Origin of the sequence: Phenylobacterium sp., assembly GCF_041919955.1 — a bacterium.
GTDB lineage: Bacteria > Pseudomonadota > Alphaproteobacteria > Caulobacterales > Caulobacteraceae > Phenylobacterium.
Window position 1 is genome coordinate 108,630 of sequence record NZ_JAYRSU010000003.1, and the last position, 55,994, is coordinate 164,623.

Consider the following 55,994-nt stretch of genomic DNA (forward strand, 5'->3'; position numbering starts at 1 on the left):
GGCGCCGCGGAACGCTTCCTGGATGATGAGCTGGCTCCAGCGGTCGCCGATCTGGTTCAGCGCCCGATGGACTGAGCTTTTCACGATCTTGCGGGTGCGGGCCATGGCTCTCCTGGCTTCCAGGCCTAGCCCTGGCCTCCCGCGCTGTCCAGTCGGGATTAGCGAAAGGCGAGGCGACTGCCCGCAGAACGCGAGTACAATTAGTCTCTTTTCAAAAGTCTTGACCAGTCTCTTTTCGCAACCTACTGAATCGGACGTCGGGTAAAGGCCCGAGGCGTGAAAATCCAAGGGCTTGGTGCGGGAATGGGCCGCGCCCGGGCGTGCGGATCTGCGCCCAAAGAGAAGCAAAAGGGGAGGTTGTCGTGGCGTTCGATAAGCGTCTGCGTTTGCGTGCGGTTTCGGTGCTGGCTCTGACCACGGCCCTGGCGGCCGGTGCGGCGAGCGCCCAGGAAGTCGAAGAAGTCATCGTCACGGCCAACAAGCGCGAGGAAGCGCTGATCGACGTGCCGCTCGCCGTCACCGCTATCGGCGGGGCCCAGGTCAAGGCTTCGGGCGTGCGCGACCTGCGCGACATGGTCAGCCTGGCGCCCAGCCTCAACGCCCAGACCCCTGGCGGCGACTCCGATTCCAGCCTGCGCATCCGCGGCATCGGCACCATCTCGACCAATCCGGGCCTGGAATCGGCGGTCGGCGTGGTCATCGACGGCGTGGTCCGCGCCCGGACCGGCGTGGCCATGTCGGAACTCGGCGATATCGAGCGGGTCGAGGTCCTGCGCGGGCCCCAGGGCACGCTCTACGGCTCCAACACCTCGGCGGGCCTGGTGAACATCGTCACGCCCGGTCCGAACATGGACCGGTTCGAGGGCTACGCCGAAGGCACCTACGGCAACTACAACTGGATCCGCGGCGCGGCGGGGATCAGCGGCCCCATCGGCGACGGCGTCGGCATGCGGCTGGAGGCGATCCTTCAAAAGCGCGACGGCCTGCTGGACGAAGTCAACAGCGGCCAGGACATCAACAAGATGAACCGCGCCTTCCTGCGGGCCAAGGTGCGGGTCGACGCGACCGAGAACCTGCGCTTCAACTTCATCGCCGACTTCACCCGCCGCAAGGAAGACTGCTGCGCGGCCGTTCTGTCCCGGCGCGGCGCGGTGTTCCCGCGGGTCGAGGCCCTGGCGGTCGCCAAGGGTTACAAGAACAGCGGCGCGGTCGATCCCTACGAGCGCGAGGCCGCCATCACCCCCGGCCGCATCAACCAGGAGGACGTGACCGACTTCGGCTTCTCCGGTCAGATGGACTGGGACCTGGGCTTCGGCCAACTGGTCACGATCAGCGCCTATCGCAAATGGAAGGCCAACCGGGGCCAGGACTTCGATCACAGCGGCGTCGACCTCGGCTACATCGACAAGGACGGCCTGCGGATGGGCTTCACCCAGTTCACCCAGGAGGTCCGGCTGCAGGGTTCGACCCCGAAGCTGGACTGGCTGGTCGGCGGCTACTACTCGCACCAGGAGATCTTCCAGGACTTCGCCTACCGCATGGGCGCCTCCTATGCCGACTTCTACGGCGGGGCGGCCGTGTTCAAGCCCGCGACCCTGGCGGCCTGGAAGCCCGGCGACGGCGCGCGCGGCATCTCCGAGCAGGAAGGCGACGACTTCGCGCTCTTCACCCACAACACCTGGCACGTCACCGACAAGCTCGGCCTGACCGCGGGCCTGCGCTACACCCGCAACGAGAAGTCCGTCTCGGTGCTGTCGATCAACTTCAACCCCGCCTGCGACGCGGCCCTGGCCGGGGGCGACGCCACCGGCATCGCCGCCTTCTGCCTGTTCTTCTGGGACACGCGCATCAAGACCGACGCCGGCGCGGCCACCGACAGCCGGACCGAGGACGCGCTCTCGGGCACGGCGGTGATCGACTACGCCTTCACCGACCACGCCAAGGCCTACGCCTCATATTCGCGCGGCTACAAGTCGGGCGGCTACAACCTCGACCGCGCCGGCTTCACCACGCCGGCTGCGCCCAAGGGTTCGGACCTGGCCTTCGGCGAGGAGACCACCGACGCCTACGAGGCCGGCCTGAAGCTTGAGCTGTTCGACAACCGCCTGCGGATCAACACCGCGGTCTTCCACCAGTCGGTGAAGGGTTTCCAGCTGGTCGAGTTCACGGGGGTCGCCTTCCGCGTGCGCCGCTTGGCCGAGGCCCTCTCGACCGGCGCCGAGCTCGAGGCGACCTGGCGTCCGACCGCTGGCCCGACCCTGACCCAGGGCGTCACCTATACCGACGCCCGCTACACCGACGATCCCGGCAACGTCACCTTCGCCGGCAAGCGGATGGAGCAGTCGCCGACCTGGACCTCGATCACCTCGGGAACCTGGAAGTTCCCGATCGGCGACACCGGCTTCACCGGCACGGCCTATGCCGACGCCCGCTACGTCTCCGACCAGTACCTGGCCAGTTTCGACCCGCTGCGCATCCAGAAGGCTTACACGGTGGTCAACGCCCGCCTCAGCCTGTCGGCGCCCGAGGACCGCTGGCGGGTGGAGGTCTGGGCCCGCAACCTGTTCGACACCGAATATGCCCGCCGCCGCATCCCGGCGACGTTCCAGAGCGGCTCCTATTCCGACTTCCTGGGCGATCCGCGCACCTACGGGATCACCCTGCGCGCCAACTTCTGACGCTCCTCCCTGGGGCGATCCCCGCCTCACGCGAACTGGCCGCCCGCCCGAAACGGCAGGCGGCCTTTTTCGTGCGCGTTCAGTCCTCGATGGCCGCGACGCCCAGCCGGTCGAGCTCGGCCAGATGGTCCCGCATCGCCTGCAGTTGCTGGGGCGAATGGCCCTGCCAGTCCTTCACCTCGCCGACGACCTTCAGCGGGTCGCGGCTGCGGTACGACATCGTCGGATTGCCGGGGAACTTCTTGTCGGTCAGGTTCGGATCGTCCTCAAGCGGCCCGGTCGGCTCGACGACATAGATGCGGCCCGGCCCGTCGCCCTGGGCCAGTTCCGCGCCCCAGGTCGCCGCATCGAGCGTGGCGCTCAGATAGACGAAGACCGCCGCCTTGCGCTGTCCGTAGTTGGACGCGCGGCCGGCCTCGATCAGGTCGCCGGCCCGCAGGTCGGCCTTGGTCCCGTGATACAGCTTTTGAGTGGTCGTCATGGTCGATGGCCCTCCGAACAGGGGCCGGGCGGCCCCAAGGGCGCTACAGACTGCGCATAATTCGCCGCCCGCCAATTCTTGAACTCAGGTTTTTCACGCCCAAATCCCAATCGAGTAAGGCGACCGTGCGGGGATATCGATATCCCGCGCGTTATTCGTTCCTTCAAATTGCCATCGCCAAATGGCTGAGACTAACGGCATGGCGGGTCCGCAGTGACCGATCTCGAACGCGCGCTCGAACGTTGCGACAGCCTTTCTCCCGAGGTGAGGAAGATCGGGATAGAGATGCTTGAAGCATTGTACTTGAAGGGCTGTGCAGGCGCCGCCGTTGAACTTGCGCATATCGTGGTCTCTGAGGACTATATATGCGAGCTGACCAAGCTCGACGCGGTTAGGCTGCTGATCCGCGACCTTCGTCTGTCAGGGTCCAGCTTGTCGTTTCAGCACCTCTATCATCATGCTCGCGGGTACGTTTCTGATGAACTCATGTACGAGCTTCTGACGCTCGCGGCGCCAAATTGTATGGATGCGACCGAAATCTTGGAGGCGAACCTGCCGGGCTGGCGACATCCGCTGCTCTGACGCAGGCGGTGGTCCTCAGAACGGGAAGAAGACCGGGATCGCGAACATCGCCGCCGCCCAGGTGATCAGGTTCAGCGGCAGGCCGACGCGCACGAAGTCCATGTAGCTGTAGCGGGCCATGTTGAAGACCAGCACATTGGTCTGATAGCCGAACGGCGTGGCGAACGCCGCCGACGCCGCCATCATCACTGCCACCAGGAAAGGCCGCGGATTGACGCCCAGGCTCTCGGCCACGGCCACCGCGATCGGCGTCATCAGCACTGCCACCGTGGCGTTCGACAAGAGCTCGGTCGCAAACAGCGTCACCCCGTAGAGCACGATCAGCGCGCCCAGCGGTCCCAGCGGGCGGATGACGTCGATCAGCCGCTCCGCGCCGGCGGTGGCCAGGCCGGTGACCTCCATGGCCGTGCCGACGACCACCATGCCGGCGATCAGCAGCAGGATCTCGGGGCGCAGGCCCGCATAGGCCTCGTCGGGGGTGATGACCTTGAGCAGCACCAGCGCCACGGCGCCGGCGAAGGCGGCCGCGGCGATCGGCGCCCAACCCAGGCCGGCGGCCGCGATGACCGCCACGAACACCCCCAGCGAGATCAGGGCCGGCCTCAGCTGGAAGGGCCGGTCGGCGGCGCTGTAGAGACCGACGTCGCCCAGCCGCGCGTCGCCTGAGCCGTCGGATTGGTTGCGGGCCTCGCCTAGGCGCGGGAAACGGAAGGGCAGGCGCAGCCACCGGCGCGTCTTCTCCTGGCGCGCCTGCTCCTCGGCCAGCCGGGCGGCCTCGGCTTCCTCCTCGGCGGCGGCGCGTCCCAGCTGGCGCGCGCCGACGAAGTAGAGCCAGAGCCCCCCGACCACGGCGATGCAGAACCCCACCGGGGTGATCTCGAACAGGCCGAACACCGGCTGGCCGGCGTTGCGGGCCATGTCGCTGACCAGCAGGTTGGTCGAGGTGCCGATCAGGGTCAGCAGCCCGCCCATGACCGTCACGTGGCTGAGCGGCATCAGGAACCGCTTGGGCGACAGGCCCAGCGACTGGGCGACGTCCCGGATGACCGGCGCGGCCAGCACCACCACCGGGGTGTTGTTGAGGAAGCCGCCGACTGAGCCGCACAGGCCGATCACCGCCCAGATGCCCAGGGCGCCGACCTTGCTGGAGAACTCCGTCGCCTTGCGGATCATCAGGCCCAGCAGGCCCGAGATCTCGATCGCGTAGGCGATGACGAACAGGCCGGCCAGGGCGATCACCGCAGGGCTGGCGAAGGCGGCCTGCACCTCGACCGGGCGCACTACGCCCAGCACCAGCAGCACGGCGGCCCCCAGCAGGGCGACCACGTCGGCGCGCATCTTGCCGTGGATCATCAGCCCCACGACGCCGACGAGCACGACCAGGGCCACGATCTGATCAAAGGTCATCGGTCCTGCAGACTGCGCCGTGCGGCGCGGGTCAATTCACAACCTCGTCGGCGCCATCGGGCGGATAGCTCGTGCTAGGGTCGGCGTCATGACCGGATCGCCACCGCAAATCGGCCCGCTCGCCATGCTGCTGGCGGCGGCCGGCCTGACGCTCGCCGGCTGCCAGCGTCAGGAGCCTGCGCCCGCGCCCAAGCCCGTGGAGGCCGCCTCGCCCCCGACCGCCCCACCTTCGCCGCCGCTGCCGCCTCCCGCCCTCGGCCGCGCCGACCTGCTGTCGGCGATCGAAGCCGCCGCCGCGGACTACGCCGCCGGACGTCCCGCCCAAGGCCAGGGGCTGGCCGGCCGCCGCTTCACGATCCGCCAGGCCTTCGGCTGCCTTGGACCGGCGCCGGAACAGGCGCCCGATGGAGTCGCCAACTGGTCGTGGGGCAAGAGCCGCAGAACCATCGAGCTTTCTCTCAAGCCCGCGGACTGGAAGGAGTCCGCCCTGGCCGGCGCCGGCGATTGGGAGGCCGTCGAGGGCTTCTGGCTCTCGCGTCCCTGGTTGAAGGAGGAAGCCTGTCCCGCGGGCCAATGGACGCCGCCGCCTGAGGGCGAGACGCCGCAGGCTTCGGCCCAGACGGTCGGGATGGCGGCGGTGTTCGAGCACGGCGGTTCGCGCCTCGGCCGCCGCAGCGGCCGGGCCTACGCCTTCACCTTACGCAGCGACGGCGACCAGCCGGCGACCGCCCCGGTCGCCGGCTATCGCCTCGTCCTGGAAGGCCGACTGGGCGCCTTCGACGACGGCCGGGCCATCCATTGCCGCGCCGAGGGGCCCGACCAGCGCCCGGTGTGCGTCGCTGCCGTGGTGCTCGACCGCGTCGCCTTCGAGGACGCCGGCGGCGCGGTGCTCAGCGAGTGGCGCGGGGGCTAGATCCGCGGCAGGCCGTCCATGATCGCCGTCAGCGCCAGGGCGGTCTCGCGCTCCATGGCGCTGTGGCCAGCGTTGGTGATCACGAAGCTGGCCGGCGGCGCGCCCAGCTGCGTCAAGGTCGCGGCCAGGCGCGAGGCCTGGGGCAGGGGGCAGACCTGGTCGAAGCGGCCGTGCACGATGTGCGTCGGTATCCCGACCAGCCTGCCGGCGTTCTGCACGATGTAGTCCGGCGTCAGGAACAGCTGGTTGGCGAAGAAGTGCGCCTCGATCTGTGCGAAGCAGAGCGCGAAGTCCGCCTCGCCGAACTTCCCGGAGTCCGAATTGTCCGGGATCATGTTCGAGATCGTGCCTTCCCAGACCGACCAGGCCAGCGCCGCCTTCAGCTGCCGCTCCCGCTCCGCCTCGCTCGCGGGCGTCATGTCGAAGACCCGCTTGTAGGCGCCCATCATGTCGCCGCGCTCGGCCGGGGGAATGATCTCGACGAAAGCCTTCCACTCGTCGGGATAGGTCACGTACGAGCCGGGTTCCGACAGCTCGAACGGCGTATCCTCGAACGCCGCCGCATTGCCCTGGTACATGTAGAGCAGGTCTTCCCGGGTTCCCAGGAAGATGCCGCGCAGGATCAGCGAGGCGACGTGCTCGGGATGGCGGATGGCGTAGACCATGGCCAGCGTGCTGCCCCAGCTGCCGCCGAAGACGTGCATCTTGCCGCCGATCCCCAGCGCCTCGCGCAGGGCGTTGATGTCGGCGACCAGATGATCGGTGGTGTTATTGGTCAGGGCGACCTTCGGCCCGGCCGAGGCGACCGTGGGCTCGCTCTTGCCGCACCCGCGCTGGTCGAACAGGACGACGCGGTAGCGGGCCGGGTCGAAGAACCGCGACATGACCGGGGCGCAGGCGCCGCCTGGGCCGCCGTGCAGGAACATCACCGGCTCGCCGTCCGGATTTCCGTATTCTTCCCAGTAGAGCTTGTGGTCGGGACCGTGGTCGACCTGGAGCAGGCCGCTGCGGTTCGGCTCGCCCTGGGGATAGGCCCACTCGTCGGTGATCTTGCTGGTCGCCTGGAGGTTCGAGAAGTTCATGCGCCGCTCCGATACTATGGTCGCGGCTTGGACCCGGCGGGGGCGCCAGGTCAAGAGCGGCGCCCGCTCAGCTCTCCAGCTCGAACCCCGCCTCGCGCCAGGCCGCCACGCCGCCGTCCAGGGCCGCGGCGCGCAGGTAGCCCAGCTCGCGCAGAGTGGCGGCGGCGAGCGTCGAGATCTTGCCGAACTCGCAGCAGGTGACGATGCGCACCGTCGGATCGGGCAGCTCGGTGTTGACCCGCAGCTCCAGCTGGCCGCGCGGCACGTGGCGGGCGCCGGCGATGTGGCCGGCCTCGAAGGCGTCCTTCTCGCGCAGATCCAGCACCACCAGCCCGCCGCTGTTGTCGCCCAGCCGGCCATGCAGCTCGGCCATCGACATGAAAGGTACGACGGCGGCCGCTTCGGCCAGCAACTGCGCCACGGTCTTGCCGCCGCTCATATTGGTGCGCAGCGCTTCGGTCAGGTGGGTCGGGGCCGCCAGGTCCAGGTCACGCATCATCGCCACGAACGCGGCCCGCTCGGTCTTCTGCAGCCGCGGATTGGAGGCGATCTCGTCGGCGATGGTCGAGTGGTCGCGGCCCTTGTAGTCGTGGGCCGGGAAGACCAGCGTCTCGCCGGGCAGCTTCAGCAGCTTGTCGAACAGGCTCTCGAACAGCTCGTGCGGATCGCCGGTCGGCAGGTCCGTGCGACCGGCGCCGCCGATCAGCAGGGTGTCGCCGGTGAACACCCGGTCGGCCATCACCAGGCACATGGAATCGCGTGTATGGCCGGGCGTGTGCATGGCCGTCAGCTTCAGGTTCCCTGCGATCAGCATATCGCCGTCGTCCAGTCGCAGGTCCGCGTGGGGCGCGGCGCTCAGCCGGTGCATGACCACCGGCGCGCCGGTCGCCTTGGCCAGTTGCCGGCTGGCTGAAAAGTGGTCGGCGTGGGTGTGGGTGTCGACGATATAGCGGAGGGCGAGGCCGTGCTGCTGCAGGTGGCCGCGATAGTGATCGACCAGGCTCAGCTCCGGGTCGATCAGGACGGCGGCGCGAGACGCTTCGCAGCCGACGACATAGGAGCGGCAGCCTCCGGCGGCGAAGGTCTCGAACAGCATGGCGGTCAGTTCGGCTGGGGCACGATGCGCAGGTAGGGGCGAGGGGCCTCCCAGCCGTCGGGATACAGCGTCTTGGCTTCGTCGTCGGAGACGGAGCCGGCGATGATCACCTTGTCGCCGTTCTTCCAGTTCACGGGCGTGGCGACGCGGTGCTTGGCGGTGAGCTGTATCGAATCGAGCACGCGCAGGATCTCGTCGAAGTTCCGTCCGGTGGTCATCGGATAGCTGATCATCAGCTTGATGCGCTTGTCGGGGCCGATGATGAACACCGTGCGGACCGTGGCGTTGTCGGCCGCCGTTCGCCCGTCCGAGCCGCCCTCGATGGCCTCGGGCAGCATGTTGTAGAGCTTGGAGACGTTCAGGTCGGTGTCGCCGATCATCGGATAGTTCGGCGCGGTCCCCTGGGTCTCGGCGATGTCCTGGGCCCAGCGCGCATGGTTGTCGACCGGATCGACCGACAGGCCGATGATCTTGGTGTTGCGCTTGTCGAATTCGGGCTTGAGCTTGGCCATGTAGCCCAGCTCGGTGGTGCAGACCGGGGTGAAGTCCTTGGGATGCGAGAACAGGATCGCCCAGCTGTCGCCGATCCACTGGTGGAAGTCGATCACGCCCTCGGTGGTGTTCGCCGTGAAGTTCGGCGCCTCGCCGTTGATACGAAGTGACATCGACCGGTTCCTTTCCCTGAAAGCCGCGCGTCGGGGAGGGCGCGCAAGGCCGCGGTAGGTAAGACCTTCGTCGCGCGGGATGCAATTATGCCTTGGTCTAAGGCGGGGCTCGAAATTGTTTCCGTGCGGGATAACTATGTCTTGCCGCCTCGGCGCCGCCGAGATAGTTAGCCCATGAGGAAACTGTTTCGCCAGTCCGGAGCCCGCGCATGTCCCTGGTCCTGCATTACCACCCGCTGTCGTCCTACTGCTGGAAGGTCCAGATCGGCCTCTACGAGCTGGGCGCCCCGTTCGAGGCGAGGGTGGTCAATCTTGGCGATCCGCAGCTGCGCGCGGCCTTCGAGGCGCTGTGGCCGACAGCCAAGATCCCGCTTCTGGAGGACGGCGGCCGCGTGGTGCCGGAGACCTCGGTCCAGCTCGAATATCTTGACCAGCGGTTCGGCGGGGGGCTGCTGCCGGCCGATCCCGACGCGCGGCTGGAGGCGCGGGTCTGGGACCGGGTGTTCGACAACTACGTCATGACCCCGATGCAGAAGATCGTCGCCGACCGGCTGCGGGCGGACGAGGCGAAGGATCCGCAGGGCGTGGCCGAGGCCAGGGCGCTGCTGCAGATGGCCTACGGCATGATCGAGGCGCAATTCGAGGGCGGCGGGCGGACCTGGGCCGCGGGCGAGGATTTCGGCCTGGTCGACTGCGCCGCCGCGCCGGCGCTGTTCTACGCCCACCTGCTGGAGCCCTTCGGCGAACGTCCCGCGCTGGCCGCCTATTTCGAGCGTCTGTTGGCCCGTCCGTCGGTCGCCCGCGTGCTGGACGAGGCGCGGCCGGTCTTCCAGTACTTCCCCTATCGCGAACGCTTGCCGGCCCGCTTCTGGGACCCGCCGGAGACGCTGGCGTGAGTACAGGTCTGACTGCGGAGCTCGGCGACGCCCGCAGCGCGCGGCTCGACCGCCTGTTCACGGCGCTGGCCGATCCCGGCCGCCGGGTGATGCTGGACCGCCTGGTCGCCGGCCCGGCCTCGGCCAGCGAGCTGGGCCGCCCGCTCGAGATGGCGCTGCCCTCGGTGCTCAAGCACCTGGCGGTGCTGGAGGCGAGCGGCATGGTCGCCTCGCAGAAGGCCGGACGCGTGCGCACCTACCGCCTGGCGCCTGACGCCTTCGAGGGCCTGGAACGCTGGGTCGCGGCGCGCAAGGCCGCCTGGCACGCGCAATTCGACGCCCTGGACGCCTATCTGGCCGAAAAGCAGCAAGGGGAAAGCCGATGAGCGCGCAGCCCGCCGTCCACACCAGCTTTGTGATCGAACGCCGGTTCGCAGCGCCTGCGGCCCTGGTGTTCGCCGCCTGGGCCGACGGCGCGGTCAAGGCGCGCTGGTCGACCTGCCACGCCGAAAACGGAGAGACCGAGTATTCCCAGGATTTCCGAAAGGGCGGGCGCGAGCTCTATCGCGCGACGCTCCCTGACGGGCGTCCGCAGAGTGTCGAGAAGGTGTTCTTCGACATCGTGCAGGATCGCCGCATCGTCTTCGCCTACGATATCGAGGCGGGCGGCGTGCGCCTCTCGGCCTCGCTGGTGACGGTTGAGTTCGAGCCGGAAGGAGACGCGACCTTCATGCGCCTCACCGAGCAGCTCGCCTATTTCGACGGCTATTACGACCGCGAGGAGCGGTTGCACGGCACGGCCGAGGGCCTGGACCGCCTGGCGCTGGAGGTCGAGGCGGCCGGCGCCCATTGAGATGCTAGATTCGGACGGTGTTGTTCGGGTCTTCCGGCGGCTTCGGAACGGGGCGCGGCGGCGCGGTCAGGCGGGCGACGCGGGTCAGGAGCTGCTGGTCCTTGAACGGCTTGGTCAGAAAATCGCGCGCGCCGAGCGAGATCGCGCGCCGGACGTCTTCGCCCTGGTTCCGAGCGGTCAGCACCATGACCGGCAGCGTCTTCAGCACGCCATGGCGCCTCAGCGCCTCCAGCACGCCGAAGCCGTCCAGGCCGGGCATGTTGATGTCGAGCAACATGCCGTTCAGGCGCTCGTGCGTGGCGCTGGCGATCGCCTCGCCGCCGTCGCGGGCCCGCAGCACGGTGTAGCCGGCGAGCGTCAGCCGCGTGGTCAGCAGCTCCAGCATCATCGGCTCGTCGTCGACGACGAGCAGGCGTCCGCCGTCGGTCCTAGGAAGCATGGCGCAAAGGCTCGGCTTGAGCCGCTCCCGACCATCCCAGGGCCGCGCCGATGGCGGCGTACATCTCGGCCACCACGATCGGCTTGCGGATCACGCCGTCGAAGCCGCAGTCCCGGGTCAGGCGCGCCGGGTCGCCGTCGGCGGTGAAGGCCAGGATCGGCACGTTCTGGTTCGGGCCATCGCCGGCGCGGATCGCCGCCAGCACCTCCGGGCCGTTCATCCCGGGCATGCGCACGTCCATCAGGATCAGGTCGACGGGATGGGCGTTCGCCAGCTCCAGGCCCGACGGTCCGTCGATCGCTTCCGACATCTCGGCGCCCAGCCCGATCAATACGGTGCGCAGCAGTTCACGGTTGATCTCGTTGTCGTCGACCACCAGCACCCGCACGTCTTCCAGGTTGACGCCGCCGGTCTCGTCCGCTGTTCCAGCAGGGGCCTCGGCGGGCGGCGCGTCGATCTCGAAGTGGAAGACGCTGCCTTGGCCGGGCCTGCTGCGCACGTCGATGCGCCCGCCCATGGCCTCGACCAGGCCGCGGCAGATGGCCAGCCCAAGGCCCGTACCGCCGTGCTGACGGGTGGAGGTGGTGTCGACCTGCGAAAAGCGCTGGAAGAGCTTGCGCTGCTGGTCCCTGGACAGCCCCGGTCCAGTGTCCTCGACCGCGATCCGCAGGCGCCCAGGGCCGGCCAGGTACTCGGCCGCCAGCCGCACCGAGCCGGCGTCGGTGAACTTCACGGCGTTGCCCAGCAGGTTCAGCAGCACCTGGCGCAGCCGTTCGGCGTCGACGGCGACGAAGTCGGGCAGGGCGTCCGCGCCGGTCAGCGCGAGCGACAGACCCTTGGCGTCGGCTTGCGGCGAGAACATCGCCAGGGCGTCCCCCAGCACCCGCGCCGGGCGGACGGGCCGGGGCGCGATCTCGACCAGCCCGGCTTCCAGCTTCGAGAAGTCGAGAATGTCGTTGACGATGGAGAGCAGCGCCTCGCCCGCGGCGCTTACCCGCCCGACATGCTGGCGGGCCGTCTCGTTCAGCCCGTCCTCATCGTCCAGCAGGCGCGTGAAACCCAGGATGGCGGTCAGGGGCGTGCGGATCTCGTGGCTCATATTGGCCAGGAAATCGGACTTCGCCTGCACGGCGGCTTCGGCCGCGTCGCGGGCCGCGCGCAGCTCCGCCTCGATCTGGCGGCGGGCGCTGACATCGCGCAACACGTCGACGATTTCGGTCGCCCGGCCCTCCAGGTCGCGCACCACGGTGGGATTGCACTCCAGCCAGATCCAGACGCCGTCCTTGCGCTGGAAGCGATAGGAAAGGCGTTGGGCCTCCATGACCTCGCCGGCGATCATCCGCCGTACATGGGCGAGGGCGGGGGTGAGGTCGTCGCGGTCGATGCGCGACAGGATGCCGACCTCGCGCAGCTCCTCGAAGGTGAAGCCGGTCACCGCCAGGACCGAGGGCGAGGCGTAGACCAGCTGGCCGTCAAGCCGCGCGCGGGTGATCACGTCGGTCGCACATTCGGCGATGACCCGATGGCGCAGCTCGCTTTCGACCAGGGCGGCCTCCGCCGCCTTGCGCTCGCTGATGTCGCGTACGACGTCCTGGAACTCGACCAGGGTTCCGTCGGGAGCGTAGATCGCCCTGGGGTGGGCCTCGAGCCACAGCATCGAGCCGTCCTTGCGGAAGGCCCGATACTCGTAGCGGATCGGCGGCGCCTGCGGGCCGGCGGCGACATAGGCGGCGAACTTCTTCAGCACCGGGTCGATGTCGTCGGGATGCATGATCGACATGGTCGTCCTGCCGATCAGCTCCTCCGGCGCGTAGCCGGACAGGTTCTTCAGGGCCGGCGACAGGAAGGTGAAGACCGCGTCAGGCCCGTAGCAGGCGATGACGTCGGACGAGTTGTTGGCCAGCAGGCGATAGCGGGCCTCGCTGCTCGCCACCCGGTCTTCCATCTCCTTGCGGGTGGAGACGTCGCGCAGCACGTTGATGATTTCGACCGGCGTTCCGGCCTCGTCGCGCACGATGGTCGGATTGCCCTCGACCCAGATCCAGGTTCCATCCTTGCACAGGAAGCGGAAACGGCGCTCTTCGGCGGGCGGGTCGCTTTCGCCGCTCAACCTCGCGCGGCGCATGGACTCGACATGCTCGACATCGTCGGGGTGGATGAAGTTGGAGCCCAGCTCCCCGACCAGTTCCTCCGGCTCGTAGCCGTAGCGGCGGCAACTGGGCGATATCCAGGTGATGCCGCGGTCCGGCGCGATGCGCACCACCACGTCCGAGCTGTGGTGCATCAGGAAGTCGAGCCGGGCCTCGTTGAGCCGCAGCCGCCCGTCGGCCAGCTTCAGGTCGGTGACGTCGATGAAGGTTCCGAAAAGGCTGCGGACAAGGCCGTCCTCGTCACGCTCGCAGGCGCCCCGGGCGGTGATGTGGCGGACCTCGCCGTCCGGCCGTTGGACGCGGGCGTGCAGTTCGTAGGGCTCGCCGGTCTCGACGGCGCGCGCCACCATGCCCGCCAGCCGCGCGGCGTCCTCGGGGACGTAGAGGGCCAGCACGCCTTCGAGCGGGGGCGGGGGCAGGGCCGGATCGCAGCCGTGGATCTCATAGACGGTCGGCGACCAGGTCGTGGCGTCGCGCGCCGCGTCCCACGACCAGTGCCCGACCCCGGCCATCTCGTCGGCCTGGTCCAGCAGGTGTTGGCGGTTCGTGCGTTCGCGCTCCAGCGCGATGAAGTCCGATATGTCGCGCCGCATCAGCATCGCGTTCATGACCGAACCGGCCATGGCTTCCAGCAGCGCCTGCTGCTCGGCCGGAAATTCAGCGCGCGGGGCGAAGTCGATGATGCAGAGCGAGCCGAGCGCCGCGCCCTCGGGCGTGCGCAGCGGCGCGCCGGCGTAGAAGCCGATGCCGGGCGCGCCCGTCACCAGCGGATTGTCGCGAAACCGTGGGTCGGCGCGGGCGTCCAGCACCACCAGGGTGCGGTCCTGGCGGATGGTGTGGTCGCAGAAGGCGATGTCGCGCGGCGTCTCGCGCACGTCCAGGCCCAGGCACGACTTGAACCATTGCCGGTCGGCGTCGACCAGCGAGACCAGGGCCGCCGGAGCCTTGAAGGTCAGGGCCGCCAGCTCCGTCAGGCTGTCGAACACCGCCTCGGGCGGGGTGTCGAGCACCTTCAGGCGTTGCAGCGCGGCCAGACGTTCCGGTTCTTTGATCTGCATCGGCGCCGGTTCCGTTGTCTTGCGACAGGTTGGGCGAACGCCGTTGCATCGAGGTTAAGGTGCGGCGGCTAGGCCAATCCGCCGCACCTTGCGGTTGCTCAGAAGCCGAGCTGCCGTCCGGCCAGGTCGCGCAGGATCTCCTCAGACCCGCCGCCGATCACGAAGATGCGGGCCTCCCGATAGATGCGCTCGACCCGGTTCGGGCCGGTATAGGCGCGTCCGCCCAGCACCTGCAGCGCCTCGCGGGCGACGAATTCCAGGGTGGTGGTGGCCTGGACCTTCATCATCGCCAGTTCCGCCACCGGGGTCTCGCCGCGCTGGAAGCGCCAGACCAGGATGTCGAGGAAGGCGTAGCAGGCGTTCACCCGCTGGATCATCTCGACGATCTTGTGCCGGATGGCCTGGTGGTCGATCAGCCGCTGGCCGAAGGTGTGGCGCTGGCGGGCCCAGTCGATGGCCTCGGCGATGGCGGTGCGGGCCATGGCCAGGGTCGCCGAAATGCCGCTGAACCGCTCGATGTTGAACTGGTTGGCCAGACCCGCGAAGCCGCGGTTCTCCACGCCGATCAGGTTGGCGGCCGGGACCTCGACATTGTCGAAGGTGATCGAGCCGTTGTTGCCGTTGTACCAGCCGAGCCCCTTCACAGGTGCTGTGGAGACACCGGGACGGTCGGCCTCGATCAGCAGCAGCGACAGGCCGCCGACGCCGGGGCCGCCGGTGCGCACCGCGGTCAGCAGGAAATCGGCCCGGGTGGCGCCCGAGATCAGCGTCTTGCCGCCGTTGACGATGTAGCTGTCGCCGCGCTTCTCGGCCGTGGTCTGGAAGGCGCCGACGTCCGAGCCGCCCGAGGGTTCGGTGACCGCGAAGGCGATCTTCTTCTCGCCGCGCAGGATCGGCTTGGCGACGCGTTCGCGCATCTCCTCCGGGCCGAAGGCGATGATCGGGGGCAGGGCGATCCAGTGGGTGGCCAGGTCGGCGAACACCACGCCCGAGCCGGCGCGGAAGAACTCTTCGGCGAAGATGATGCGGTGATAGAGGTCGATGTCCTCGCCCGTGCCGCCCAGGTCCTTGGGAAAGCCCATGCCCAGCACGCCGGCCTTGGCGGCCTTGACGTAGAGCTCGTCGGGGAAGGTCGAGGCGGCGTCCCAGGCGTCGAGGTTCGGATTGATCTCGGCCTCGACGAAGTCGCGCAACTGCTTGCGCCAGGCGTCATGGGCCTCGGTGAGGAACGGGCTCGCCGGCCGCAGCCCATCGAAATCCAGGCGGGGTTTTTCCGCTGCGGCCATCCGTTCGTCCTCCCGATATTGTTGCTTGCGAATTGATACTAATTGCGGCGCGGCAGGGCAATGGGAGAGTGGGGCTTTTCTCTCGATGAAGCGTGGGGAGATGCTCCGAATGCCCTTCTCCCCCTGTTGGAGAAGGTGGCAGGCGAAGCCTGACGGATGAGGGGTGTTCGGCCTTGCGGCGCCGCGGAGACGATGATCTTGGTAGTGGAAAGGCGCTAACCCCTCATCCGACCCCGCTGCGCGGGGCCACCTTCTCCCACAGGGGGAGAAGGGACATCACCCCAAACCCCGCCCGCAGATCGCGCTTCAACACCTTGCCGACCGGGTTGCGGGGCAGGATGGGCAGGACCTCCAGTCGCTCGATCTGCTTGAAGACCGCCAGCTTGCGCTCGCCCGTCAGCCAGGCGTTGATCGTCTCTCGGGTCGGCGCCTCGCCAGGCCGCGGCACGATGAAGGCGCAGAGCCGCTCGCCCAGCCGCTCGTCCGGCGCGCCGACCACGGCGGCGTCGGCGATCTGCGGATGCGCCAGCAGGTGGCCCTCGATCTCCTCGGACGAGATGTTCACCCCGCCGCGGATGATGATGTCCTTCAGCCGCCCGACGAAACGGTAGAACTGGTCGCGGTCGCCGGCGATCTCGAACAGGTCGCCGGTGCGGAACCATCCGTCCGCATCGAACGACTTGGCGGTCAGCTCGGGCGCGCGCCAGTAGCCGGAAAAGACGGTGGGGCCCTTGATCCGCATCTCGCCGATCCGGCCCGGCCCGTCGATCTCCGCCTCGGTGTCGGGATCGACCAGCCGCGTGAAGAAGCGGTCGGCCAGCGGATAGGCCCATTTGAAGCCCGGCGCCCCGACCCGCGGGAAGAAGGTCGCCCGTTCGCTGGCCGCCGGAATGTCGGCCGCCGTGCCGCAGAGGGACATGCCTTCGTTGGAGCCGAAATAGTTGACGATCTCGACGCCGTAGCGGTCCTTGAAGGTCTCGATCATCGCCTGGGACAGCGGCGCCGAGCCTGAGCCGATGGCCCGCAGGCGGGTGAAGTCGACGCCCTCCAGCAGCGCCGGGTCCTTGGCCAGCATGTTCAGCACCGCCGGGGGCGCGACCGTATAGTCGATGGCGTGATCGCGCATCTGGCCGAGCATGACCGCCAGATCGAACGGGTGGTGTTGGATCAGCGTCGCCCCGACCAGCAGCCATCCGGTCAGCGCCGTCGACACCCCGCCCATATTGACCATCGGGAACGGGTTCAGCAGGCGCGCGCCTTCCTCCAGGCCAGCGGCGGCGACCACGCCGGCGGCCATGATGATCCACTCGTTGTGACTGCGCGGCACGCCCTTGGGCTCGGCCTCGGTGCCGGAGGTCCAGCAGATGGTCGCCACGTCGTCGGCCGTGACCGCGGCGGACCGGGCGGCGGCGCGGGCGGCTTCGATCTCCGCCGGGCCGATCGCGGCCATGGCGGGCGCCAGCTCAACGGCGCCTTCATGGAGGCCGAGGCTGAAAACCTGCCGGATGGGAAGGTTTCTGAGCGGCGCCACATGGTCCTGCCCGTTGATCGACGCCGCCGTGATCGCGGCCTTCGCCTCGGTGCGCCGGACGATGCCCGACAGCTCGTGCTCGCGGTACTGTACCGGCGCCGGCGTAACGATGATCCCCAGCTTGAAGGCGGCGAGATAGGCGACGCTCAGCTCGACCACGTTCGGCAGCTGCACGAGCAGGACGTCGTCCTTGCGCAGGCCCGCGCCGTGCAGCACCGCCATCAGCCGCTCCACCTCGGCGGCCAGTTCGCGCCAGGTCAGGCTGCGCGGCGCCCGCCCGACGATGCCTTGCGTATTGGGCGGATCGACCAGCGCGGCGGCGTCGGGACGCTTGGCGGCGTGGGCGTCCAGCAGGTCCCCGTGGGTGAGGTCGCCCCACCAGCCACGGCTGCGAAATTCTGCGATGCGCTCGGGCGCGACCAGGATCACGCCAGCCGCTCCACCACCATCGCCGCCCCGACCCCGGCCGCGCCGGTGGCGACCACCAGGCCCAGCCGCCCGTCCGCCTCGTCCAGCGCGTCGAGCAGCGAGGAGAGCAGGATCGCCCCCGTCGCGCCCATCGGATGGCCCTTGGCCATGTGCCCGCCGCCGACATTGACCTTGCCTGCGTCGACCGGCCGGTCGCGGAGGAACTTGGCGATGGTGACGGCGAAAGCTTCCATGAACTCAATGCGATCCATGTCGGCCAGGGTCAGGCCGGCGCGCGCCAAGGCCTTGTCCATGGCGCTGAACCCGGCCAGCAGCGAGGCGTGAGGATCGCCGCCGGATTCGGCGTAGGCCAGAATCCGGGCGCGGGCCTTGCGGCCCCCGTCCGGCGCGCCCCCGACGACCGCCAGCCCCGCGCCGTCGCAGACCGGCGGCGCATGGGCGATGGTGTGGCGATGGTCGATCGGTCCGTCGAGCGCGTCCGCGTACTGCTCGGCCAGGGGCGCGAAAGCCGGCGGCATGGCCGCCAGCGAGTCCGCCGTGGTCGTCGGCCGCGCGCATTCCTCGATCGTCGCCGCGCCGACGGCGATGCGCGAAGCGATCATGGCGGGCCGGGCTTCGGCCGCAGCGGTCTTCTGTTGGGAGGCCAGCGCCGCGGCGTCCATCTCCGCCCGGGTGACCCCCTCGGCCTGGGCCAGCCGGTCGGCGGCCAGCACCACCGGGATGTAGCGCGAGCGCCTGGGGAAATCGGCATCGGTGTAGTAGCCGGCCCGGTCGCCCATGAAGGGCACGCGCGACATCATCTCGACTCCCCCGGCCAGCGCGCGGTCCACAGCTCCGGCGGCCACCATGCCCGCCGCCTGGCCGATCGCCGTCAGGCCCGAGACGCAGTAGTTGTTGAGGCTGTAGGCGAAGGCGTCCTCGGCGACGCCGCTATGCAGCTTGGAGACCAGGGCGATATTGGCCCCCTGGTCCCCGATCTGGCCGACGCAGCCCAGCACCAGCGCCCCGGCGTTCCGCGGATCGTGACCGCGCGATTCCAGCGCATCGACCAGGGTTGCGACCAGCTGTTGCGGCTTGTTGGCGGCCAGCGCCCCGTCCGGGCGGGCCTTGCCGCGAGGCGTCCTGACGGCGTCGTAGATCCAGGCGTCCACGTCTTCTTCCTCCCGGCCGCGACCTTGATCGGCGTCTGACCTCCCGTCCCGCTTGCCACGGTAAGTCCTGAAATGCAAGCTAACGAAAACGCGAGCGGGAGAGGGCGATGGCGCGGCCGATCAGGGTCATTCAATGGGCGACCGGATCGATGGGCAAGACCTGCCTGCGGGCGGTGATCGACAGCCCCGATTGCGAGCTCGTGGGCCTGTTCGTCTACAGCCCGGCCTAGGTGGGTTCGGACGCCGGCGACATCGCGCGACGGCCGGCGACCGGCGTCCTGGCGACGAACGACATCGAGGCGATCCTGGCCCTCGACGCCGACGTGGTGCTGCACTGCCCGATGCTCGCCGCGCCTTATGACGGCCACGACGGCGACGTGAAGCGGCTGCTGGAAAGCGGTAAGAACGTCATCTCGATCAACAACTACTTCAACCCGCGCGCCTTGGGGGGGACCTACGCCGCCGGCCTGGAGGCCAGTGCGCTAAAGGGGCGGGCGACCCTGGCCGGCGTCGGGGTCAACCCCGGCTGGATCGCCGAGAAGGTCGCCGCGGCCGTAGCGGGCGTCTCGCTGCGGCTCGATGCGATCTCGGTCAGCGAGGTGGTGGACTGCGCGCGGATTCCCAACGCCGCCTATGTGTTCGGCGCGTTGGGCATGGGCGCCGATCCGGCCGGCGTCGACCTCAAGGACGGTCCGCTGGCCCGCACCTTCACCGACATGTACGCCCAGACTGTGACCACGCTCGCCGAGCGGCTCGGCCTGGACCTCTCCGGCATCGAACCCGACCACGCCGTCACTTTGGCCGATCATGACATCGAGGTGAGGGCCGGTGTGGTCAAGGCCGGCACGGTGGCGGCGACCACCTGGCGCGTCCACGGCCTAGTCGGGGGAGAGCGCCGCATCACCTGCGCGGTCAATTGGGTGATGGACATGACCCTGCCGCCCTACGCCGGAAAGCCGCACTGGGAGATCGAACTGAAGGGCCTGCCCAACCTGCGTCTGTCGGCCGACCTGGAGGAGGGGGCCGAACCCGGCGCCCGCACCCGTCCCGAGCAGTACGCGGTGGCCGGCGCGGTCCTGCAGGCCATCCCCAAGGTGGTCGCCGCCCCGCCGGGGCTGTGGCTGAGCTAGGAGCTGTTACGCGGCAAGGCGTAGGCGATCACGTGGTCCCCCTCCCGGGTTCCCAGCGAGCCGTGTCCGCCCGCCACCGTCACGACGAACTGCCGACCGCTCACCTCCGACCTGTAGGTCATCGGCGTGGCCTGGGCGCCGGCCGGCAGGCGGGCCTTCCAGACTTCGCGCCCGGTCGATAGATCATAGCCGCGGATGTAGTAGTCCAGGGTTGAGGTCAGGAAGGCGACGCCTCCTGCGGTGGTGATCGGGCCCCCGAGCGAGGGAACCCCCATCCTGAACGGCAGTGGAACGAGGCTTTCGTCGCGCACCGTGCCGTTGCGGTGCTTGTAGACGGTCTTGCCGGTGACGAGATCGACCCCTGCGACGTAGCCCCACGGCGGGGCCTGGCAGGGCAGGCCGAGCGGCGACAGAAAAGGGTTGAGCGAGACGGCGTAGGGCGCGCCGCGGTTCGGATTGTACCCGTGCTCGCTGGAGCCGCCGCGGTCCGACCCGCCGGGCGGCCCGCCGGCCGCGGCCGGCGCATCCTTGTCGCGGGTGATCAGCCGGTCGACGAAGGCCATGTAGCTGGGATTGGCGAAGATCACCTGCCGGACCGGATCGACGCTGACTCCGCCCCAGTCGATGACGCCGAAGTTGCCGGGAAAGACCAGCGAGCCCTGCAGCGAGGGCGGCGTGAACGGGCCGTCGTAGCGCAGGCGGCGGAAGGCGATGCGGCAGGCCAGCTGATCGAAGAGCGTGGCGCCCCACATGTCGCTTTCGCGCACCAGCCTTTGCGGCGCCAGCGAGACCGACGAACGCGGCTGGGTGCGCGAGGTCCAGTCGCCGGGCGCAGCGCCGCCGGGAACCGGGGTCTCGGTGACCGGATGGATCGGCTCGCCGCTCCGCCGGTCGAGCACGAAAATATCGCCGGTCTTGGTGACCTGAACCAGCGCCGGGACAACGGCGCCGTCGCGGGCGAGGTTCACCAGCACCGGCTGGGCCGGCACGTCCATGTCCCAGAGGTCGTGGTGCACAGTCTGGAATACCCAGCGCAGGCGGCCGGTGGCGATGTCGAGGGCCAGGATCGAGGCGGCGAACCGCTCGGTGGTCGCAGGCCGGTTTCCCCCGAACTGGTCGACCGCCCCGTTGCCCATCGGCACGTAGAGCAGGCCAAGGTCCTCATCGACCGACGACGTGCTCCAACTGTTGGGCGAGGACCAGCTGTAGCGGCGGTCGGACGGCAGGGGGGCGGTCTCGTCTGGATTCCCGGGGTCGAAATTCCAGACCAGCCGCCCGGTGGCGACATCGAAGGCGCGGATCACGCCGGAAGGCACGTGGGTCGAGACGTTGTCGAACACCGCCCCCGCCAGGATCACCAGGCCTCGCGTGACCAGCGGGGCCGAGGTGAACTGATACCAGCCGTCCTGGTAGGCCGGCATCCCGGGCCAGAGATTCAGCTGTCCTCCGTTTGCGAAGCCGGGACACGGGCGGCCCGTATCGGCGTCGAGGGCGAAAAGACGCGCGTCGTTGGTGGCCACGAAAACCCGCCGGGGGCATTCCCCGCGGGCCGCCTGGGCGGCTCCAGGCCCGGCGTCGTGATACGAGACGCCGCGACAGGACATGTGCTGCGAGCCGGTCACGGCGATCTTCGGATCGAACCGCCAGCGCACCGTTCCGGTTTCGGCGTCGACCGCCAGGACGTGATCGTGCGGCGTGCAGAGATAGAGCGTCCGCCCGACCTTGATCGGCGTCACCTCGTAGGTGAACTCCTCAGGGTCGCCCTCGCGGCGAAGATCGCCAGTCCGCAGGCTCCAGGCGACCTCGAGGCGCTCGAGGTTGGCTGGCGCGATCTGCGTCAGGGGAGACCATTTTTCGCCGCCCCAGGTGCGGCCATAGGCCTGCCAGTCGTCTCCGGATCCTGCCGTGGCCGGCGGCGGCGCGCGTGGGCCGGGCAGCGACCCGGCCAAGTCATGAGGATCGTTCAGCATCGAGGCGACGCCCACGCCCGCAGCGATCAGCAGCGAGAGCGCCAGCGGTCCGGACTTCGTCGGCCAGGAGCCGCGGCCCAGGCTCTGCGAAATCCACGGAAGAAGCAGCAGGGCGCCGAGGATGAAGACCACGTCGCCGCGCGGAACCAGCGCCCACCAGTCGAGGCCCGCTTCGACGACCGCCCACGCCAGCGTGCCCAGCACCAGCAAGGCGTAGAGCCACAGCGCCTCGCGCCGTCGGATGGCGAGCAGAACCCCCGTCGCGACCATCGCCGCGCCAGCTACCAGATAGTACCACGAGCCTCCCAAGGCCGCGAGCCAGGTCCCGCCTCCTGCGGCCGCGAGGCCGCACAGGATCAAGACGGCGCCCAGGCCGTAGCGGAACAGAAGGGGTGTCCTGGTCTCGAGCATGCCGCCAACCGCCGCAGCGGCTCTCTATGGTCGCACGCTCTTGAAATCCTCCGCGCCCTTCGGCGGTTCCGGCGCCTCGCAGGCCGCCCCCTAGACCCGCCCGACCACGAAGCTGACCACGGTTCCCAGCGAGCCGCCGATGTTCAGGGTCTGGTAGGTGCGCGCGCCCTCGACCTGGTAATCGCCGGCCGTGCCGGTGACTTGCCGGCCGGCGTCCAGCAACATCCGCGCCCCTGTCGCCCCGACCGGGTGGCCGACGCCGATCAGCCCGCCGGAGGCGTTGACCGGGCACTTCCCGCCGAACTCGACGATCCCGTCCTCCACCGCCTGCCAGGACTGTCCGGGCGCGGTCAGGCCGAAATGGTCGATGGCCATGTATTCGGTCGAGGTGAAGCAGTCGTGGGTCTCGACGCCCGACAGATCCTGCGTCCCGGCGATGCCGGCGCGGCCCCAGGCGTCGGTGATCGCCTTGCGGACATGTGGGAAGACGTAGTCCTCGCCCTTCGAGCGCTCGATCTTGTCGAGGAAGCGGATACCGGCGTTGGTGTGGCCCCACCCGAGAATCTGCGGGAAGTCGCTGGCCTGCACGCCGCGCCGTGCGGCGTAGCGCTCCATGAAGCGCTCGGAGCACAGCACGATGGCGCAGGTCCCGTCGGTGATCTGGCCGCAGTCCATGCGCCGGGTGCCCGGCTCGATGATCGGATTGGCGGTGTCGTCGTCGGTGAAGTTCTCGGGCGTGAAGCCCCACTTGCGGGTCTGCGACAGCGGATTGCGCTTGGCGTTGGTCAGGTTGATCTCGGCGATCCGGTTCAGGTAGCGGCGGTCGAGGCCGTAGCGCTCGCCGTATTCCTGGGAAAGGCGGCCGAACACGGCCGGCCACATGAAGCGGCAGTCGATGCCCTCGCGCCCCTGCCACGACGCGGCGTTCTGGACCTTGGAGGCCTCGTCGCCGGGCAGGTTCTTCTCTTCCTCGACGCCGGCGATCAGCACGCAGTCGTAGCGGCCGGCCTCGATCTCGGCGGTGGCCGCCAGCACGGCGATGGAGGAGGAGGCGCAGGCCGCCTCGTGGCGCATGGCCGGCACGCCGTGCAGTTCGGGAACCACCTGGGCGACCATCGCCGCCAGATGCCCCTGGCCGCGATAGAGCTCGCCGAAGGCGTTGCCGACGTGGACCGCGTCGATGTCGGACGGGTCGAGCTTGCAGGCGTTCAGCGCCCCGAGGATGCCGTCGCGCATCATGTCGGAGATGTCGAGGCCCTCACGCGACCAGGCGCGGGCGAAGTCGCTCTGGTGGCCGCCCAAGAGATAGATCGCCATGCTGTCCTCCGCCTGTCCTCGTGACCTGGGCGCGAGCCTAAGCTATCAGTTCCTAAATGCAAGTCATTGGGAGGCCAGCATGCGGGATTTCGAGGGCAAGACCGGAGTGATCACCGGCGCGGCCGGCGGCATGGGCGCGGCGGCAGTGAGGCTCCTTGCGTCTCGCGGAGCCAGGGTCGTGGCCCTGGACCGGCGGCTGGAGGACCTGGAGACGCTGGCGGCGCAATGGCGCGGGGAGGGACTGGCGGTCGAGGTCGCCGGCTACGACCAGGGCGACGAGGCGAGCATCGCGGCGGCGTTCGAGCAGGCGGACGGCTTCACCGGCGGGGCGCTCGACTTCTGCTTCGCCAACGCCGGCTACGGCCGCTATCGCCCGGCGCTGGAGATCGAGCCGCGCGAGTGGAGACGCCACACGGCGATCAATCTCGATGGCACGTTTCTGGTCGTCCAGGCGGCCGCGCGCCGGATGATCGCGGGCGGCCGGGGCGGGGCGGTGGTGATCAACGCCTCGTCCGGGGCGGTGTTTCCGACCGACCTGCTGTCGGCCTACTGCGCGTCGAAGGCCGGGCTGGTTATGCTGGCCAAGATCCTGGCGTCGGAACTCGGCGCACACGGGATTCGCGTCAACGCCGTTCTGCCGGGGGTGATCGAGACGCCGATGACCGAAAGCCTGCTGGCCGAGCCGGGCGTGCCGGAGACCCTGGCCAAGGCGACGCCGCTGGGTCGCGCCGGGCGGCCGGAGGAGGTGGCCCAGGCCGCCGCCTTCCTATGCAGCGAAGCTTCGGCCTATGTCACCGGGACCAGCCTGCTGGTCGACGGCGGCCAGACCCTGCACGGCTTTCCCCGGTGGTTCAGCACCGACCACCGGGACCCCGCCGCGCCCTGGACGGCGCACGTGGACGTTTAGCCACAAGTGTCATCCCGGCTGAAGCGAAGCTGAAGGCGCGGCCCCATTCGCGCCATCCCTCTTGCACGCCGTCTTCGATCGTGTAGCTTTCATATAAAGACTAATGACGGTTCGGGAGGACGGGCCATGCCGGGACGGGATCCCGAAATCCAGGCGCTGCTGGACAAGAAGGCGATCGAGGAAGTGCTGGTCCTGGCGCTGCGCGGCTGCGACCGCGCCGACATCGACTTGGTCGCCGCCTCCTATCACGACGACGCCTTCGAGGATCACGGCGGCACCTTCGCCGGTCCGGCGCGCGACTGGCTGGCCTCCCTGCGCGAGCGCCTGCCGCAGGCGGGGCTGATGAACCACGTCATGACCAACCTGATGATCGAGCTGGATGGCGACCGCGCGCTCGCCGAGGCCTATGTGACCACCTATCGCCGCCTGACGCTCGACGACGAGACGTTCGACGCCGTCACCCTGTCGCGCACCATCGACCGCTTCGAGCGACGGGCCGGAGCCTGGAAGATCGCCCGGCGCACGCTGGTCTGGGAATGGAACCGCGAGGCCCCGGTCGCCGAGACCTGGAGCCGCGGGACGATCACCAGCGATCCCAACATCTTGCGTCGTGGAGCTAAGAAGCCCGCCGACGCTCTGTACTCAGCCTGAGGGGGCTTTCATGCAGGTCAAGGATTCCGTCGCCCTGGTCACCGGGGCCAACCGCGGCATCGGCGAGGCGTTCGTACGCGAGCTGGTCGCCGCCGGCGCGTCGCGCGTCTATGCCGGCGCCCGCGACCCGGCCTCGGCCGCCCACCTGGAGGCGGAATTCCCGGGAAAGGTCAAGGCGGTGCGGCTGGATGTGAGCAAGCCCGACCAGATCGTGGCGGCGGCCGCCGCGCACGACGACGTCAGCCTCATTGTCAACAACGCCGGCGCCTTCACCCACGGCCTGCTGATCGGCTCCGACAGCCTGGACGGCGCGCGCGAGGAGATGGAGGTCAACTATTTCGGCCCGGTCGCCATGTGCCGCGCCTTTGCGCCGATCCTGGCGAGGAACGGCGGCGGCGGGATCATCAACGTCCTGTCGGTCGGCGGCATCCTGGCGGCGCCTAACATGGGCGGCTACAGCCCTTCGAAGTTCGCCATGCGCGCGGCGACGCAATGCATTCGCGCCGAGTTGGCCGACCAGGGCACGGTGGTGAGCGCGCTCATCGTCGGCTCGGTCGACACCCGCATGGCCGAGCATGTGAAGGGCGCCAAGGAGCCCCCCTCGATCATCGCCAAGGCCGGCATCCGCGCCGTCGAGCGCGGCCAGGACGAGGTCGACACCGATCGTATGGCTGTCGAGACCCGCGCCGCCCAGGCGCGCGATCCCAAGGGGCTGGAGCGTCAGATGGCAAAGATGCTCAAGGCCACCGAGATCTCGACGGGGCGCTGAGGGGAAACGACCGATGCCTGAACTCTCTCAGATCGCGACCCTGCTCGCGGTGAATTTCGGCCTGCTGCTGGCGGGCTTCCTTGTTCTCTGGCTGATCGGGGTGGCGATCAAGGACGTCACCTTCGTCGACGCCTGCTGGGGACTGGGCCTCGCCAGTCTGGCGGTGCTCAGCTTCCTGCAGACCCCGAGCGGAGCGTCGTCACGGCGCTACCTGCTGACCGGCCTGGCGCTGGCCTGGGGCCTGCGGCTCGGCCTGCACATCCTCGGCCGCTGGCGCCACGAGGGGCCTGATCGCCGCTACGTGAAGATGATGGACCGGGCCAAGTCAGACAGAGGCTGGAGCTACGCCTACGCCTCCCTGCGGCTGGTCTTCGCCTTCCAGGCGCCGCTGCTCTGGGTGGTCGCCCTGCCTGTGCAGCTGGGCCAGATCTCGGCGCAGCCGGCGGTCATCGGCGTACTGGGCTGGATCGGCGCCGGGCTCTCGACGTTCGGCATCGCGTTCGAGACCCTCGCCGACGGCCAGCTCAAGCGCTTCAAGGCCGATCCGGCCAACAAGGGCCAGGTGCTGTCGAGCGGCCTGTGGAAGTACACCCGCCATCCCAACTATTTCGGCGACATCTGCGTCTGGTGCGGCTTCTGGCTGATCGCCGCCGAGACGCAACTCGGTCTCTGGGCGCTGCCGGGCCCGCTGCTGCTGATCTTCCTGCTGACCCGCTGGAGCGGAGGCCCGTCCTACGAGCGGCGGCTCACCCACCAGCGGCCGGGCTACGACGACTACATGCGCCGCACCAGTTCCCTCATCCCCTGGCCGCCCAAGCCGGCCGACAGGAGCGCCCCGTGACGCGTACGCTGATTTCACCCACTGTCGTCACGCCTGCGCCGCGGCCGATCGGAACCCTGCCGGACCTGCACGCGACCCGCGACCCGGACGCCCCGGCGATCACCTGCGAGGGGCTCACCCTGACCCGGGCGCAGTTCGCAGCCCGTGTGAACCGGCGCGCCCGCGCGCTCGCCGCCCGCGGAGTGACGGAGGACGACTTCGTCGCCATCGCCCTGCCGAACGGCTCGGCTTTCCTCGAGATCGCCTTCGCGACCTGGGCGCTGGGCGCGACGCCGGCCCCGGTCTCCTACCGCCTGCCGGCGCCGGAGATGATCGCCATCCTGGAGCTGATGCAGCCGCGCGTGGTGATCGGTGGAGAGGCGACCCGCGCCGCGGGCGTCGATTTCCTCGCCGAGTCCGCGACCTATGACGAAAACCTCAGCGCCGATCCGTTGCCGCCGAAAACCTCCAGGCATGTAAAGGCCATCGCCAGCGGCGGCTCAACCGGCCGGCCGAAGGTGATCGTCGACCACGCGACCTCGGTCTGCGACCCGGACGCGCCCTCGCTCGGCATGTATCCCGGCGACACGGTGATCATTCCCGGGCCGCTCTATCACGCCGCGCCCTTCGGCCTGGCCTACATGGCGCTGAGCTGGGGGCTGCATCTGGTGGTCACCAAGCGGTTCGATCCGTCCGAGACCCTGCGCCTGATCGGCGAGCATCGGGTGAACTGGGCCTATCTGGTGCCGACCATGATGCATCGCATCTGGCGGCTGCCGGACGCGGAGAAGGCCGCCGCCGATCTCTCCAGCCTGGAGATGATCGTCCACATCGCCTCGGCCTGTCCGGTCTGGCTTAAGGAGAAGTGGATCGAGTGGATCGGCCCGGACGCCGTCTGGGAGGTCTATTCCGGCACCGAGGCGATGGGCGGCACCTCCATCGGCGGGCGCGAATGGCTGACTCACAAGGGCTCGGTCGGCCGCCTGATGCCCGGCAGCGAGATCCGCATCCTGCGAGAGGACGGCAGCGAGGCCGCGCCGGGCGAGGTGGGCGAGGTGTTTTTCCTGCCGGCCGGCGGCCGCGGCGCGACCTATCACTACATCGGCGCCGAGCCGCGGGCGAAGGGCGAGTGGGAGACCTTCGGCGACATGGGCCGCATCGACGAGGAGGGCTACCTCTACCTCGCCGACCGGCGCACCGACCTGATCATCTCCGGCGGCGCCAACATCTATCCGGCCGAGGTCGAGGCTGCGGTCGATGCCTATCCGGGCGTGCTCTCCAGCGTCGTGGTGGGCCTGCCGCACGAGGACCTGGGCCAGAGCGTCCACGCCATCCTCGAACTGCCGCAGGAGGCCGGCGCGCTGGACGAGGCCGCGATCAAGGCGTTCCTTTCCGAGCGCATCGCGCCCTACAAGATCCCGCGCAGCTTCGAGGTCACCCACGAGCGTCTGCGCGACGACGCCGGCAAGGTCCGCCGCAGCGCCCTGCGCGACGAGCGAGCGAAGGTGGGGGCTTAGTACGACCGCAGCTTCACGCCCCATCGGCCGTCCTCGAACGTCACGATCCAGAGGTTCTGGTGACGGCTGAGGGGGCGGCCGTGCACGTCGTCGCGGGAATAGTCGACCAGGACGTGGACCTTGCTTTCGTCGGCCAGCACGACGCGCGTGTCGTGATAGGTGCTGCGCGCCCAGCCTTCGGCGGCAAGGTCGTCGAAATAGCCTGCGGGAAGCTGGCCCGCCGTCTTCCAGACGACCAGGCGTCCGCCGATCAGCATCGCGTGCGGGAAGTGCAGGTGCGCATCCATGCCTGCAGCATCGCGGGCGTTGAAGCGCTCGGTGAAGGCTGCAAGGCGCGCCAGGGCGTCCGCGGCGCTAGTCATCGAGGTACCTCTCCGTCACCGCCCCATCCAGCCGGCGCACGCGGGCGGCGGCGCGGACGTCGAGGTCCATCAGCCGGGCGTTGACGCCCATGCGGTCGCGGGCCGGATCGCTCGGCGCCCAGTGGGTGACGCAGCCGCAGGTGCGGCAGCGGTGGAAGGCCAGGCTTCGATCGTCCCACATGTAGGTGTCTGTGGCGGCGTCGGGCGGGACCAGCCGCACCTGGCCTGGCCGGTAGTAGGCCCAGAGCACGCCGTATCGGCGGCAGATCGAGCAGTTGCAGTCGGTGAGCGTCTCGGGCGCGGACTCGATCGCCAGCCGCACGGCGCCGCAGTGGCAGGAAGCCTCGATCATCTCGCGTCCTCCGGTCCGGCCGCCTGCGGAAGCGCCGGCGGCCGGGGAGGGGACGTTAGCCAGTGGCGTTCGGGTCGGCCATCTGGAAGTAATCGCGCCAGCCGACGATCTTTCCGTCAGGCTTGAACTCGATGATGCCCATATAGGGGTGGCTCACCGTCTGGCCGCTGGCGTTGACGTACTGCTCGCGGCCTTCGGTGAAGAGGTGCGTGTCGGTCTCCGCGTGGCGGTCGATGATCCAGGTCGAGCCGCTGTTGTCGGCCCAGTACTTGCTGATGAACTTCTCGACCCAGGCCTTGCCGATCAGCGGGCGGGTGCCGACGTGATAGTGGTACTCCACCTCGTCGGCGAAGAAGTCGAGGAACGCAGCCTTGTCCTTGGTCGCGATCGCCTGCTGCAGGCGGCGGATGGAGTCGATCTTCGCTTCGCTCATGCCGCCTTCTCCGGGCGCGGCGGGGCCTGCACCCGCGCCGAGTCGTAATAGTCGCGCAGCTTGCAGATCTTGCCGTCGCGGAACTCGATCACCTGCATGAACGGATTGTCGATCAGCACGTCGCGGTTGCGGTCGTAGAGCTTCTCCATGCCCTCGACCATGATCACGTCGTCAGCCTCGATGGACTTCAGCACGATCCATTCCTGCTGGTCGAAACTGGTCTCGTAGTTGCGCAGGAACTTCCGCATCGTCGCTTTGTCGCGGATCGGCTTGGTTCCCATGTGCCAGTGATATTCGATGTCGTCCGTCAGCGTGTCGAGGAAGGCCTCGTGGTCCTTCCGCTTGGACGCGTCCATCATCTCCCTCAGGACCTGCATGTTCCGGCTCATGGCGCTCGCCTTCCTCTGTTTCCTCGAGCTCACGCTATTGCCAACAGTACGATTTTGCAAGTAACAGGCTTGGGGTGGTTGACGGCTTTGGGTGTGGCCAATAAGTTGCGATTTGCAAGTTAATGGGCGCGAGGGGGCTCGCGCCGGGGACGTGTAAGGATACGCGATGCAGGATCTGGTTTCGCTCAAGGGGCGTCTGCGCCTGCCGGCCATCGCCGCGCCGATGTTCCTGGTCTCGGGACCGGAACTGGTGCTGGCGGCCTGCAAGGCGGGGATCGTCGGCTCGTTTCCAGCCAACAACGCCCGCACCATCGAGGTGCTGGACCAGTGGCTGACGGACATCAAGGCCGCGGTCGGCGACGCGCCCTGGGCGATCAACATCATGGTCCACCGGACCTATGAGCGCATGGCCGAAGAGCTCGAGCTGGTCATGAAGCACAAGCCGCCGATCGTCATCACCGCGCTCGGCAGCCCGAGGGAACTGGTCGCCGAGGTCCAGGCCTATGGCGGCAAGGTGCTGGCCGACGTCAATTCGCTGTCCTACGCGAAGAAGGCGGCGGAGGCGGGCGTCGACGGCCTGGTTCTGATCTCGGCCGGGGCCGGCGGCCATACCGGCCAGCTCTCCGCCTTCGCCTTCGTGCCGGCCGTGCGCGAATTTTTCGACGGGATCATCGTGCTGGGCGGCGCCATCGGCTCCGGCTCGGCGATCCGCGCCGCCGAGATCCTGGGCGCCGACTACGCCTATCTTGGCACTCGCCTGATCGCCTCGGAAGAGAGCATGGCCCATCCCGACTACAAGACAATGCTGGTCGAGGCGAGCGCCGACGAGATCATCCTCTCGGCCTCCCTGACCGGGGTCCCGGCCAACTGGCTGAAGCCCAGCTTGGTCGCCGCCGGATTCGACCCCTCCAAGATGGGCCCCAAGGCCGACATCGATCTCGGCCGTCCCGAGGACAACGACGCCAAGCGCTGGAAGGACGTCTGGTCAGCCGGCCAGGGCGTCGGCGCCGTCCGCGCCATCGAGCAGGTGGGCGCTATCGTCGATCAACTGGCCGGCGAGTATGCGGCGGCCAAGGCGCGGAACTGACGCCCCGCGCCCGAGGGGCTTATCCCAGCAACGCCGCACACGGTCTGTCATGTGACCCATGGCCGTGCCGAGGTTGTCGAGGTGGCGGCGCTGCTCGCCCGCGTCCTGTGCGAGCAGCCGGTTCACGCCCGACGAGCCGGCGCCGCCGTCCTGCTGAGGTTTCAGCCCATAAAGGGCGCCCTCGGCGGCGTGGCCGCCCACTGCCCACCCTTACAGCGCCAGGCGCATGAAGATCGTCCCCGGTGGAGTGGGAGCGTAGTAGGCGCCGGTCCGCTCGAAGCCGAGCGCCTCGTACATCCCTATGGCGGCGGCCATGCTGGGCAGGGTGTCCAGCAGCAGCTCGCGCCGCCCGCTGCGCCGCGCGGCTTCGATGATTGCCTGGGCCAGGGCGCGGCCGAGCCCCAGACCCCGCGCGGCCGGGCTGAGGAACAGTCGCTTCATTTCGCAACGCTCGGCGTTCAGGGCGCGCAGACCCGCGCAGCCGATCGCCAGCCCCCGGGCGTCCCGCGCCAGCAGTAGTTCGCCGCCGGGCGGCGCGTACCTGCCAGGCAGCTGCGCCAGCTCGTCCTCGAACCCCTGATAGCCGAGATCGATGGGCAGCGAAGCCGCATAGGCGCGGAACAGCTCCGCCACCGCCGCAATATCATCGGCGCTACGGGCAGGGGAGATGTCGAAGGCGGTGGTCATCCTTGGAAAGATGGGGCGCGCCGGCGTCGTGGCAATCGCTAGCCGACCGTGATCCACCCGGCGCCCAGACTGGTCTGGGAGACGCCGACCAGCACCATCTGATCTCCGCCGCCCATGTCGATGACGGTGTCGCCGCCGACTTGAGCGACCTTGTACGTCGTGCCGGGCAACAGGTTCACGCGGTCGCCTGCGGCGTAGGAGAAATCAGTCACCCGGTCGAGGCCGGCCCCGCTGAAGCTGTGGAAGATGTCGGCGCCGGCGCCGCCGGTCAGGGTGTCCGCGCCGCGGTCGCCCGAGAGCCAGTCCGCCCCGTCGCCGCCTTCGACGATATCGTTGTCCTGCCCGCCGCGAAGGGTGTCGGCGCCTTCGCCGCCATAGCAGCGGTCGTCGCCGATATTTCCGTAGACGATGTCGTTCCCGGCGTCCCCGAGCAGGGTGTCGTTTCCCTTGCCGCCGACCACCCAGTCGTCGCCAAACGCACCCCGCTCGCTGTCGTTGCCGACATTGCCGTGGATGTCGTCGAAGCCGGCGTCGCCGATGATGGTGTCGTCGCCGTCCTCGCCGCGCAGATAGGTGTGGCTGAAGCTCTGACCGGTTATGCCGAAGCCGGGTGCATAGGTGGCGTAGATGGCGTCGTTTCCGGCGCCGCCGAACAGGCTGTCGGCCCCGCCGGCGCCGTAGAGAATGTCGTCGCCATTGTAGCTGCGGAGCAGGTCGGGGCCGATGTTCCCGCCGATGACGTCAGCGCCCGACAGGATGGTCGCGAAGGCTTCCTGGGTCGCGTCCCGGGCGACCCAGGCGCCAAAAGTCGCCGCCGACGTTTGAGCCTTCAGGTCAATGAAGAGCAGGTTCGATTCGTATTTGATCGCGCTCGTCGTTCCGCCGGTGATCTGCGAATTGCCGTCGTAGGTGAAGCCGTCGCCGCTCAGGGTCAGGCGCGCCGAAGCGCCCTGCAGGACCAGGCTCGTCGACGACGCGGTCTCGATTTTCGCGCCCAGCAGGCTGGACAGGTGTGCGGCGTCCATGTCGCCCCTGATCTCGCCTTTGACGCTGGTGGAGGCGCCGGGCGTCGGCGCGACGGGGCCTTTGGGCCGAGGGCCGCCGATGAAGTCGGTGTACGAGATGTCGGCCAGCGACTTGCCGACCACGATTAGCACCTCCTGCACGATCGGATTCGGTTCAAGCTGGCCTGAGAAGACGTGCAAGTCGGAACCGACCTGGACAACCACATAGTCCTTTCCGGCGCTGAGTTGTGCGGCCGCGTAGGCGCGGGCGGCGGCGCCGTCGGATTGAGTCGCCTCGATGTAGTTGGCGGCCGTCGGCTGAACGGCTGACTTCCAGATTCGCTCGCCGGGTTCCCAGTCCATGATCCGCTCTGGGCCGCCGGCAGAGACGAAGAGGTCCCGGCCCGGGCCGCCGTACATATAGCGGCCGCCGCCAAGGACGTCGTCTCCGGCGCCTGCGTACACGTGGTCAGATCGGGCCATGTAGTCCGCGCCCGGCGAGCCGATCCACAGGATGCCGTCGCCGACGTCGTAGGCGAAGTCGTTGTAGATGCCCTTTCCGAAGACCACAGTTCGACCGCTCTTCGGGTCGGTCAGGGTGACCTGCCCAGCGGCGTCGTCGAAAGTCACGGTGAGGGGCGGGTTGCCCATTCCGGTGCCCATCAGCAGGTCGGAAAAGCCGTCATAGGCCAGCGCCTGCGCCGGTGTGATCGTGCTGAAATAATAGGTCGTCACGTCGCGTTCCGCTGCCGCTTAGGTTGTGGTTCCACCTAAGCGGTAATGCATGTCGATCGTGCAACTGAAATCGCGGGCGGCGCGATTTGGATTCGCTTTGCGAGCGGCCGGAGCCCGCCAGGGACGGGCGCCCTCGGTCGATCTTCAGTGCGTCGACAGCTTCTCGCGCTTCACGCGGATGCCGGCGGCCTCGCGGTCCCAGGTCTCCGCCGTGACCCCCTGCTTGCGCAACTCGACCTTCTGGATCTTGTTGGTCGGGGTCTTGGGCAACTCGGCCTCGACCCGCACGTAGCGCGGCACCATGAAGTGGGCCATCCGCGGGATCAGGAACTCGATCATCGCCTGCGGGTCGATGACGGAGCCCTCGCGCGGCGCGACGCAGACCATCACTTCCTGCTCGCCGCCTGGCAGGTCGACGCCGTAGGCCGCGACCTCGCGCACGTGCTCATAGGCGGAAACCTCGATCTCGATCTCCAGCGAGGACATGTTCTCGCCCCGACGGCGGATCGCATCCTTCTTGCGGTCGACGAAGTAGAACCGGCCCTCGGCGTCTCGCCAGAGCAGATCGCCGGTGTGGAACCAGCCGTTGCGCCAGGCCTCGGCCGTGGCGGCGGGATCGCCCAGATACTCCTTGAACAGCTCCCAGGGCCGGTCGCTGCGAATGATCAGTTCGCCGACCTCGCCGTGCGGAACCTCCTGGTCGAAGGCGTCGACGATGCGGCACTCGACTCCGGCGCGCGGCCGCCCGCAGCTGCGCATCACCGGCTCGTTCACCTCGGTAATGAGGGGAGAGGAGACCTCGGTCATGTTGAAACCTGAGACGTAGTCGAAGCCGAACCGCTTCGCGAGCGCGACCGTCTCCTCCGACACAGGCGACAGGGTGCAGATGCGCAGGGGGTTGTCGCTGTCGTCGGGCTTCGGCGGCTCCTTGTGCAGGAAGCTGGTCAGGGCGCCGATGAAGCCGCTGCAGGTGGTCGATCCGGTCTCGCGCACCAGGTCCCAGAACCGCCGCGTGTCGAAGGCCTCGAAAAGCGCGATGGAGCCGCCGCTGGCCAGGGCGGACATGATCGCGCTGATGCCGCCGACGTGGAACATCGGCAGGTTGACCAGCATGCGGTCGTTTGCGGTCATGTAGCCATAGGTGACCCGAGCCGTCGTCCATTCCTGGACGTACGAGGTCACCACCGCCTTCGAGGGGCCGGTCGTGCCTGAGGTGAAGATGATCACCGGCGTGTCCCAGGGCTGCGGTTGCGCCAGCGCCGCGGCGGAGGCGTCGCCGTCGAGCGCCGAGGGCGGCTCCAGCACCTGCGGCAGGTCCGTCGCGTTCGGGCCCGGCGCGGTGAGGATGACGCGTTCCAAGTGCGGCAGCTCCAGGCCGGCGATGCGCGGCGCCAGCTCCGGATGCATGACCGCGACCTTGGCTCCGGTCTTGTTGAGCGCGTGCTCCAGCAGCCGGCCACGGAAGCTGGTGTTGATCGGGGCGAGCGCCGCGCCGGCGTAGTTGGCGCCGAACCAGGCCCGGCAGAGGGCCGCCGAGTTGGGCGCCCAGGCCGCGACGATGTCGCCGGGCGCCACGCCCCGCGCCTGGAAGGCCGCTGCGGTCTTGAGCGCGATCTCGCGGGCCTGCGCCCAGGTCCATTCCTCGCCGGTTTCGAAGCGCAGGAACACCTTGTCCGGGGTGGCCGCCGCATGGCGGTCGATCAGGCGCGGGACCACGCAGTCCTCTGCGGTCGGGGCGGCTTTCGGATCGAACCATACGGGGTGGGACATCACGCTTCCTCCTGGCGGCCCGGGCCGCCTTGGGGCGGTCTCCACGGCCTCTGGCGATTGAGATACATCAAATCAGTTGCGAAATGAAAGTGATAATCGGGCGAGGTCGGGTGGTGGCGAATTCCAACTGGCAAATTGAAACTAAATGCGCCTATGATGGTGCAAACAGGGAAGGGAGACGCGCATGCCCGTCGAATTGGTGAACCGGGTCGAAAGCACCATCCAGCCGAACGAGCACCCCTACATGAACGGCGCCTGGACCCCTCAGCACGAGGAGTTCGATGGCACGGAACTGGAGGTGATCGGCCAGGTGCCGGCCGACATCGACGGGGTCTATGTGCGCAACACCGAGAACCCGGTGCACGAGCCGATCGGCCGCTATCACCCCTTCGACGGCGACGGGATGCTGCACGTCATGTCGTTCAGGGACGGCAAGGCGACCTATCGCAACCGCTTCGTCCGCACCAAGGGCTTCCAGGCCGAGGAGGAGGCGGGCCGGGCGCTCTGGGCGGGCCTGGCCGAGAACCCCGCCAAGTCCGAACGCCGCGGCTGGGGCGCGCATGGGGGTCTGAAGGACTCGTCCTCGACCGACGTCGTGGTCCACGCAGGCAAGATTCTCTCGACCTTCTACCAGTGCGGCGAGGGTTACCGCCTCGACCCCTACACGCTTGAGCAGGAAGGGACCGAGGGCTGGACGCCGATCGACGGCATCTCCGCCCACCCCAAGGTCGACGAGCACACCGGCGACCTCTTGTTCTTCAACTACTCCAAGCACGCGCCCTACATGCACTACGGCGTGGTCGGCCCGGACAACAAGCTCAAGCACTACGTGCCCGTGCCGCTGCCGGGCCCGCGGCTGCCGCACGACATGGCCTTCACCACCAACTATTCGATCCTGAACGACCTGCCGGTGTTCTGGGAGCCGGACCTGCTGCCCAAGAACCTGCACGTCGTCCGCTTCCACCGCGACATGCCCTCGCGCTTCGGCATCATCCCGCGCTACGGCAAGGCCGAGGACGTGAAATGGTTCGAGGCCGAGCCGACCTATGTCCTGCACTTCCTCAACGCCTATGAGGACGGCGACGAGGTCGTGCTCGACGGCTATTTCGAGGAGAACCCCGAGCCGAAGTCGTCCAACAGCGCCCCGCCCGGATACGAGCGGATGCTGGCCTTCCTCGACCAGAACGAATTGCGGCCCAAGCTGCATCGCTGGCGTTTCAACATGAAGACCGGCCAGACGGTCGAGCAACGCCTGGACGACCGCATCCTCGAATTCGGAATCATCAACAACCAGTACGCCGGCCTGCCATACCGCTACGGGTACAGCGCGGTCTCCAAGCCGGGGTGGTTCCTGTTTACCGGCCTGGTCAAGCACGACCTGAAGACGGGCGAGAGCTGGGCTGTCGACTTCGGCGACGAGCGCTACGGCAGCGAACCCGGCTTTGCTCCGCGCGTCGGGGCCAAGGACGAGGACGACGGCTACCTGGTGACCTTCATCACCGACATGGCCGCCGATCGCTCGGAATGCGTCGTCTACGACGCCAAGAAGCTGGCCGACGGCCCGGTCTGCCGCATCGTCCTGCCGGGCCGCATTTCCAGCGGCACCCACGCGACCTGGGGACAAGGGGAGGCCATCCGCGCTGCTCAGGGACTTTAGCGTTCCCCGCCGGTCCAGGCTCGGCCTGGACCGGCCGCCAGGGCTGAAAATGCGAACGGCGCCTGTGGTCACAGGCGCCGTTTTGCCGTGGGTTTATCGGGTGGGCTGCCTACCAGGTCTTGATCGGGCGCGTGGCCATCGGCGCCTTGTAGATATAGGGCGCAGGCTTGGCCGCGGCGTCCATCCGCGGGCTGGTGCGCAGGTCCCCGCTGCGGGCGGCGGCGGGCGCGGATTTGAAGTCGGCCTTGACGAAGAGGGCGGAGTCCTTGCCGCGACTGACGGCGCCCGTCTGTGCGACGGCTGCTCCGGCGACGGCCAAACCGACCGCGACTCCCAAGGCGACGATCTTCACGCGCCTACCTCCCATTTCAGCTGGGCCTTCTGACGAGGCCTCGATCTCCAGGCTGCACCGCTTTTCCGGTGGTGGCAAGCAATCAGGAGGCGAGAGCCTCTGCGGCCTCCTCGTCGGCGGCGCGGATGTAGGGGCGGACGGCGAAGGCCAGGGCGGCGACGCCGATCGGCAGGACCACGGCGGTGACCGCCGCCACGGCCTGACCGATCCGCTTGGGATCCTGCAGCCAGTGGTCGCTGATCAGGGCGACGGCCGTCGGTCCGACCGTGAAGGCGACGATATTGCCGATCAGCAGGTAGAGCGCGATGGCGCGGGCCCGGACGCGGTTGGGCGTCACGGCCTGGAACGAGACGGCGGGCAGGCCCTGGGTGAGGCCGAAGCCCAGGCACATGAAGGCCAGGAGGGCGGCGGCCAACTCGCCGCTGGCCACGAATGGCGCGGCCAGGGCGAAGGGGAAGGCGAAGATCGAGCCCAGCATGGCCACCCGCAGCACCGCGTCCTTGCGGCCCGCGGCGGCGAAGCGGTCGGTCATCAGCCCGCCGACCAGCACCCCGACCGTGCTGCCGACCAGCAGGATCGTCCCGTAGACCGCGCCCACCTTGCCGACCGGCCAGCCGTGCGCCCGCATCAGAAAGGCCGGCGCCCAGGTGAGGTAGGCTGCGATCGCCACGCCGATCAGCGAGTAGCCGGCCGACAGCAGGCCGAACACCAGCCACCGGCGGCGCAGATAGGGGCCGAGCGGGGCGGATGGAGCCGCGACCCCCGCGCCCTGCCGGGCCGGCTCGCGCAGGAACGCCATGGCGACCATCAGCACCGGGCCGGGCAGGCTGACCAGTACAAAGGCCGCCTGCCAGCTGCGCAGCTCGCCGACCACCGGCAGGACGAGGGGAGGGGCCGTGTTGGCCCACTCGATGACCGCCCCGCCGATGATCAGCGCCATGCCGACCCCGGCGATGGCCCCGATGGCGTAGACGCCCATCGCGCGTGCGCGCTTCTGCGGCGGGAACGAATCGGCGATCAGCGAATAGGCGGCCGGCGAAAGCCCCGCTTCGCCGATGCCGACGCCGACCCGGGCTGCGAACAGCGAGAGGAAGCTGCCGGCCATGCCGCAGGCCGCGGTCATGGCGCTCCAGACACCGACGCTGATGATGATCAGGTTGCGGCGCGATCCGCGGTCGGCCAGCCAGGCCAGGGGCACGCCCATCAGGGTATAGAACAGCGTGAAGGCCAGGCCGCTCAGCAGACTGAATTGGGTGTCGGTGATTCCCAGATCACGCCGCAGCGGTTCGACCAGCAGAGTCAGAATCTGGCGATCGACAAAACCGACCGCATAGGCCGCCATGAGCACCAGCACCGTGGCCCAGGCGCGGGAGGGGGCTGGCCAGGTCTCGGCGCCTGCGCCGACCGATACGCCCATGGTTTTCTGAAGCACGCCGTCGCCTCCCGGTTCGCGCCGTCTGTCGCGGCGTCAGGGCGCAAGGTTGGGCATTAAGTTGCGAAATGCAAGCTATTTGCATCGGCTTGCAAAAAGGGACTTGCTCACGAAAGTCTTTTAATGCAAGTCTCTAATCAAGGGCCTCGAAGCCCGTTGCAAAGGGGCGGCCGGTGGGCCGTCGAGAAGGGGGAACACGTGATGTCCAGGCATGCGCTCATTCTGCTGGCCGGCTGCGCCGCCGGCGCCCTGACAGCCGCGCCGCAGGCCCATGCCCAGGCCGCGCCCGGCGGCGAACGCAGCGTTGCGGTCGAGGAGGTGATCGTCACCGCCGACCGCCGTGAGCGCCGCCTCCAGGACGTGCCGACCGCCATCAGCGCCGTGACCGAGCAGGCGCTTGAACGCAGCCGGATCGTGGATCTCAGCTCGCTCGCCGGGACCGCCCCGTCCTTCTCGATGACCGAGAGCTCCTCGCTCGGCAAGGAGCTAAGCATTCGCGGCGTGACCAGCGTGCGGATTCTCGACGCCACCGCCGAACCCTCGGTCGGGATGTTCGTCGACGAAGTCTACCTGTCGCGCATGGGCTCGGCCTTCACCGACTTCTTCGACCTGGAGCGGGTCGAGGTGATCCGCGGGCCGCAGGGCGTGCTGCTCGGCAAGAACGTGGTCGGCGGCGCGATCAGCGTCATCACCGCCAAGCCGAAGTTCGATCCCGGCGGGTCGGCGACCATCTCCTTCGGCAACTACGACGCGGTCGTCGCCAAGGGCCACATCACCGGGCCCATCACCGATAACCTGGCCGCCCGCGCCGCCTTCCAGGTGCGCAACCGCTCGGGCTACAGCCGCAACGTCATCCGCGGCGAGGACATGGACAACCTGCAGTCCTATCAGGGCCGCGGCGAGCTGCTCTATCGCAACCCGGAGGCCGACCTCCAGGCGCTGCTGACCTTCGACTACGGGCGTGACGAGACCGATGGCTCGGCCCGCACCATGACCGACGACCCCTTCGCCGCCGGCGTCGGTGCGATCGCCGCCTGGCGTGCGGCCCGGAACCTCGGTCCGCGCGACGCCACCAGCCCGCAGCACGAATACACCCGCCGGATCACCCGCGGCGCCTCGCTGCGCGTCGACTGGGGCGTCTGGGACGGCGTCAAGCTGACCTCGATCACCGGTTACCGCTCGTCCAAGGGCGTGATGGGCTACAACCAGCTGGGCATCGGCTCGCCCCCCGGCCTGGCCGACACCTTCTATTCGACCAGCGAGCGGCCTGAGACGCTGAGCCAGGAACTGCGGCTGGTCTCCGACAATCCCGACAGCCGGTTCGACTGGATCGTCGGCGCCTTCCACCAGTCCGACGACGTGACCCGCTACGACTCCAATGTGGCGACCACCTACACGGCGATCCCGGCCCTCAGCGGCACCTTCCTTTACACCAACAAGGCCGACCTGAAGACCACGGCGGTGTTCGGGCAGATCGGATACAAGTTCACCGATCAGCTGAAGGCCACCGTCGGCCTGCGCTACACCAAGGACGACAAGAGCGGCACGCGCCTGGCCCAGTGCCTGGAAGACGGCGGCGACGGCCTTTGCGTCGCGGCGCTTGTCCTTGGCAAGGGCCAGTCCTTCACCGTCGACTACGGCAAGAAGTGGAACGCGATGACGCCGCAGGGCATCATCGAATACCGCCCGAACGACGACATCATGATCTATGCGAGCGTCGCCAAGGGCTTCAAGGGCGGCGGCTGGGACCACCTGCCGTCGACCGCCAAGGCGGCGGCCATCGGCTACAACCCCGAAAAGGCGACCAACTACGAGATCGGGGTGAAGTCGGACCTGTTCGATCGCCGCGTGCGCCTGAACCTGGCCGCCTTCAAGATGGACTACAAGGACCTGCAGTCCCAGCAGCTGGTCCTGGAATGCCTCTGCCTGATCACCAGCAACGCCGGTTCGGCCGAGATCAAGGGCCTGGAGGCCGAAGGCACCTGGCGCGTCACCGACGCCCTGACGCTGACCGGCTCCGGGTCGTGGCTGGACGCCAAGTACTCGAACTTCGTCGATGGCGCCGGGGTGGTGTTCACCGGCAACCACATCCAGCGCTCGCCGGAATACAAGTTCGATCTGGGCGTGAACTACGAGTTCGGCATCGGCTCCTGGGACCGCGCCTTCAGCCTGCAGGCCAACTACACCAAGCAGGGCAAGAGCTACTGGACCCCGGCCAACACCTTCTTCCAGAAGCCGTTCGGCCTCCTGGACGCTTCGCTGCGGGTTCAGCCGCCCGGCGCGGCCTGGTCGGTCACGGTGTGGGGCAAGAACCTCACCGACGAGCTCTATGCGGTCGCGGCCCAGACCTTCTTCGGCGACCTGATGAACTACTACGGCCCGCCGAAGACCTACGGCGTCGATCTCAAGTACGAGTTCTGACCATCCCCGACCGGCGGCGCGGGGGCGCCGCCGGGACCGTCCCCACAGACGGCGGGCCGGCCCGGCGACGGGCCGGCTTTCGCCGTGTCACCCTTGGTCTTGCGGCCCGGACGTGGGACGGTGCGCGAAAGCCGCAAAGGCGCATGACGAGGGAGAGGGATAATGGGGCCGTTCAAGCTGCTGATCGACGGCGCGCTGGTCGATGGCGACAGCACGATGGAGGTGCTGAACCCGGCGACCGAGGCGGTGCTGGCCACCTGTCCGCGCGCTTCCAAGGCTCAGCTCGACCAGGCGGTCGCTGCGGCCAAGGCGGCGTTCCCGGCCTGGGCGGCCAAGCCGATCGAGGAGCGCCGCGCGGCCCTGCTGGCCATGGCCGACGCCATCCAGGGCGCAGCGCCCGAGCTGGCCCGCATTCTGACCCAGGAGCAGGGTAAGCCGCTGCAGGACGCCACCGGCGAGGTCTATGGCGCGGCGGCCTTCTTCCGCTACTTCGCGACCCTCGACATTCCGACCAAGGTCATCGACGACAGCCCGGCCCGCAGGGTCGAACTGCGCCGCCGTCCGCTGGGCGTCATCGGCGCGATCGTGCCGTGGAACTTCCCGCTGATCCTGATGGCCTTCAAGGTCCCGGCCGCCTTGCTGGCCGGCAACACCGTGGTGCTGAAACCGGCCGGGACGACCCCGCTCTCGACCCTGAAGATCGCCGAGCTGGTCAAGGACCTGCTGCCGCCCGGCGTGCTCAACGTCATCGCCGACGCCAACGACCTCGGCGGCGAGATCACCAAGCATCCCGACATCCGCAAGATCTCCTTCACCGGCTCGACCGAGACCGGCAAGCGGGTGATGGCCGGGGCCGCCGAGGCCCTGAAGCGGATCACCCTGGAACTCGGCGGCAACGACGCCGGCATCTTGCTGGGCGACGTCGATCCGGCCGCCACCGCGCCCAAGATCTTCGGCGCGGCGTTCCAGAACTCCGGCCAGGTCTGCATCGCCATGAAGCGGGTCTATGTGCACGAAAGCATCTACGACGCCATGTGCGACGAACTCGCCAAGCTGGCGCAGGCCGCCGTGGTCGGCGACGGGCTGGAGCAGGGGACCCAGTTCGGCCCGCTGCAGAATAAGGCCCAGTATGACAAGGTGCGCGGCTACATCGAGGACGGCCGCCGCGACGGCAGGATCATCGCCGGCGGCGAGGCGAGCGAGGGCAAGGGCTACTTCATCCGCCCGACCATCGTGCGCGACATCGTCGACGGCTCGCCCCTGGTCGACGAGGAGCAGTTCGGACCGGTCCTGCCGCTGATCAAGTTTTCCGATCCCGAGGATGCGCTACGCCGCGCCAACGCCTCGGAGGTCGGGCTGGGCGGCTCGATCTGGTCGTCGGACCTCGACAAGGCCTACGACCTGGCCACCCGCATGGACACCGGCACGGTGTGGATCAACAAGCACGCCGAACTCGCGCCCAACATCCCGTTCGCCGGGGCGAAGTTTTCCGGGCTCGGGACGGAACTCGGCGAGGAAGGCCTGCTCGAGTTCACCCAGTCGCACGTGATCAACATGGCGCGCTGAGCGGCCCCTTGCCTGGCCGTCGCGGCGCGGCGGCCAGGTCGTCCAGGGTCAAGCTGGGGCGTACCGCCTCCGCCGGATGGCCAGGCCCGTCAGGCCGAATCCGGTGATCATCATGGCCCAGGTCGCCGGCTCGGGAATCGCGGAGATCGTGATCGTCTGCGGCTTGAGCCAGAGCTCGTAGTCGCCTCCATTGATCTCGAACTCGATCTCGTCGGTCAGGGGTTGTGTTCCCGTGAGATGTCCCGGGCTCCAGGGCGACGAAAGCCGTAGGCCCATCCCGTCGACCCAGATGCTTCCATCCTCGCCGTTCCAGGGGACGTAGAGGTTTGAGGAGAAGGTGAAGTACAAATACTGGAGGGGATCGGACGGCGCGCCGGCGTCCAGCCAGAAGTGGCCGTTGGGCGGCGTGGTCGATCCGCCAAGGTTGATGCCGCCCATGTTGAATTCCGGACCCCAGATGGAGTTTCCAGAGTAGAAGACCTTGCCGTCCGGATCCCAATTCGACGCGTCGCCGCTGAATTTGAAGCTCAGCGAGAACGCTTCATTGCGAACGGGCGGCAGCGGATTGCAGCGGATCGTGTCCTGACAGGCGTCGGTCATGCTGCTGTAGCCCTTGCCCGTGATGGTCACGAGGTAGGTGGACGCGTCGGCCGAAGCCGCGCCGGCAAGCGTAACGGCGGCTGCGGCCGCTCCGATGAACGTCTTCACAAGACTCTCCCCAAGGTGGTGAATTAACCAAGGCGCTCGACGCCTGGATGTCAACTCGACCCTTGAGGGGCTTGGGAAGATTTCATCGATCGGACCTGCGCCTGGGCGGCTTCAGCCGCCGCGCGCGCGGCCCAGGCCCGTAACCTTGGCGATGTCGGCGCGCTGCCGGGAATAGGCGAGGGCGGTCATGGGATAGCCCACCGGCAGGCCCCATTTCTCGCGATAGGCCTGCGGCGAGAGACCCAAGCTGGTCAGGTGACGTTTGAGCGCCACGTACTTCTTGCCGTTCTCGAACGAGATCAGGAAGTCGCGATGGATCGACTGTTTGATCTGGGCCGGGGTCGGCAGGTCCGCGGCCGCGGACTCTTCGCGGCCCAGGGCGGCGAGTTCACGATGGACGGCTTCGATCAGCGACGGCAACGTGGCTGGCTGCACAGGGTTCCGGGACACGAAGGCGGCGACGATCCGCACGGTCGCGGCGCGCGGGTCGGAGGTCTTGTTCGGCATTTGGACGCGCCCTTACAGGTCTTCGTGTTTCGGGAGTGGAGCGTAGGTCCCGGCCTTGGCGGTCGGCGCCGCCTTGGGCCGGGACCATGGCGTTGCTATCCGAAGACTCGTGAGACGAGCTGGGGGCTGCGAGTCTCGGTTCATAAGCAAACACCGAATATATTCGGGCACATACGCTAAGGTTGCGCAAGAGATCGCAGCTCTCAGTTTCGATGTTTACGTACTATTTGCTCAATTGAAACTGAGCAATTCGCGTAATCGTATCGGGTGAGGCGCGGCGTTCGGCGACAAAGCCGTCGGCGCACCAGATTTCGACTCGATAACCTTGCGCAGCATAGACGCCCGCCGCCGCGTAGGCGGCCTGCTGATCTTCGCATTCGCAGGTCACGCGCGCGAACGGCTCGCCGAGGTGATTGAGCGGGAGAAGATGGTAGGTGGTGGGAATTTGCGCCGCCTTTGCTGTGCTCGTGGCGGCGCGTCAGGCTGCGCCCTGGGGCGTGCGCGCGGCGATCGCGGCGATGGTCTCGACTAGTTCCTCGCGGTTGATCGGCTTGGCGAGATAGCCGCTGGCCCCGGCGCTCATCGCCGCGGCGCGATGAGTCTCCGAGACGTTGGCGGTCAGCATGATGACCGGGGTGGCCGCTCGTCCGTCGCGCTCCAGCACCCGGATGGCCTCGGTGGCCGCCAGCCCGTCCATCACCGGCATTTGCATGTCCATCAGCACGGCGGCGAAATCTCCGGTCTGGAAAAGGTCCAGGGCCTGCTGCCCATCGGCCGCCTCGACCACCTCCACGCCCATGGGGTCGAGGATCATCCGCACGACCAGCCGGTTCACGGGGTGGTCCTCGGCCAGCAGGACCCGCAGGCCCAGGGCCTCGTCCAGGCCGAGCGCGGCCATCGCGCCGGCGTCGGCGCCCGCCGACTCCAGGGTCGCGGCGGGCAGGCGGAAGCTCGCGGTGAACCGACTGCCCCGTCCCGGCGTCGACTCCGCCCCTATGGCGCCGCCCATGGCCTCGACGATGCCTTTGCAGATCGACAGCCCCAGGCCGGTGCCGCCGTAGCGGCGGGTGATGGAGGTGTCGGCCTGCGAGAAGCGGTCGAACAGCTTCTCGGTCAGGGCCGGATCGAAGCCGGGCCCGGTGTCGGCCACCGTGATGGTCAGGTCGTGATCAGGGCCGCGGGCGCAGGCCTCGACCTGCACGGCGACCTCGCCCTGGGAGGTGAACTTGACGGCGTTGGACACCAGATTGGTCACCACCTGGGCGATGCGCACCGCATCGCCGGCGACGGCGCAGTCGGCGGCCTCGCCGATCGTCACCCTGAGCCCGACACCCTTCTCGCGCGCCTTGGCCCGGAAAAGCTCGACCGCGCCCTCGATCACGGGGCGGAGCTGGAACGGCGCGCACTCGATCTGCATGGCGCCCGCCTCGAGCTTGGCGACGTCGAGCACGTCCGACAGCAGCCGCTCGACGGTCTTGGCCGAGACGGTGATCAGGTCGACCATCTCGCGCTGATAGGCGTCCAGCGCCGTGACCGACAGCGCCCCGGCCACGCCGATCACGCCGTTGAGGGGCGTGCGGATCTCATGGCTGATATTGCCCAGGAAGTCGGACTTTTCGCGGCTGGCGGCCTCGGCTCCGCGCTGGGCCTCGACCAGTCGTTCCAGCGCGCTGTTGAAATCGTCCTTCAGCTGCCGGTACTCGGGCGAGACGTCGTCCTCGACGCGGGCGGTCAGGTCGCCGGCCGCGACCTGGGCCAGGACGCCGGCGAGGGCGCGGACCACGGCCGTCTGGTTCTGCTCTGCGACAAGGCGCGCCATCTCTTCCCGGCGGCGGCGTTCCTCCAGCGCGTCGAGATAGATGGAAATAGCCAGTTCCATGTCGAGGAAGACGGCCTTCAACAGGCTGGTCACGCCGTCCACGTCCGCGGCGTCGCGGTCGGCCAGGCCCGCGCGAAGCAGTTGCTCCGTCACCAGCGAGTAGGCGCCGATGTACCACTGCGGCGGCAGGCCCAGGCGCGCATGGGTCTCGCCCACCGCGCGCACGCCGCGGACATAGGCCGCATCGAACTGGGCCGCGGACAGGATCTTCCAGTGCTCGGCCTGGCGCTGCTTGGCGTGCTGTACGACCTGGGGCGTGGAGAAGAACTGTTGGGTGGCGGGAAAGCCCTCGGCGCGCCGATAGAACTCCGCCAGGGCCGGCTCGATGTGCGCGTCGATCAACGGGCGCATCCGGCGCAGGGCCTCGCGTGCGGGTGCGTCGGCGAGGCCGGCGAATTCCAGGCGTTCTGCGAGCTTGCCGGCTTCCCCCGCGCTGGCGTCTGGCGGCATCGGTCAGACCTCGACGCCGACGATGGTGATCGCGGTGCAGACCCCGTCCTGGCGGATCGGCGAGCAGGACACCTTCAGCCGCGTCGCGCCGCGGTCTTTAAGCATCAGACTGAACACCCCCACGAATCGAGGGCTTGCCCCGGACAGCACGGCGGCCAGGGCCGCGGCGGTTTCCGCGCGGTCCGCCTCGACGACGATGTCGATCAGCCGGGTCAGGCTGAGTTCCGTGGCCGAAAAGCCCAGCAGGCCTTGCAGGAACGCGTTGGAGTCCTCGATGAAGCCTGTCGGGCCGACGCGCAGGGTGGCGATCTCGCAGAGCTCGTTGATCGCATCCAGCTCCGCGCGCCAGTGTCCGGCCAGCCGCCGCAGCTCGCGGATCTCGGTGTCCTGCGTGAAGGTGTAGGCGACGCCGCCGCGAAAAGGGAAGGCGCAGACGCTGTAGGTGCGGCCCGAGCCGGTCACGCCGGTCATCTCGAATCGGACCGGCTCGGAGGTTCGCAGCGCCCGCCGCAGCCACGACACGACGACCACCATGCCTTCGTTGCGCTGGGCGAGCGCCTCGAAGTCGAGGGCCAGCGCCGCGTCCATGTCCAGGCCCATATTGGCTGCGGCCACGGAGTTCAGCGCCCGGACGCGCAAGTCGGCGTCCAGCCAGACGAAGCCTTCCTGCATATGCGCGGACAGCGTCGAGACGCCGTCCAGTCCCTGGTCCAATTCGAACGCGGTTTCGGCCGCGTCATCGCGCGCCCGCAACTTGAAGTATTCGGCCGCCGACATGAGCACCACTCGCGGTCGGCCGTGATGTGTCACAAGGACTGGATACTGCATGGCAATATCCTGCCAATGGCCAAAATTTCGACTGATCTCGGCGGCTGTAATCTTCGTGCCGGAAAGATCGAATTGTTTTGGCATCAAGCTCCTTGAGTCCGCGAGCGTGCGGCATGTGAAGAGATGATGGAGCCCAGGTTTGCTTTTGTCAAGGCTCACTTTGCACAAATTTCACCAAAGTGAGATGTGGTGCACAGGTTACGTAGAATAGATATTACGTAAATTGCGCATAGCATTGTTCGATGAGCAAGTCGGTCGCGTCGTCGGCGGGATTGAGCTCACGGGTCTGCTCTCGACAGGCGGAGCGAACGGGCGGCCAGCACCTCGCTTATCGCCCGGGCCAGGTCGCCCACCACTCCGGAGGGCTCACGCGCATAGATGGTTGTGGCCATGGCGGGTTCGCGGCCGAAAAGAGGGCAGGCGCGCAGCCTGCGGTCCAGGGCTGCGGCGCGCGGCAGCAGCGAGACGCCCAGGCCGGACTCGACGGCGATGAGCACGCTCTCCAGGCTGCTGCCCGAGAAGGCGACGTACCAGCGTCGCTGAAGCTGCTCGATGCGCTCGAACATGGCGTCGCGATAGAGGCCGCCCGGCGGAAACGTCACCAGGGGCAGGGGATCGGGCCAGGGGCGCGCTGTCCTGGCTTCGAACCAGCCGATCGGCTCGGGAAAGCTTGCGACGTGGCCCGGCGCCGGCGCCAGCTCCTTGACCACGACGATGTCCAGGTCGCCGGCGTAGAATCGGCTGTTCAGGTCGCGGCTGAGCCCCGCGACAACGTCTATGCGCACCTCGCGCCGTGGGCCGGCGACCTGGGCGAACACCTGAGCCATCTCGCGGGTGACGAGATCTTCGGGCAGGCCGATGCGGACCGCCGTCGCGCCGGCCGGATCCGAAAGCGCCGCCTGCGCCTCGGCCTCCAGCGCCAGGATGCGGCGCGCGTAGCCCAGCAGTCGCTCGCCCGCCGCGGTCGGACGAGCCGGGCGGGCGGACCGCGAAATCAGTTCGTGGCCAAGCGTCTCCTCCAGGCGGCCGAGCTGCTGGCTGACCGTCGACTGGGTGGTGTTCAGCCGCTGGGCCGAGCGGGTGAAGCTGCCCGTCTCCACGATGGTGACGAAGGCGCGGAGGAGGCGCGTGTCGAGCATCATTCATTCAGTATCGTAATGAATATCATCGGTACATCTAATTTGAGAATGAGCGACGCATTGTCTATGCCTGCTTCCAAGCGTTTGGGAGTGCTCATGAGATATCTGGCCGTAGCTGCGCTCGCCCTGTCCTTCGGCGCCGCCCAGGCGGGCGCGCGTGAACAGGCCGACGTCCTGGTGCGTCACGCGACGGTCGTCGATGTCGAGCACGGCCGGCTCATCAAGGATCAGGCCGTGGCGACTCGCGGCGACCGGATCGTCGCGGTCGGGCGCGACGCCGAAGTCGCCAAGGCCTGGCGGGCCAAGGCGACGATCCAGGCGGGCGGCAAGTTCCTGATCCCCGGCCTCTGGGACATGCACGTCCACTTCGGCGGCGGCCCGGCGCTGATCGCCGAGAACCAGGCTCTGCTGCCGCTTTATGTCGCCAATGGGATCACCACGGTCCGCGACGCCTCGGGCGACCTTCCCGACGACGTCCTGGCCTGGCGCGGCCAGATTGCGAAGGGAACGCTCCAGGGCCCGACCCTGCTCAGCTCGGGGCCCAAGATCGAAGGCATAAAGCCGGTCTGGAAGGGCACGCTTGAGGTCGGCTCGGAAGCCGACGTGGACAAGGCGGTCGCCCATCTGCAGGAGGTCGGCGTCGACTTCGTGAAGATCACCGACAGCACGTTGAAGCCGGATCTGTTTCTCTATTCGCTCTCTCGGGCCAGATCGGTGGGTCTGAAAACATCGGGCCACATCCCCATGGCCCTGACCGTCAAGCAGGCGATGGACGCCGGCCTCAGCTCGATCGAGCACCTGGACTACGCCTTCCGCGCCGGATCGAAGGTTGAGGAAGCGGTGGTCGCCGACTTCGCTGCGGGTCGCATCGACCGCGCCGAGGCCTCCCGGCGTCTGGACGCGGGCTTCGATCGCGAGACCGCCATGGCCGTCTATCGCGACATGGCCCGTCGCGGCGTCTTCGTGACGCCGACCCTCAACGGGACTCGCATCCTGTCCTATCTCGACCAGGACAAGCACGCGGACGACGCCAACCTCGCCTATGTCGGCCCCAGGCTTCGCGAGACCTATCAATGGCGCATCGGCCGGATCGCGGGCGAGGCGCCGTCGGCGGCCGCGTTCCGTCACGCCCATTTCGAGCGCGTCGCGACGATCATCCCCATGCTGCAGGAGGCCGGCGTCACCATCATGGCCGGCACCGACGCCGGCTTCCTGAACTCGTTCAACTATCCGGGCTTTGGCCTGCACGACGAGTTGGCGCTTTATGTAAAGCTCGGCCTGACCCCGCAGCAGGCCCTGGCCTCGGCCACCCGCGCCGGCCCGGCCTGGTTCGGCAAGCTCGACCGCTACGGCTCGGTGGAGACAGGCAAGGCCGCCGACCTGGTGCTGCTCGACGCCGATCCGCTGGCCGACATCGGGGCGACCCGTGCGATCCGCACCGTCGTCCTGCGCGGATCGGTCTACGACCGCCCGGCCCTCGACAAGCTGCTCGGCGACGCGCGCGCCCGGGTCGCCAGGTGGAACGCAGAGGCCGCCGCCCACTGAGGGCGGCCTAGTACCCCTCGCAGAGATCCTTCCAGCGCGCGTCCAGGGCGTCGGAACCGTCGACTTCCTCGATCAGGGTCTGGCCTTGGAAGTAGATAAAGCGCTCCGGGCCGTCGAAGGAATCCTGTTCCTCGTCGACATCGGCCAGGCCGCAGACCGCCGGGTCTTGCCCGACCCAATTGACGGCGACCTTGCCGAAGGAAATCGAGTCCGCGGTCGGGAAGTGCGTCTCCACCGCGGCCTTGGCGGCGGTGAGCGCCCCCGCCTGGTCGGCGCTGTCGGCGCGCGCCTGCGTGCTGAGGTCGGGGACCAGGAAGCGGAAGGCCAGCCCTGCAGCGACCAGGACGCAGAAGCCGACCGCCGCGCCGATGAGCGCGGGCTTCCGATAGTCGCCCAACGGACGCGCCTTCATGTCGCTCGACGCTCCGGAGCGCGCCGCGGCGCGGGCGAGACTTCTCCACGCGAGGCGGCCGCCATCTGCGCTGCGCTCAGGCCCCAGTCCGCATAGCGCAAACCTCCGGCCCCGATGGCGGGCGACGCGCCGGCGATTGAAAAGGCGGACAGCAGGCTGACCCGCAGCTTGGGCGATGGCAAGGCGACCTCCGAGGGTTCGGCCGAGGTTGGCGCCCGAGGTTGAGTATAGTCTTAAGGTTGTGCCGGGATCCTTGTCTTCAGCCTTTCGATGAGGTGATCGCCGACCCGCATGGCGTTCGCGACCGTGGTCAGGGTCGGGTTCACCGCGTTCGCCGAGACGAAGAAGCTGGTGTCGACCACATAGAGGTTGTCCAGTTCGTGCGCCTTGCAGTCGGCGTCCAGCGCGGATGTGGTGGGATCGGCGCCGAACCGCACCGTGCCGCACTGGTGGGCGGTGCCGTAGAGCGGCAGCAGAGAGTCGAACTGGAAGTGATGCTGAGAGATCGGATGGGCGTGGTCGACGAAGCCGTCCAGCGATTCCTTGAGCGTGCGCACCAGCCGCTCGTGCCCGTCGAGATTGCCGAACACGTAGTCCAATTCGATGCGTCCGCCGGTCCCCAGCCTGATGCGGTTGTCGGGGCGCGGCAGATCTTCCGAGATCACCAGCATCGAGAGCATGCGTGACGCCGCCGCGCCCGATAGCGCATCGGGCACCAACGCCGGCGGCAGCCATTCCTCGACCTGGCCTTCCAGGGTCTGGCCGGACATGTATTCCAGCAATTGGATGTGCCCCATGGGGAAGTCGTATCCGCCGCGGGGGTCGTCCCAGTAGAAGTCGTTGACCGCCAGGGTCTTGGGAAAGGTGATCTGCTGGTGGTCGGCGGTCAGCGAGATCATGGCCGTCGAGTTGTGGAACATGTAGTTGCGCCCGACCTGGTCCGACCCGTTGGCCAGCCCGTTGGGGTGCGCCCCGTTGGCCGACGCGAGCAGGATCAGCGCCGTATTCACCGCCCCGGCCGCCAGCACGACGATGTCGCCGGCCCAACGTTCCTCCCCCTGCGGCGATTCGCAGACCACGTCGGTGACGGTGCGGCCAGGGCCGTCGGTCTCCAGCCGCAGAACCTTGCGGCCGGTCAGCAGGGTGACGTTGGGCAGGTCCATCAGCGGCTCGACCGCCAGGGTGCGCGCGTCGCACTTGGCTTTGAGCAGGCAGGGATAGCCGCCGCAGGTCTTGCACTTGATGCAGGTCGAGGTGACTGGGCGGTCCTGGTCGAGCTTTACCCCGATTGGCAGGGAGAAGGGCCTCCAGCCCTGGGTCTCCCAGTGCCCCTTCAGCGCCGCCACGCCTGGATCGTGGTGGACAGGCGGGAAGAGGTAGGGCGGCTCGTCGCCGGTCTCGGTCGGGTCCTCGCCGCGCAGGCCGTGGACCTGCCACAGTCGCTCGGCCTCGTCATAGTATGGCGCGAGGTCGGAAAGGCCGATGGGCCAGGCGGGGGAGACGCCGCCGGCGTGCTGCACCTCAGTGAAGTCGCGCCGACGCATGCGCATCAGCGCTGCGCCGTAGAAGGTGGTGTTGCCGCCGACCCAATAGTGGGTGTTGGGGGTAAAGGCGCGGCCCTCGCGGTCGTACCATCGCTCCTGGGTGCGGTAGCGCCGCTCGATGAAGACCGCCTTGGGACTCCAGTTCTCGGCCTCCCGCGGCAGGTGCTCGCCGCGCTCGAGGATCAGAATCGACTTTCCCGTTGGCGCCAAGCGCTGGGCGAGGGTGGCGCCGCCGGCTCCCGATCCGATGACGACGATATCGAAGCGTGTCGTCATTGCCGGCGCTCTCCTATTCGGCGCTGAGGTGATAGCGCGCCGATCCTCTCATCAGGATCGCGCGGACCAGGCCCTGGGGCATATACTGCAGCAGCCCTGCGGCGACGGCGTTCCACCAGCCCGGAACCGCCACCACCTGGCCACGGTCGTTGGCGCGCAGGGCGGCCTCGGCCACCTGTTCTGCGGTCTGGAACAGCCGCCGCGGCGCTTGCGCCATCACCGCGTCGGTGCCGTTGGCGTGAGCGAACTCGGTTTGGGTGAAGCCGGGGCAGACGGCGGTGACCCGTATCCCTTCGGCCCGGTGCTCGGCGTCCAGGGCTTGGCTGAACTTGATCGTCAGGCTCTTGGCGCCTGGATAGAGGCTATGCCCCGCCACGCCGGGAGCGAAGCCGGCGAGAGACGCGATGTTGATGATCCTTCCCCAGCGCCGCCGCCGCATCCCGGGCAGCACCAGATGAGTGAGGCCGCAAGCGTTGACCACAAGAGTCATCAGGAAGTCGCGCTGGCGGCTCCAGGGCACGTCGGCGAAGCTCTGGGCGATAGAGAAGCCGGCGCTGTTGACCAGCACGTCGACCTCCCGGCCGGTGGCGCCGATCTGCGCGACGATGGTCTCGCAGGCGTCGAACGCGGCCAGATCGGCGGGGACGGTGAGGGCTTCAATGCCGTGCTGGGCGTGGAGTTCGGCGGCCAGGGCCTCGAGCCGGTCCGTCCGGCGAGCGCTGAGCGCCAGGTCGTAGCCTCGCGCCGCGAGGGTCCTGGCCACAGCCATGCCAATGCCGGACGAGGCGCCGGTGACCAACGCCAAGCGTCTATTCGGGGAGACTTCGACCTGATCCATGCCCGCTCCGTAGGAGGCATCATGCGAGCGGCGGAGTGACCGTGTCCACCGGTCATGTCGCGGCCGGCCAGAGGCCGTTCCTCTTCGCCGGCGACAGCGCGCGCAGGAAGATCACGGCGTCGAAGGCCTCTCGGCCGACGCCTTGCGCTCGTCGGGCCTGCGCCGCTAGCTGATTGAAGAAATTTGGAGGCCTGACCGAGAATCGAACTCGGGTGCACGGATTTGCAGTCCGCTGCGTCACCACTCCGCCATCAGGCCGCCGCCGGTCGAACCGGGGAGGGCGGATCGCTAACAGAACGGACCGCCCGCCGCAATCCTCTCTCATGGGCCGATTGCCTTCACGTTAAGGGCGGACCTATAAGCGCGCCATCGTTTCGCTTTTCTGCGTCTGCCCCGTCGAGGAAACATGGCCGCCGATTTCGCCGCCGCCCGGCTCAACATGGTCGAGAGCCAAGTGCGCACCAACGACGTGACGGACGTGCGCCTGCACGACGCCATGCGCGCCATTCCGCGCGAATCGCTGGCGCCGGCCGACAAGGCCTTCCAGGCCTATGCCGACACCGATGTCGAATATGCGCCGGGCCGGTTCCTGCTGCGTCCGCGCGAGGTCTCCAAGCTGCTGCAGGCGCTGAAGCCGGTCGAAGGCGAGAAGGCCCTGGCGATCGCAGCGCCTTACGCCGCCGCTGTGCTGGAGGCCGTCGGCCTGCCGGTCGTTCGCTTCGACGGCGAGGACCTGAAGGCCGTCCCGGGCGAGGGCTACGATCTGATCGTGGTCGAAGGCGCCGTCACCCGCGCGCCCCAGGCCTGGCTCGACGCCTTGTCGCCGAACGGCCGGCTGGGCGTGATCGAGCGCGAAGGCCCGACCGCCAAGGCGGTGATCTATGTCCGCGCCGAGGACGGCTTCGGCCGCCGGGTGCTGTTCGACGCCATGGCTCCGGTGCTGCCGGGCTTCGAGCCGCAGGTCGGCTTCGCCTTCTGAGACGGCCCTGGCGGTGTTCGCCAAGACTGGCGGCGCCGCTGCGTCACCCCCGTCCCGGACCGCGCAGATGAAACATCGGCGAAACCTTCGAGTGAAAAAAGCTTAAGGTCGCGCCCTCTAGTCCCGCGTCCATTAGCCGGTCATATAGGGCCGGGTTCTCTTCGCCGTTTCGGGGATAAGCATGTTCAATAGTCGTCGCGGAGGTTTGTTGGCCGCGGTCTACGGCGCTGGTCTTGCGCTCGGGCTCGCCGCGCCGGCTTCCGCTGAAACCCTGGCCGAGGCCATCGCGCTCGCCTACGACTCGAACCCGACCCTGCAGGCTCAGCGCGCCACCCAGCGCGCCCTCGACGAGAACTGGGTGCAGGCCCGCGCCGGCTACCGTCCGACGGTGACCGCCCAGGGCCGGTTCAGTTATTCCAAGGAGAACGTTCCCGGCGGCGTGCGCGTGTTCGGCGTGCTGTCGCCGACCCTGAAGAACGAGACCGAGACCAACGCCTATAGCGCCACCCTCCAGCTCAGCCAGCCGATCTGGACCGGCGGGCGCGTCGCCTCGGCGGTTTCCGCGGCGGAGGCCGACATTCTGGCCGGCCGCGAAGCGCTGCGCCGGGTCGAGGCGACGGTGATGCAGGGCGTCATCCAGGCCTATGCCGACGTGCGTCGCGACCAGGAGGGCCTGCGCATCCGCGAGGAGAACGTCCGCGTCCTCCAGCGTCAGCTCGACGAATCGAACGCCCGCTTCGACGTGGGCGAGATCACCCGTACGGACGTGGCCCAGTCGCAGGCGCGTCTCGCCGCAGCCCAGGCCCAGTTGACCCAGGCCCAGGCTCAGCTCGCCGCCAGCCGCGCCAGCTACGCCGCCGTGGTGGGGCAGAACCCCGGCGACCTGGCGCCCGAGCCCGATCTCGCGCCGCTGCTGCCGGCCGACGTGGCTCAGGCCTACGAGGCCGCCGAAATCGACAATCCGCAGATCCGCCAGGCCGAATACACCCAGCAGGGCAGCCGTGCGCGACTGGCGGCGGCCCGGGCCGAGCGTATGCCGAACCTCAGCCTGAGCGGGGCGGTGACCAACAGCGGGCCGGCCGACCCGTACGATCGCGACATGTTCGGCCGCGGCGTCACCGCCGGGGCGACCCTCACGGTTCCGCTGTTCACCGGGGGCCTCACCTCTTCACGCGTCCGCGCGGCCGAGGAGCGGCACAACGCCGACCGCATCGGCATCGAGGTGGCGCGCCGCTCGGTGATGCAGAGCCTGACCCAGTCCTGGAACCAGCACATCGCCAGCAAGGCCAACATCGTCTCGACCGAGCAGCAGGTGAAGGCCGCGCGAATCGCCGCCGAAGGCACGCGCCAGGAGCAGCAGGTCGGCCTGCGCACAACCCTCGACGTGCTGAACGCCGAGCAGGAACTGCGGCAGGCGGAATTGTCGCAGGTCAGCGCCCAGCGCGATGAGTTCGTGGCCGCGGCCCTGGTGCTGGTGCAGATGGGCCGTATGGAAGGTCCCATGCTGAACCCCAGCGTCACCCGCTACGATCCGACCACCAACTTCAAGAAGAACCGCGTCACCTGGGGTTGGGTGCCCTGGGAAGAACCGCTCGCGATTGTCGACGGCGCGCTCGCCCCCAAGACCGTCGAGAAGCCGGTCAAGGGCGCGGCCCCGGCCTCGAAGTAAGGTTAAGTTTCCGGGCGCCGTTTCGCCTCATACGCGAATAGGCGCTTGCGCCGACAACGGAATTTGCAGGATCATCCCGTCGCGTCGGATCCGACGCGACGGATTCTCTCTACGCACCAGCGGCGGCCTCCATATGTCCGAACAGACCTCGCAAGAACCGACGATGGAGGAGATCCTCGCCTCCATTCGGCGCATCATCTCGGAAGATGACGCGCCGGCGGACGGCGCAGCGGCCGCCGAGGCCGAGCCCGAACCCGAGCAGGCGGCCGCGCCGGCCTTCACGCCCGAGCCGGAACCCGAGCCCGAGGCGGCCGAGGACGACGGCGCGCTGGAACTGACCGAGCGTATCGAGACGCTCGGCGACCTCGACGTCTACACCCCGTCGGTGGCCGAGGAGCCCGAGGCTCCCGCGCCGGCCTACGAGCCGCCTCCCGCCTATGATCCGCCGCCTGTCGAGCCTGGCGAGGGCCTAGTCGGCGCGGTCGCGGCGACCGCTGCGGCCTCGGCCTTCGGCCAGCTCTCGGCGGCGATCCAGATGCCGGCCGACGGCCGTACGCTCGAAGACGTGGTCCGCGAGCTGCTCCGTCCGCTGCTGAAGCAGTGGCTGGACGACAACCTGCCGGCCATCGTCCAGGCGACGGTCGACAAGGAAGTCGAACGCATCGCCCGCGGCCGAGTACGCTGATCGCGGGCCGCGCCGCCATGTAGCAGGGCGCGCGTCCGCACCTACATTCCGTCGAGCCGGCGCGGTCGCCCCGCGCCGGCTCGAATTGATTCCGGCGCTTCCACGCCGATAGCCGAACCG

Annotated in this window: 51 protein-coding genes and 1 tRNA gene (1 of these 52 only partly in view); 21 read left to right on the forward strand and 31 right to left on the reverse strand. The window is 68.5% G+C overall.

The genetic code is table 11. From position 1 onward, the window contains the following. Positions 1-105, reverse strand: the beginning of a protein-coding gene (locus ACE3T2_RS03860; protein ID WP_374654895.1) for a winged helix-turn-helix transcriptional regulator. The gene continues 840 nt to the left of window position 1, outside the view; the window shows 105 of its 945 coding nt (coding positions 1-105); its start codon is at positions 103-105; the stop codon falls past the left edge of the window. A gap of 257 nt (positions 106-362) precedes the next feature. On the opposite strand from ACE3T2_RS03860, the gene ACE3T2_RS03865 reads away from it, so the two are divergent. Beyond that, on the forward strand, positions 363-2,678 hold the full coding sequence (locus ACE3T2_RS03865; protein WP_374654897.1) for a TonB-dependent receptor: 2,316 nt from the start codon (positions 363-365) through the stop codon (positions 2,676-2,678). 79 nt (positions 2,679-2,757) lie between these two features. On the opposite strand, the gene arr is transcribed toward ACE3T2_RS03865, so the two are convergent. Continuing rightward, positions 2,758-3,159: an NAD(+)--rifampin ADP-ribosyltransferase gene (gene arr, locus ACE3T2_RS03870; RefSeq protein WP_374654899.1), complete on the reverse strand. Its 402-nt coding sequence runs from the start codon at positions 3,157-3,159 to the stop codon at positions 2,758-2,760. A 213-nt stretch (positions 3,160-3,372) separates the two neighbouring features. Between arr and ACE3T2_RS03875 the strand changes: the two genes are divergently transcribed. Then, entirely contained in the window at positions 3,373-3,741 is a 369-nt protein-coding gene (locus ACE3T2_RS03875; protein ID WP_374654901.1) for a hypothetical protein, read from the forward strand. Between the two features lie 15 nt (positions 3,742-3,756). Here ACE3T2_RS03875 and ACE3T2_RS03880 read toward each other — a convergent pair whose 3' ends face one another. Continuing rightward, positions 3,757-5,148 (reverse strand): SLC13 family permease, encoded by a 1,392-nt coding sequence (locus ACE3T2_RS03880; RefSeq protein WP_374654902.1) that lies wholly within the window; start codon positions 5,146-5,148, stop codon positions 3,757-3,759. 88 nt (positions 5,149-5,236) lie between these two features. Between ACE3T2_RS03880 and ACE3T2_RS03885 the strand changes: the two genes are divergently transcribed. After that, positions 5,237-6,061 carry a hypothetical protein gene (locus tag ACE3T2_RS03885; RefSeq protein WP_374654904.1) on the forward strand — a complete coding sequence of 275 codons (825 nt, stop codon included), beginning with the start codon at positions 5,237-5,239 and terminating at the stop codon, positions 6,059-6,061. Here ACE3T2_RS03885 and pip read toward each other — a convergent pair. From pip to ACE3T2_RS03900, 3 genes are all read right to left on the reverse strand, one after another. After that, positions 6,058-7,143, reverse strand: coding sequence for a prolyl aminopeptidase (pip, locus tag ACE3T2_RS03890; RefSeq protein ID WP_374654906.1), 1,086 nt, complete (start codon positions 7,141-7,143; stop codon positions 6,058-6,060). The two genes, ACE3T2_RS03885 and pip, sit on opposite strands and share 4 nt — an antisense overlap. A gap of 67 nt (positions 7,144-7,210) precedes the next feature. Further along, on the reverse strand, positions 7,211-8,239 hold the full coding sequence (locus ACE3T2_RS03895) for an MBL fold metallo-hydrolase (RefSeq protein WP_374654908.1): 1,029 nt from the start codon (positions 8,237-8,239) through the stop codon (positions 7,211-7,213). A gap of 5 nt (positions 8,240-8,244) precedes the next feature. Continuing rightward, positions 8,245-8,904: a peroxiredoxin gene (locus ACE3T2_RS03900; protein ID WP_374654910.1), complete on the reverse strand. Its 660-nt coding sequence runs from the start codon at positions 8,902-8,904 to the stop codon at positions 8,245-8,247. Between the two features lie 209 nt (positions 8,905-9,113). On the opposite strand from ACE3T2_RS03900, the gene ACE3T2_RS03905 reads away from it, so the two are divergent. Genes ACE3T2_RS03905 through ACE3T2_RS03915 form a run of 3 tightly spaced genes read left to right on the forward strand, consistent with a single transcriptional unit; the run spans position 9,114 to position 10,632 of the window. Further along, positions 9,114-9,800, forward strand: a complete 687-nt coding sequence (locus ACE3T2_RS03905; protein ID WP_374654912.1) for a glutathione S-transferase family protein — start codon at positions 9,114-9,116, stop codon at positions 9,798-9,800. Beyond that, a complete protein-coding gene (locus ACE3T2_RS03910) occupies positions 9,797-10,165 on the forward strand; it encodes an ArsR/SmtB family transcription factor (RefSeq protein WP_374654914.1) in 369 nt (122 codons plus the stop codon). The genes ACE3T2_RS03905 and ACE3T2_RS03910 overlap by 4 nt, the downstream gene beginning before the upstream one ends. Then, positions 10,162-10,632: an SRPBCC domain-containing protein gene (locus tag ACE3T2_RS03915; RefSeq protein WP_374654916.1), complete on the forward strand. Its 471-nt coding sequence runs from the start codon at positions 10,162-10,164 to the stop codon at positions 10,630-10,632. The genes ACE3T2_RS03910 and ACE3T2_RS03915 overlap by 4 nt, the downstream gene beginning before the upstream one ends. A gap of 4 nt (positions 10,633-10,636) precedes the next feature. Here ACE3T2_RS03915 and ACE3T2_RS03920 read toward each other — a convergent pair whose 3' ends face one another. The 5 genes from ACE3T2_RS03920 to ACE3T2_RS03940 all read right to left on the reverse strand — a co-directional run bounded on the left by ACE3T2_RS03920 (position 10,637) and on the right by ACE3T2_RS03940 (position 18,676). Then, entirely contained in the window at positions 10,637-11,071 is a 435-nt protein-coding gene (locus tag ACE3T2_RS03920; RefSeq protein WP_374654918.1) for a response regulator, read from the reverse strand. Next, on the reverse strand, positions 11,061-14,279 hold the full coding sequence (locus ACE3T2_RS03925) for a PAS domain S-box protein (protein WP_374654920.1): 3,219 nt from the start codon (positions 14,277-14,279) through the stop codon (positions 11,061-11,063). Before ACE3T2_RS03925 ends, ACE3T2_RS03920 begins: the two co-directional genes overlap by 11 nt. 98 nt (positions 14,280-14,377) lie before the next feature. Next, positions 14,378-15,565 carry an acyl-CoA dehydrogenase family protein gene (locus ACE3T2_RS03930; protein WP_374654922.1) on the reverse strand — a complete coding sequence of 396 codons (1,188 nt, stop codon included), beginning with the start codon at positions 15,563-15,565 and terminating at the stop codon, positions 14,378-14,380. A 223-nt stretch (positions 15,566-15,788) separates the two neighbouring features. Continuing rightward, on the reverse strand, positions 15,789-17,525 hold the full coding sequence (locus ACE3T2_RS03935; RefSeq protein WP_374654924.1) for a class I adenylate-forming enzyme family protein: 1,737 nt from the start codon (positions 17,523-17,525) through the stop codon (positions 15,789-15,791). Further along, complete coding sequence (locus ACE3T2_RS03940) at positions 17,522-18,676, reverse strand: acyl-CoA thiolase (protein ID WP_374654926.1); 1,155 nt, start codon at positions 18,674-18,676, stop codon at positions 17,522-17,524. Before ACE3T2_RS03940 ends, ACE3T2_RS03935 begins: the two co-directional genes overlap by 4 nt. A gap of 107 nt (positions 18,677-18,783) precedes the next feature. Here ACE3T2_RS03940 and ACE3T2_RS03945 point away from each other — a divergent pair, with 107 nt between their 5' ends. Both ACE3T2_RS03945 and ACE3T2_RS03950 read left to right on the forward strand, forming a co-directional pair. After that, entirely contained in the window at positions 18,784-18,906 is a 123-nt protein-coding gene (locus tag ACE3T2_RS03945; RefSeq protein WP_374654928.1) for a hypothetical protein, read from the forward strand. Then, entirely contained in the window at positions 18,907-19,806 is a 900-nt protein-coding gene (locus ACE3T2_RS03950) for a hypothetical protein (RefSeq protein WP_374654930.1), read from the forward strand. Here the strand turns inward: ACE3T2_RS03950 and ACE3T2_RS03955 are convergent. Both ACE3T2_RS03955 and ACE3T2_RS03960 read right to left on the reverse strand, forming a co-directional pair. Continuing rightward, on the reverse strand, positions 19,803-22,187 hold the full coding sequence (locus ACE3T2_RS03955) for a membrane-bound PQQ-dependent dehydrogenase, glucose/quinate/shikimate family (RefSeq protein WP_374654932.1): 2,385 nt from the start codon (positions 22,185-22,187) through the stop codon (positions 19,803-19,805). The genes ACE3T2_RS03950 and ACE3T2_RS03955 overlap by 4 nt on opposite strands. Before the next feature lie 90 nt (positions 22,188-22,277). Next, the gene (locus ACE3T2_RS03960; protein WP_374654934.1) at positions 22,278-23,504 is read right to left on the reverse strand and encodes an acetyl-CoA acetyltransferase; all 1,227 of its coding nucleotides are present in this window, start codon (positions 23,502-23,504) and stop codon (positions 22,278-22,280) included. A gap of 79 nt (positions 23,505-23,583) precedes the next feature. Here ACE3T2_RS03960 and ACE3T2_RS03965 point away from each other — a divergent pair, with 79 nt between their 5' ends. The 5 genes from ACE3T2_RS03965 (at position 23,584) to ACE3T2_RS03985 (ending at position 28,168) form a co-directional block, all read left to right on the forward strand. Continuing rightward, positions 23,584-24,411 carry an SDR family NAD(P)-dependent oxidoreductase gene (locus tag ACE3T2_RS03965; RefSeq protein WP_374654936.1) on the forward strand — a complete coding sequence of 276 codons (828 nt, stop codon included), beginning with the start codon at positions 23,584-23,586 and terminating at the stop codon, positions 24,409-24,411. Between the two features lie 126 nt (positions 24,412-24,537). Then, a complete protein-coding gene (locus ACE3T2_RS03970) occupies positions 24,538-25,062 on the forward strand; it encodes a nuclear transport factor 2 family protein (RefSeq protein WP_374654938.1) in 525 nt (174 codons plus the stop codon). Between the two features lie 10 nt (positions 25,063-25,072). Continuing rightward, the gene (locus ACE3T2_RS03975) at positions 25,073-25,831 is read left to right on the forward strand and encodes an SDR family oxidoreductase (RefSeq protein WP_374654940.1); all 759 of its coding nucleotides are present in this window, start codon (positions 25,073-25,075) and stop codon (positions 25,829-25,831) included. Between the two features lie 13 nt (positions 25,832-25,844). Continuing rightward, the gene (locus ACE3T2_RS03980) at positions 25,845-26,672 is read left to right on the forward strand and encodes a DUF1295 domain-containing protein (protein ID WP_374654942.1); all 828 of its coding nucleotides are present in this window, start codon (positions 25,845-25,847) and stop codon (positions 26,670-26,672) included. Next, positions 26,669-28,168: an AMP-binding protein gene (locus ACE3T2_RS03985; RefSeq protein ID WP_374654944.1), complete on the forward strand. Its 1,500-nt coding sequence runs from the start codon at positions 26,669-26,671 to the stop codon at positions 28,166-28,168. Before ACE3T2_RS03980 ends, ACE3T2_RS03985 begins: the two co-directional genes overlap by 4 nt. Here the strand turns inward: ACE3T2_RS03985 and ACE3T2_RS03990 are convergent. From ACE3T2_RS03990 to ACE3T2_RS04005, 4 genes are read right to left on the reverse strand one after another with little or no spacing between them, the layout of a single operon-like run. Next, entirely contained in the window at positions 28,165-28,530 is a 366-nt protein-coding gene (locus ACE3T2_RS03990; RefSeq protein WP_374654946.1) for a hypothetical protein, read from the reverse strand. The genes ACE3T2_RS03985 and ACE3T2_RS03990 overlap by 4 nt on opposite strands. Next, the gene (locus ACE3T2_RS03995; protein ID WP_374654948.1) at positions 28,523-28,882 is read right to left on the reverse strand and encodes a GFA family protein; all 360 of its coding nucleotides are present in this window, start codon (positions 28,880-28,882) and stop codon (positions 28,523-28,525) included. Before ACE3T2_RS03995 ends, ACE3T2_RS03990 begins: the two co-directional genes overlap by 8 nt. Positions 28,883-28,937: 55 nt before the next feature. Continuing rightward, positions 28,938-29,315 carry a nuclear transport factor 2 family protein gene (locus ACE3T2_RS04000; RefSeq protein ID WP_374654950.1) on the reverse strand — a complete coding sequence of 126 codons (378 nt, stop codon included), beginning with the start codon at positions 29,313-29,315 and terminating at the stop codon, positions 28,938-28,940. Further along, positions 29,312-29,704 (reverse strand): nuclear transport factor 2 family protein, encoded by a 393-nt coding sequence (locus ACE3T2_RS04005; RefSeq protein WP_374654952.1) that lies wholly within the window; start codon positions 29,702-29,704, stop codon positions 29,312-29,314. The genes ACE3T2_RS04000 and ACE3T2_RS04005 overlap by 4 nt, the downstream gene beginning before the upstream one ends. Positions 29,705-29,870: 166 nt before the next feature. Here ACE3T2_RS04005 and ACE3T2_RS04010 point away from each other — a divergent pair, with 166 nt between their 5' ends. Then, a complete protein-coding gene (locus ACE3T2_RS04010; protein WP_374654954.1) occupies positions 29,871-30,791 on the forward strand; it encodes an NAD(P)H-dependent flavin oxidoreductase in 921 nt (306 codons plus the stop codon). 210 nt (positions 30,792-31,001) lie between these two features. Here ACE3T2_RS04010 and ACE3T2_RS04015 read toward each other — a convergent pair whose 3' ends face one another. The 3 genes from ACE3T2_RS04015 to ACE3T2_RS04025 all read right to left on the reverse strand — a co-directional run bounded on the left by ACE3T2_RS04015 (position 31,002) and on the right by ACE3T2_RS04025 (position 34,987). Further along, positions 31,002-31,478 (reverse strand): GNAT family N-acetyltransferase, encoded by a 477-nt coding sequence (locus ACE3T2_RS04015; RefSeq protein WP_374654956.1) that lies wholly within the window; start codon positions 31,476-31,478, stop codon positions 31,002-31,004. A 38-nt stretch (positions 31,479-31,516) separates the two neighbouring features. Then, positions 31,517-33,217, reverse strand: coding sequence for a calcium-binding protein (locus ACE3T2_RS04020; RefSeq protein WP_374654958.1), 1,701 nt, complete (start codon positions 33,215-33,217; stop codon positions 31,517-31,519). Positions 33,218-33,361: 144 nt separating this feature from the next. Further along, a complete protein-coding gene (locus tag ACE3T2_RS04025) occupies positions 33,362-34,987 on the reverse strand; it encodes an AMP-binding protein (RefSeq protein WP_374654960.1) in 1,626 nt (541 codons plus the stop codon). A 184-nt stretch (positions 34,988-35,171) separates the two neighbouring features. Here ACE3T2_RS04025 and ACE3T2_RS04030 point away from each other — a divergent pair, with 184 nt between their 5' ends. Further along, entirely contained in the window at positions 35,172-36,644 is a 1,473-nt protein-coding gene (locus tag ACE3T2_RS04030) for a carotenoid oxygenase family protein (protein WP_374654962.1), read from the forward strand. A gap of 109 nt (positions 36,645-36,753) precedes the next feature. Here the strand turns inward: ACE3T2_RS04030 and ACE3T2_RS04035 are convergent, their stop codons facing one another. Further along, the gene (locus tag ACE3T2_RS04035) at positions 36,754-36,996 is read right to left on the reverse strand and encodes a hypothetical protein (RefSeq protein ID WP_374654964.1); all 243 of its coding nucleotides are present in this window, start codon (positions 36,994-36,996) and stop codon (positions 36,754-36,756) included. Between the two features lie 82 nt (positions 36,997-37,078). Then, positions 37,079-38,428, reverse strand: coding sequence for a spinster family MFS transporter (locus tag ACE3T2_RS04040; RefSeq protein WP_374654966.1), 1,350 nt, complete (start codon positions 38,426-38,428; stop codon positions 37,079-37,081). A gap of 201 nt (positions 38,429-38,629) precedes the next feature. Between ACE3T2_RS04040 and ACE3T2_RS04045 the strand changes: the two genes are divergently transcribed. After that, positions 38,630-40,849 (forward strand): TonB-dependent receptor, encoded by a 2,220-nt coding sequence (locus tag ACE3T2_RS04045; RefSeq protein ID WP_374654968.1) that lies wholly within the window; start codon positions 38,630-38,632, stop codon positions 40,847-40,849. A gap of 162 nt (positions 40,850-41,011) precedes the next feature. Further along, positions 41,012-42,415, forward strand: a complete 1,404-nt coding sequence (locus tag ACE3T2_RS04050) for an aldehyde dehydrogenase family protein (RefSeq protein ID WP_374654970.1) — start codon at positions 41,012-41,014, stop codon at positions 42,413-42,415. A gap of 48 nt (positions 42,416-42,463) precedes the next feature. On the opposite strand, the gene ACE3T2_RS04055 is transcribed toward ACE3T2_RS04050, so the two are convergent. The 5 genes from ACE3T2_RS04055 to ACE3T2_RS04075 all read right to left on the reverse strand — a co-directional run bounded on the left by ACE3T2_RS04055 (position 42,464) and on the right by ACE3T2_RS04075 (position 47,929). Then, a complete protein-coding gene (locus ACE3T2_RS04055) occupies positions 42,464-43,123 on the reverse strand; it encodes a PEPxxWA-CTERM sorting domain-containing protein (RefSeq protein WP_374654972.1) in 660 nt (219 codons plus the stop codon). Positions 43,124-43,234: 111 nt separating this feature from the next. Continuing rightward, on the reverse strand, positions 43,235-43,630 hold the full coding sequence (locus ACE3T2_RS04060) for a MucR family transcriptional regulator (RefSeq protein WP_374654974.1): 396 nt from the start codon (positions 43,628-43,630) through the stop codon (positions 43,235-43,237). 478 nt (positions 43,631-44,108) lie between these two features. Further along, positions 44,109-45,959 (reverse strand): protoglobin domain-containing protein, encoded by a 1,851-nt coding sequence (locus tag ACE3T2_RS04065; protein ID WP_374654976.1) that lies wholly within the window; start codon positions 45,957-45,959, stop codon positions 44,109-44,111. Positions 45,960-45,962: 3 nt separating this feature from the next. Continuing rightward, positions 45,963-46,871, reverse strand: a complete 909-nt coding sequence (locus tag ACE3T2_RS04070; protein ID WP_374655227.1) for a type II toxin-antitoxin system prevent-host-death family antitoxin — start codon at positions 46,869-46,871, stop codon at positions 45,963-45,965. 194 nt (positions 46,872-47,065) lie between these two features. Beyond that, positions 47,066-47,929, reverse strand: a complete 864-nt coding sequence (locus ACE3T2_RS04075; protein WP_374654978.1) for a LysR family transcriptional regulator — start codon at positions 47,927-47,929, stop codon at positions 47,066-47,068. 93 nt (positions 47,930-48,022) lie between these two features. On the opposite strand from ACE3T2_RS04075, the gene ACE3T2_RS04080 reads away from it, so the two are divergent. Next, the gene (locus ACE3T2_RS04080; protein ID WP_374654980.1) at positions 48,023-49,471 is read left to right on the forward strand and encodes an amidohydrolase family protein; all 1,449 of its coding nucleotides are present in this window, start codon (positions 48,023-48,025) and stop codon (positions 49,469-49,471) included. 7 nt (positions 49,472-49,478) lie between these two features. Here the strand turns inward: ACE3T2_RS04080 and ACE3T2_RS04085 are convergent, their stop codons facing one another. The 4 genes from ACE3T2_RS04085 to ACE3T2_RS04100 all read right to left on the reverse strand — a co-directional run bounded on the left by ACE3T2_RS04085 (position 49,479) and on the right by ACE3T2_RS04100 (position 52,799). Next, positions 49,479-49,883, reverse strand: a complete 405-nt coding sequence (locus ACE3T2_RS04085; RefSeq protein WP_374654981.1) for a hypothetical protein — start codon at positions 49,881-49,883, stop codon at positions 49,479-49,481. 233 nt (positions 49,884-50,116) lie between these two features. Beyond that, a complete protein-coding gene (locus ACE3T2_RS04090; protein ID WP_374654982.1) occupies positions 50,117-51,703 on the reverse strand; it encodes a GMC oxidoreductase in 1,587 nt (528 codons plus the stop codon). 13 nt (positions 51,704-51,716) lie between these two features. Then, positions 51,717-52,541 (reverse strand): SDR family NAD(P)-dependent oxidoreductase, encoded by an 825-nt coding sequence (locus ACE3T2_RS04095; protein WP_374654983.1) that lies wholly within the window; start codon positions 52,539-52,541, stop codon positions 51,717-51,719. A gap of 184 nt (positions 52,542-52,725) precedes the next feature. After that, positions 52,726-52,799: transfer RNA gene (locus tag ACE3T2_RS04100), tRNA-Cys, on the reverse strand. Positions 52,800-52,947: 148 nt separating this feature from the next. On the opposite strand from ACE3T2_RS04100, the gene ACE3T2_RS04105 reads away from it, so the two are divergent. From ACE3T2_RS04105 to ACE3T2_RS04115, 3 genes are all read left to right on the forward strand, one after another. After that, positions 52,948-53,520, forward strand: a complete 573-nt coding sequence (locus ACE3T2_RS04105) for a protein-L-isoaspartate O-methyltransferase (RefSeq protein ID WP_374654985.1) — start codon at positions 52,948-52,950, stop codon at positions 53,518-53,520. Between the two features lie 208 nt (positions 53,521-53,728). Next, positions 53,729-55,189 (forward strand): TolC family outer membrane protein, encoded by a 1,461-nt coding sequence (locus ACE3T2_RS04110; protein ID WP_374654987.1) that lies wholly within the window; start codon positions 53,729-53,731, stop codon positions 55,187-55,189. A 133-nt stretch (positions 55,190-55,322) separates the two neighbouring features. Continuing rightward, the gene (locus ACE3T2_RS04115) at positions 55,323-55,874 is read left to right on the forward strand and encodes a DUF2497 domain-containing protein (protein ID WP_374654989.1); all 552 of its coding nucleotides are present in this window, start codon (positions 55,323-55,325) and stop codon (positions 55,872-55,874) included. Positions 55,875-55,994: the final 120 nt, after the last annotated feature.

Coding starts and splice junctions, on each gene's coding strand:
- arr (WP_374654899.1), bottom strand. CDS start 3,159: ATGACGACCACTCAAAAGCTGTATCACGGGACCAAGGCCGACCTGCGG.
- ACE3T2_RS03880 (WP_374654902.1), bottom strand. CDS start 5,148: ATGACCTTTGATCAGATCGTGGCCCTGGTCGTGCTCGTCGGCGTCGTG.
- ACE3T2_RS03885 (WP_374654904.1), top strand. CDS start 5,237: ATGACCGGATCGCCACCGCAAATCGGCCCGCTCGCCATGCTGCTGGCG.
- pip (WP_374654906.1), bottom strand. CDS start 7,143: ATGAACTTCTCGAACCTCCAGGCGACCAGCAAGATCACCGACGAGTGG.
- ACE3T2_RS03895 (WP_374654908.1), bottom strand. CDS start 8,239: ATGCTGTTCGAGACCTTCGCCGCCGGAGGCTGCCGCTCCTATGTCGTC.
- ACE3T2_RS03900 (WP_374654910.1), bottom strand. CDS start 8,904: ATGTCACTTCGTATCAACGGCGAGGCGCCGAACTTCACGGCGAACACC.
- ACE3T2_RS03905 (WP_374654912.1), top strand. CDS start 9,114: ATGTCCCTGGTCCTGCATTACCACCCGCTGTCGTCCTACTGCTGGAAG.
- ACE3T2_RS03915 (WP_374654916.1), top strand. CDS start 10,162: ATGAGCGCGCAGCCCGCCGTCCACACCAGCTTTGTGATCGAACGCCGG.
- ACE3T2_RS03920 (WP_374654918.1), bottom strand. CDS start 11,071: ATGCTTCCTAGGACCGACGGCGGACGCCTGCTCGTCGTCGACGACGAG.
- ACE3T2_RS03925 (WP_374654920.1), bottom strand. CDS start 14,279: ATGCAGATCAAAGAACCGGAACGTCTGGCCGCGCTGCAACGCCTGAAG.
- ACE3T2_RS03930 (WP_374654922.1), bottom strand. CDS start 15,565: ATGGCCGCAGCGGAAAAACCCCGCCTGGATTTCGATGGGCTGCGGCCG.
- ACE3T2_RS03945 (WP_374654928.1), top strand. CDS start 18,784: ATGGCGCGGCCGATCAGGGTCATTCAATGGGCGACCGGATCGATGGGC.
- ACE3T2_RS03955 (WP_374654932.1), bottom strand. CDS start 22,187: ATGCTCGAGACCAGGACACCCCTTCTGTTCCGCTACGGCCTGGGCGCC.
- ACE3T2_RS03960 (WP_374654934.1), bottom strand. CDS start 23,504: ATGGCGATCTATCTCTTGGGCGGCCACCAGAGCGACTTCGCCCGCGCC.
- ACE3T2_RS03965 (WP_374654936.1), top strand. CDS start 23,584: ATGCGGGATTTCGAGGGCAAGACCGGAGTGATCACCGGCGCGGCCGGC.
- ACE3T2_RS03970 (WP_374654938.1), top strand. CDS start 24,538: ATGCCGGGACGGGATCCCGAAATCCAGGCGCTGCTGGACAAGAAGGCG.
- ACE3T2_RS03975 (WP_374654940.1), top strand. CDS start 25,073: ATGCAGGTCAAGGATTCCGTCGCCCTGGTCACCGGGGCCAACCGCGGC.
- ACE3T2_RS03980 (WP_374654942.1), top strand. CDS start 25,845: ATGCCTGAACTCTCTCAGATCGCGACCCTGCTCGCGGTGAATTTCGGC.
- ACE3T2_RS03990 (WP_374654946.1), bottom strand. CDS start 28,530: ATGACTAGCGCCGCGGACGCCCTGGCGCGCCTTGCAGCCTTCACCGAG.
- ACE3T2_RS03995 (WP_374654948.1), bottom strand. CDS start 28,882: ATGATCGAGGCTTCCTGCCACTGCGGCGCCGTGCGGCTGGCGATCGAG.
- ACE3T2_RS04000 (WP_374654950.1), bottom strand. CDS start 29,315: ATGAGCGAAGCGAAGATCGACTCCATCCGCCGCCTGCAGCAGGCGATC.
- ACE3T2_RS04005 (WP_374654952.1), bottom strand. CDS start 29,704: ATGAGCCGGAACATGCAGGTCCTGAGGGAGATGATGGACGCGTCCAAG.
- ACE3T2_RS04010 (WP_374654954.1), top strand. CDS start 29,871: ATGCAGGATCTGGTTTCGCTCAAGGGGCGTCTGCGCCTGCCGGCCATC.
- ACE3T2_RS04015 (WP_374654956.1), bottom strand. CDS start 31,478: ATGACCACCGCCTTCGACATCTCCCCTGCCCGTAGCGCCGATGATATT.
- ACE3T2_RS04025 (WP_374654960.1), bottom strand. CDS start 34,987: ATGTCCCACCCCGTATGGTTCGATCCGAAAGCCGCCCCGACCGCAGAG.
- ACE3T2_RS04030 (WP_374654962.1), top strand. CDS start 35,172: ATGCCCGTCGAATTGGTGAACCGGGTCGAAAGCACCATCCAGCCGAAC.
- ACE3T2_RS04045 (WP_374654968.1), top strand. CDS start 38,630: ATGTCCAGGCATGCGCTCATTCTGCTGGCCGGCTGCGCCGCCGGCGCC.
- ACE3T2_RS04050 (WP_374654970.1), top strand. CDS start 41,012: ATGGGGCCGTTCAAGCTGCTGATCGACGGCGCGCTGGTCGATGGCGAC.
- ACE3T2_RS04060 (WP_374654974.1), bottom strand. CDS start 43,630: ATGCCGAACAAGACCTCCGACCCGCGCGCCGCGACCGTGCGGATCGTC.
- ACE3T2_RS04065 (WP_374654976.1), bottom strand. CDS start 45,959: ATGCCGCCAGACGCCAGCGCGGGGGAAGCCGGCAAGCTCGCAGAACGC.
- ACE3T2_RS04070 (WP_374655227.1), bottom strand. CDS start 46,871: ATGCCAAAACAATTCGATCTTTCCGGCACGAAGATTACAGCCGCCGAG.
- ACE3T2_RS04075 (WP_374654978.1), bottom strand. CDS start 47,929: ATGATGCTCGACACGCGCCTCCTCCGCGCCTTCGTCACCATCGTGGAG.
- ACE3T2_RS04080 (WP_374654980.1), top strand. CDS start 48,023: ATGAGATATCTGGCCGTAGCTGCGCTCGCCCTGTCCTTCGGCGCCGCC.
- ACE3T2_RS04085 (WP_374654981.1), bottom strand. CDS start 49,883: ATGAAGGCGCGTCCGTTGGGCGACTATCGGAAGCCCGCGCTCATCGGC.
- ACE3T2_RS04090 (WP_374654982.1), bottom strand. CDS start 51,703: ATGACGACACGCTTCGATATCGTCGTCATCGGATCGGGAGCCGGCGGC.
- ACE3T2_RS04095 (WP_374654983.1), bottom strand. CDS start 52,541: ATGGATCAGGTCGAAGTCTCCCCGAATAGACGCTTGGCGTTGGTCACC.
- ACE3T2_RS04105 (WP_374654985.1), top strand. CDS start 52,948: ATGGCCGCCGATTTCGCCGCCGCCCGGCTCAACATGGTCGAGAGCCAA.
- ACE3T2_RS04115 (WP_374654989.1), top strand. CDS start 55,323: ATGTCCGAACAGACCTCGCAAGAACCGACGATGGAGGAGATCCTCGCC.